General features: G+C 38.7%; 36 protein-coding genes and 2 pseudogenes. 20 read left to right on the forward strand and 18 right to left on the reverse strand.

Annotated elements, in window-relative coordinates:
- Positions 1-323 precede the first annotated feature (323 nt).
- From OO773_RS09405 to OO773_RS09415, 3 genes are read left to right on the forward strand one after another with little or no spacing between them, the layout of a single operon-like run.
- On the forward strand, positions 324-845 hold the full coding sequence (locus OO773_RS09405) for a type II toxin-antitoxin system HipA family toxin (RefSeq protein WP_264828761.1): 522 nt from the start codon (positions 324-326) through the stop codon (positions 843-845).
- A 7-nt stretch (positions 846-852) separates the two neighbouring features.
- A complete protein-coding gene (locus OO773_RS09410) occupies positions 853-1,299 on the forward strand; it encodes a type II toxin-antitoxin system HipA family toxin (RefSeq protein ID WP_264828762.1) in 447 nt (148 codons plus the stop codon).
- Positions 1,300-1,331: 32 nt separating this feature from the next.
- The gene (locus OO773_RS09415; protein WP_264828764.1) at positions 1,332-1,481 is read left to right on the forward strand and encodes a hypothetical protein; all 150 of its coding nucleotides are present in this window, start codon (positions 1,332-1,334) and stop codon (positions 1,479-1,481) included.
- 70 nt (positions 1,482-1,551) lie between these two features.
- Here the strand turns inward: OO773_RS09415 and OO773_RS09420 are convergent.
- Positions 1,552-2,632 (reverse strand): annotated as a pseudogene (locus OO773_RS09420) (RNA-guided endonuclease InsQ/TnpB family protein).
- A gap of 381 nt (positions 2,633-3,013) precedes the next feature.
- On the opposite strand from OO773_RS09420, the gene OO773_RS09425 reads away from it, so the two are divergent.
- Positions 3,014-4,894, forward strand: a complete 1,881-nt coding sequence (locus OO773_RS09425) for a relaxase/mobilization nuclease domain-containing protein (RefSeq protein ID WP_034376373.1) — start codon at positions 3,014-3,016, stop codon at positions 4,892-4,894.
- A 56-nt stretch (positions 4,895-4,950) separates the two neighbouring features.
- Here OO773_RS09425 and OO773_RS09430 read toward each other — a convergent pair whose 3' ends face one another.
- From OO773_RS09430 to OO773_RS09455, 5 genes and pseudogenes are all read right to left on the reverse strand, one after another.
- Positions 4,951-5,595 carry a tyrosine-type recombinase/integrase gene (locus OO773_RS09430; RefSeq protein WP_050782187.1) on the reverse strand — a complete coding sequence of 215 codons (645 nt, stop codon included), beginning with the start codon at positions 5,593-5,595 and terminating at the stop codon, positions 4,951-4,953.
- 385 nt (positions 5,596-5,980) lie between these two features.
- A complete protein-coding gene (locus tag OO773_RS09435; protein WP_264828765.1) occupies positions 5,981-7,567 on the reverse strand; it encodes a coiled-coil domain-containing protein in 1,587 nt (528 codons plus the stop codon).
- A pseudogene (locus OO773_RS09445) lies at positions 7,521-10,000 on the reverse strand (SNF2-related protein); the annotation flags it as partial. The pseudogene OO773_RS09445 and the gene OO773_RS09435, both read right to left, overlap by 47 nt.
- 1,289 nt (positions 10,001-11,289) lie before the next feature.
- Positions 11,290-12,099: an SAM-dependent methyltransferase gene (locus OO773_RS09450; protein ID WP_264828768.1), complete on the reverse strand. Its 810-nt coding sequence runs from the start codon at positions 12,097-12,099 to the stop codon at positions 11,290-11,292.
- Entirely contained in the window at positions 12,099-14,573 is a 2,475-nt protein-coding gene (locus OO773_RS09455; RefSeq protein ID WP_264828770.1) for a relaxase family protein, read from the reverse strand. Before OO773_RS09455 ends, OO773_RS09450 begins: the two co-directional genes overlap by 1 nt.
- Positions 14,574-14,713: 140 nt before the next feature.
- On the opposite strand from OO773_RS09455, the gene OO773_RS09460 reads away from it, so the two are divergent.
- The 9 genes from OO773_RS09460 to OO773_RS09500 all read left to right on the forward strand — a co-directional run bounded on the left by OO773_RS09460 (position 14,714) and on the right by OO773_RS09500 (position 24,802).
- Positions 14,714-16,126 (forward strand): toprim domain-containing protein, encoded by a 1,413-nt coding sequence (locus OO773_RS09460; protein WP_040499273.1) that lies wholly within the window; start codon positions 14,714-14,716, stop codon positions 16,124-16,126.
- 469 nt (positions 16,127-16,595) lie between these two features.
- A complete protein-coding gene (locus OO773_RS09465) occupies positions 16,596-18,209 on the forward strand; it encodes a type IV secretory system conjugative DNA transfer family protein (protein ID WP_264828775.1) in 1,614 nt (537 codons plus the stop codon).
- 38 nt (positions 18,210-18,247) lie between these two features.
- Positions 18,248-18,598, forward strand: coding sequence for a hypothetical protein (locus tag OO773_RS09470; protein ID WP_264828771.1), 351 nt, complete (start codon positions 18,248-18,250; stop codon positions 18,596-18,598).
- A gap of 216 nt (positions 18,599-18,814) precedes the next feature.
- Positions 18,815-19,174, forward strand: a complete 360-nt coding sequence (locus OO773_RS09475; protein WP_264828772.1) for a hypothetical protein — start codon at positions 18,815-18,817, stop codon at positions 19,172-19,174.
- Between the two features lie 150 nt (positions 19,175-19,324).
- Entirely contained in the window at positions 19,325-21,301 is a 1,977-nt protein-coding gene (locus tag OO773_RS09480; protein ID WP_050780227.1) for a hypothetical protein, read from the forward strand.
- Positions 21,270-22,337 carry a hypothetical protein gene (locus OO773_RS09485; RefSeq protein WP_264828774.1) on the forward strand — a complete coding sequence of 356 codons (1,068 nt, stop codon included), beginning with the start codon at positions 21,270-21,272 and terminating at the stop codon, positions 22,335-22,337. The genes OO773_RS09480 and OO773_RS09485 overlap by 32 nt, the downstream gene beginning before the upstream one ends.
- Positions 22,338-22,388: 51 nt before the next feature.
- Positions 22,389-22,613 (forward strand): hypothetical protein, encoded by a 225-nt coding sequence (locus OO773_RS09490; protein WP_264828753.1) that lies wholly within the window; start codon positions 22,389-22,391, stop codon positions 22,611-22,613.
- Positions 22,614-22,664: 51 nt separating this feature from the next.
- Positions 22,665-23,585 carry a hypothetical protein gene (locus OO773_RS09495; protein WP_040499272.1) on the forward strand — a complete coding sequence of 307 codons (921 nt, stop codon included), beginning with the start codon at positions 22,665-22,667 and terminating at the stop codon, positions 23,583-23,585.
- A gap of 29 nt (positions 23,586-23,614) precedes the next feature.
- A complete protein-coding gene (locus tag OO773_RS09500) occupies positions 23,615-24,802 on the forward strand; it encodes a type IV secretion system protein (RefSeq protein WP_034376187.1) in 1,188 nt (395 codons plus the stop codon).
- Between the two features lie 14 nt (positions 24,803-24,816).
- Here the strand turns inward: OO773_RS09500 and OO773_RS09505 are convergent, their stop codons facing one another.
- The 12 genes from OO773_RS09505 to OO773_RS09555 form a co-directional block, all read right to left on the reverse strand.
- On the reverse strand, positions 24,817-25,116 hold the full coding sequence (locus OO773_RS09505; RefSeq protein ID WP_034376190.1) for a hypothetical protein: 300 nt from the start codon (positions 25,114-25,116) through the stop codon (positions 24,817-24,819).
- The gene (locus OO773_RS09510; protein WP_006564736.1) at positions 25,113-25,562 is read right to left on the reverse strand and encodes a hypothetical protein; all 450 of its coding nucleotides are present in this window, start codon (positions 25,560-25,562) and stop codon (positions 25,113-25,115) included. The genes OO773_RS09505 and OO773_RS09510 overlap by 4 nt, the downstream gene beginning before the upstream one ends.
- Positions 25,552-26,520, reverse strand: coding sequence for an ATPase, T2SS/T4P/T4SS family (locus OO773_RS09515; protein WP_040499271.1), 969 nt, complete (start codon positions 26,518-26,520; stop codon positions 25,552-25,554). Before OO773_RS09515 ends, OO773_RS09510 begins: the two co-directional genes overlap by 11 nt.
- 8 nt (positions 26,521-26,528) lie before the next feature.
- On the reverse strand, positions 26,529-26,756 hold the full coding sequence (locus OO773_RS09520; protein ID WP_034376196.1) for a hypothetical protein: 228 nt from the start codon (positions 26,754-26,756) through the stop codon (positions 26,529-26,531).
- On the reverse strand, positions 26,753-27,988 hold the full coding sequence (locus OO773_RS09525) for a DNA type IV secretion system protein ComB10 (protein WP_034376206.1): 1,236 nt from the start codon (positions 27,986-27,988) through the stop codon (positions 26,753-26,755). Before OO773_RS09525 ends, OO773_RS09520 begins: the two co-directional genes overlap by 4 nt.
- A gap of 82 nt (positions 27,989-28,070) precedes the next feature.
- Positions 28,071-29,411: a TrbG/VirB9 family P-type conjugative transfer protein gene (locus OO773_RS09530; protein ID WP_006564734.1), complete on the reverse strand. Its 1,341-nt coding sequence runs from the start codon at positions 29,409-29,411 to the stop codon at positions 28,071-28,073.
- A 93-nt stretch (positions 29,412-29,504) separates the two neighbouring features.
- On the reverse strand, positions 29,505-30,440 hold the full coding sequence (locus OO773_RS09535) for a type IV secretion system protein (protein ID WP_232088950.1): 936 nt from the start codon (positions 30,438-30,440) through the stop codon (positions 29,505-29,507).
- A gap of 136 nt (positions 30,441-30,576) precedes the next feature.
- Positions 30,577-32,400 (reverse strand): type IA DNA topoisomerase, encoded by a 1,824-nt coding sequence (locus OO773_RS09540; protein ID WP_264828756.1) that lies wholly within the window; start codon positions 32,398-32,400, stop codon positions 30,577-30,579.
- Positions 32,401-32,620: 220 nt separating this feature from the next.
- Positions 32,621-34,297, reverse strand: coding sequence for a VirB4 family type IV secretion/conjugal transfer ATPase (locus OO773_RS09545; RefSeq protein ID WP_406600095.1), 1,677 nt, complete (start codon positions 34,295-34,297; stop codon positions 32,621-32,623).
- Positions 34,298-34,433: 136 nt separating this feature from the next.
- The gene (locus tag OO773_RS10175) at positions 34,434-34,889 is read right to left on the reverse strand and encodes a hypothetical protein (protein WP_406600096.1); all 456 of its coding nucleotides are present in this window, start codon (positions 34,887-34,889) and stop codon (positions 34,434-34,436) included.
- Positions 34,890-34,903: 14 nt separating this feature from the next.
- A complete protein-coding gene (locus tag OO773_RS09550; protein ID WP_006564729.1) occupies positions 34,904-35,167 on the reverse strand; it encodes a hypothetical protein in 264 nt (87 codons plus the stop codon).
- A gap of 12 nt (positions 35,168-35,179) precedes the next feature.
- Entirely contained in the window at positions 35,180-35,422 is a 243-nt protein-coding gene (locus tag OO773_RS09555; protein WP_034376208.1) for a TrbC/VirB2 family protein, read from the reverse strand.
- A gap of 395 nt (positions 35,423-35,817) precedes the next feature.
- On the opposite strand from OO773_RS09555, the gene OO773_RS09560 reads away from it, so the two are divergent.
- The 7 genes from OO773_RS09560 to OO773_RS09590 all read left to right on the forward strand — a co-directional run bounded on the left by OO773_RS09560 (position 35,818) and on the right by OO773_RS09590 (position 43,111).
- Entirely contained in the window at positions 35,818-36,789 is a 972-nt protein-coding gene (locus tag OO773_RS09560) for a DNA adenine methylase (RefSeq protein ID WP_264828776.1), read from the forward strand.
- A complete protein-coding gene (locus tag OO773_RS09565) occupies positions 36,782-37,528 on the forward strand; it encodes an AlwI family type II restriction endonuclease (protein ID WP_264828757.1) in 747 nt (248 codons plus the stop codon). The genes OO773_RS09560 and OO773_RS09565 overlap by 8 nt, the downstream gene beginning before the upstream one ends.
- An 86-nt stretch (positions 37,529-37,614) precedes the next feature.
- Positions 37,615-38,334 (forward strand): AlwI family type II restriction endonuclease, encoded by a 720-nt coding sequence (locus OO773_RS09570; protein WP_264828758.1) that lies wholly within the window; start codon positions 37,615-37,617, stop codon positions 38,332-38,334.
- Entirely contained in the window at positions 38,327-39,361 is a 1,035-nt protein-coding gene (locus OO773_RS09575; protein WP_034376868.1) for a DNA adenine methylase, read from the forward strand. The genes OO773_RS09570 and OO773_RS09575 overlap by 8 nt, the downstream gene beginning before the upstream one ends.
- A gap of 1,072 nt (positions 39,362-40,433) precedes the next feature.
- The gene (locus OO773_RS09580; protein WP_264828759.1) at positions 40,434-40,670 is read left to right on the forward strand and encodes a hypothetical protein; all 237 of its coding nucleotides are present in this window, start codon (positions 40,434-40,436) and stop codon (positions 40,668-40,670) included.
- 366 nt (positions 40,671-41,036) lie between these two features.
- Entirely contained in the window at positions 41,037-42,287 is a 1,251-nt protein-coding gene (locus tag OO773_RS09585) for a replication initiation protein (protein ID WP_264828760.1), read from the forward strand.
- A 140-nt stretch (positions 42,288-42,427) separates the two neighbouring features.
- Complete coding sequence (locus OO773_RS09590) at positions 42,428-43,111, forward strand: AAA family ATPase (RefSeq protein WP_073115518.1); 684 nt, start codon at positions 42,428-42,430, stop codon at positions 43,109-43,111.
- Positions 43,112-43,388: the final 277 nt, after the last annotated feature.

Below are 43,388 nucleotides of genomic sequence, written 5' to 3' on the forward strand. Positions count from 1 at the left end.
TGTCTAAATTGGAGCAATACTTAAAAGAATTTGGACACTTCAAGGAAAATAAGAGCACCTTTATCCAAGAGGAGAGGCTTTAGAAGAGCACTTAAAGAGAAAGAGAGAACATATCAAGCAAGAGTTATCTGAGAAATTGAAAAAATTGCAGGATTGAATGCCCACTTGTTACCCAATTGCGCCGTAAAGCCCCTAGTTTTAGCTAGTACAGCACTAGTACCAGGATAAGCAAAAATTTTAAAAGTCTAGTACAGGAGAATCTAACCCTGAAGTCATCAAAAAATATTAATCAAAGTATTGAAGTTTATAGCAACACGGATCAAGTGGGGGTTTTAGAAGTCTATGCTACTGGGAGAAATGAAACCTATTACTTCACATACGATGCTAATTGGATACAAAATGGATTTGAAATAGACCCACAGCTACCACTACAAGAAACTAAAGTTGTTTCTAAAGAGCTATGGGGGGCTTTTTGTGATATTAGTCCTGATAGATGGGGCAGATTGATTCAAAAAAGAGAAGCCAAGAGTGAACTCACTGATAGCGAATACATGCTAGGGGTGAGCGATTACTTCAGAGTGGGGTCTTTGCGTCTTTTTAAAGAGGGTTTGTTTGTATCACCTAGTACAAACCATCCTAAACTTGCCAACATCAACCAACTTTGTGTTTCTGCACACAGAGTGGAGCAAGGAGAAAGTTTAGAGGATGATCTAAGAAAGTTACTTGCCCCCAGTGGTAGTTTAGGTGGGGCTAGACCTAAGGCCAGTGTTTTAAAAGAGGGCGTACTCTACATCGCTAAATTTCCCTCCCTTAAAGATGCCGATAAGCAAATCTCTAGAATGTGAAAAAACCATGCTAGATGTGGCTAAACTAGCAAAAATACAGGTTTGCCAAACAGAATTACTTGAAACTTCTAAGGGCACAGTTCTTTTAGTTAAGAGATTTGATAGAAAAGAACAAGAGAGAATCCCTTTCAAATCAGCCATGACTCTTCTAAGTGCACGCGATGGAGAACAGAGGAGTTATTGCGATTTAGCAAAGGTGCTAGATCAAAAGAACAAGAAGGAGTTATTCCGTAGAATGGTGTTTAATGGGTTATTTGGAAATTGTGATGATCACTTAAGAAACCACGGGGTACTCTATGATCAAGAAAACAAAACTTGGAATTTAAGCCCTGCCTTTGATATAACACCTGAAAGCATTGTTTATGCCAAACAAACCCATGCTCTTAACTTCATAGACTTAGAAAATCTACCCTCTATTGAGCTATTTGATCGAATCAAGCACCATTTTGTGTAACAGAGACTTTATTTAAAAGTATCTTAAAAGACATGTGGGGTGCAAGAGAGCGGTTTGAAATTCTTGCTAGAAAAAATGGGATCAATAGGGATAATTTAATCGCTCTTAAAAATAATTATCAGCATGTAGACTTTGAAAAAGTCCAACAAATGTTTAGTGTGAACAAAGGCATTGAGTTTTAGAGGAATTGGAAAGTTGACATACTCCCCATAGCTAAAGCTAGGGGATTCTGGGATCATCAAAGCTTGCCCGCTAGGCGGGTCTTACAGCTTCTCCTCCAAGAGTGGATGCCCCCACTCTATGAATATTTATACTTGTGTTCAAATCTCTATCCAAAGAAAAGCCACAAGAAGGGCAATGAAAAAACCTATCTTTTAGGCTTAAATCTCTTTGAGTGCTCCACAATTAGAACAAGTTTTAGAGCTAGGATAGAATCTATCAATCTTAACCACTTGGGTTTTTCTCTCCAAGATAGCCACAAACTCACCAAAAGCCAAATCATTAATCTTGCGCCCCCAAAGTTTAACCATACCCTTCAGGTTCAAATCTTCAATGAAAATAGTGGCGTATTGTTTGGCTAGGCTATTAGCAATCTTGTAGAAAAAGTCTTTTCTAAGATTTTGGACTTTGCGGTGCAATCTAGCAAGTTTTAGCCTAGCCTTTAGGCGGTTATGACTGCCTCTTTTCTTTTTGGATAGGGAGCGAGAGCAAGCACGGATCAAAGGCAAGAATTTAGAGAAAAATAAAGGCGATGGGATTTGTGTGCCATTAGAGCATGTGAGAAAAGTTTTTAACCCAAAGTCAAGCCCCACGCTGTTACCGCCTGCGGGCTTAAGGTTATCCTCTGTTTCGCACACCAAGCACAAGAAATAATCGCCTAGATTATCTCTTTTAATGGTTAAGGTCTTGGGTTTGCCTGCAAGGTCGTAGGTTTTGACAAACTTAAAGCGATAGCCATTAAAAGAGATAATGTTGTCTTGGATTTTATAACCACATTGTGAAAATGTGAAAGACTGATAGTTGGCCACCTTTTTAAATCTAGGCGGTCTGCCTTGTTTCTTAAAAAACTTTTTATAAGCCTTGTCTATCCTCCCTACTAGCTCTTGCAAGGTTTGAGAGCCTAGAGTTTTCAAAAAAGCAAAGCGTGCTGTTCTCTTTAGCTGGTGATGTGCTTTTTCAAAGTGTAGAAATTCAAGTGCTTCTTATAGAGCCTATAATACCGCTTATGCAAAGCGATACAATGATTGTAGCAAATGCCATAAAGACGCAAGAGTCTGTCTATCTGCTTGTTCTTGCTTGAATTGTAGAGTTTCTGCTTGTAGGCGATGAGCATAGAACTATATTATACACACTTTGCTTGAAAAACGACCAAACATGCGCCTTATATCCCCATAGCTAAAGCTAGGGGGTTTACGGCGCGGTTGCTAAGTGAATCACCCCACCCGCTAAAGACGAGTGGGATTTCTGCTAAGGTATTTTAAACAAGTACGCTTCTAGCAATCATAAGCCAAAAACCCCAAAACTCATTAATCAAACTTTAAGCTTCTCACAAGTCCCTATTTTAGCCACCTGCAAGGTCAAAATGACAAAAACATGTGCATGTTTTTGTGTTATCCTGCCCATTTTTGCAACTAGATTTTTCTAGGGCTATTATGCTAACTTCTTGAGCATGCATACAATCAAAAGAAGTCTTGCTAAATCATTGCGTTTTTTCATGGATCTTGAAGAAGAACCGCTATTTGATTACGTCAAGGTGCACCAAAGAAAAACGCCAAAGTCTAAAAAAACTTACATAGAATTCTTCCACCAAGCCATTGTTGATTACACCAAAAATTTAATAACTTCTACTACTAGGTCTAAAAGAAAACAAGTTGTGATCAAAAACATAGCTAATATGACTACCGGGCATTTACAAAGAGCTCTGGATTATTTGCTCAAAAAATCTGAGGATCAGACAGTGGTAGACGAATTTTTTGCCACAGTGAAAGCAGAGGAAGTTTTAGAGCAATGGAGAGAGGACTTTAGATCTTCAAAGAGCAGAGCTAAGAATGTTGCGATGCATTTGGTTTTCTCTATTGATGAGCCCATTAACAAGAGAAACTTACAAATTTTAGAATCCTCCGTTTATCAAACACTTATTGACAGTCTAGGCTACAACTATGCTTTTATTCTTAAAGTCCATAGCCATCAGAACAAACCCCATGTTCATGTACTTCTTAACAAGACACACAAATTCACAGGTAAGAAGTTACGCTTTACTTCTAAAACAGATTGCAAAGAATTTTTCCATTCCATGCGTGAGGATTTTAAAAACCATCTCTTCATTAACTCTAATGCAGAACTGGAATATTCCAATACGCCTAACATTGAAAAGCACTTAAGAAGTATTGAGAAGGAATTAGAAGAGATTCAAAAGATGGCCAGCAACAACAATACATTGCAAGCGAGTGCTTTTTTTGATCAGGTATGTGTAAATTTAGATAGAAACATTGTTGCCATGCAAAAACAAAAACAAGCTCTGCTCAAGCAGCAAGCTAAGATGCAGCAAGAATTTGAAAAAGAGGACCCCAAGTTTTTTCACTTCATTAAACACCTTAAACCTGAACATGTCAAACGCAATATCAAAGGTAGTCAACGGGCGATTAAAATTGTTTCTGCAAAAATACAATTTGCTAACAAAGTACAACACAAATATCTTAAACAGCAAAAGGAATTGTTGCAAAGAGAAAATAGATTTTTGAAAAATGCATTCAAGATTGATAAGCTTGATCAACAAATCCATCTCTTGGGCAAGGATTTAGATCAATTCCTAGACCATGAAAACAATTTCACAAAGTGGATAGCAGGATATAGCCTTCTTTCACAAAAACGCCAACTCTTAGCCTCCCTAAAATCCATGAGCTCTGGCTATGGATCAAATAGACTGGCTAAGAATTTAGAAATGCTACAAAGAGAGATCAGAAATGATCAAGCACACTTCAAAGACGACATCTTTGCTCTCAATAGATTTTTAGATTTCCAATCCCTCTCTGGCCTTAAAAAAGCCAGCGTGTTTTTCTTGAACAAGCGGATCAATAGATGCCAGAGTATCTCAAAAATTGTAGAAAATGAATTAAAACACACAACAGCACAACAAGATGGATGGCCTGCCCTGCAAGCACTGCTTGATCAAAGAAGAGTAGAAGCCTTAGACCTAATAGAAAAGAGAAAATTCTTTCTTAAGAAACGCTTCATAGAGCTCCAGCAAAACTACAATCATCTTAAAAGCGAATACAACCAAGCTCTATTTGATCCAAATAAATCAAAAGAAAGCCAAGCGCTCTTCAAACAGCTTAATAGAATCACAAGGAATTTGGCTTTCATGGCTAAGGAGATTAAGCTAGCACAGCATATCAAACAAACACAGGGCAAAGAGCAGACAAAAGAGAAACAGCACAAGGTGCTTCAGGAGAGCCAAGAGAAAGAGCTTCCAAACACCACTAAAACTAACAACAAACTATCTAGCATCAGTGCTAACAAACAACACACAAAAACTTCAAATCACAGAAGAAAAGATGGCGGCTCAGGATATACCCGCGCTCTAGAAGGCTTCTAGAGCTTAAGTTTTTCTTATATAGAAAGTTAGCCTTTAGTGTAGGACATTCCACACATTTATTTACTCCATAAATCCGCCACAATCTTTCCATAGTCGCTATTGGTATGGATGTAGATCTTTGTGGTTTCTATACTGGAGTGTCCTAGAACATGCTGTGTGAGCACAAGGTCCTTAGTTTCTCCATAGATATAGCTCCCAAAACTATGCCTTAACATGTGTAAACCCGCACTTTTGAAATTGTCGGTAAATCCTAAAGACACCAACATCTTATTAATAAAACGCTGGGATACTATAGATTTAAACAAGATTCCAGATCTGTCATTTTGCTTAGTCTTAGATTGAAGCCATTCCAAAAGATATGGTTCGATCAATTGTCTCTTAATCGTTACTAACCTCTCCTTATTACCCTTTCCATGGATAATAAAATAATAATTATCCATGTCCTTTTTCACATCTTCTAATTTCAGATTTTTCACCTCAGTAGTCCTCAATCCACTATAGGCCACAATCAGAACAATCAATCTATCCCGTTTCTCTAAATCACTCTTACATTGCATATTCTTTAGATATTCAATACAAGCAAATAATCTCTCTTTGAATAAAAATTTAGGTAAATGCGCGTGGTTTCCTAGAGAAATTTTTAGACTAAAATTAAAATGAAATCCTTTTTTACTATCTAAATACCTAAAAAATATCCCCAAATTTACCTTAAAAACACAGATAGATGATGGTCTGTATGTCAAGCTCATGGTGTATAAAAAATCTATTATGTGAGATTCTTTTAAAAACCTAAGGTGTTTAATATCAATTTTTGTCCTTTCAAAATATCTGAATAAGTGGATCAAAACCGCTACATTGTGCATAGACTTACAACCTAAGCATACTAGCTTAACTCTTAATTGCATTCAGTTCTTCAATGGTCTTGGCATCTAAAATTTGTGCTGCATAGCTTGGTAAGTTTTTGTGTCTTTTACCCAATGTTTAGAATAAGATTTAGATTTAAAATCTATAAAATCCTTAATTTCAATAAATAACTCTCGTATAAATTGTGCTCATTTGTTGCTCCTAAACTAACCTGTGTCGAGTTTAACACATTTCAATAGTATTACTGCCCTCTTGTCTTTCTCTACTTTTCTTTAAAGGGCGCGGTGTTTTTGTGTTTCGCTCCAAAACCCGTCTCCCCTCCTCAATGCAGCGCTTAGTCTCCTTGAGATGTTGTTTCATGATGCCTCCATGCATAAAAAGAACATTGTAGGTTTCAAAAAGTTTAGGCTCTGCAATCTCAAACATCAATTTGGCTAATTTTTCTGTTTTAGCTTGGGTGAGGGAATTTTGTTCATAGCCCAATAAAAGATTGTCCCGCTCTTGTTTGTAGATTTCTTGGCGCTGTTCTGCCTGCTCTAAGATTTGTGTTATTTTGTTGCGCTCTGCATCAGAACAATTATGCAGAGCAGCGTGCCAGCTCGCATTGTCAGAATGTTCTGGTCTAAAGGTGCTAATGTAGGTGGGGTCTTCTTTAGTGCGCTCTATTTCTGCCAAGATGGCTTCATGATCAGACTTGAGACCTTTTAAATAGCGTCCTCGTGGGTAGCTTTGCTCAATTCTTTTCTCATCATAATGCATGTCTGCAAACCTCACATGCTCTTTGAAGGCTTGTTCATGCTTACTTGCTTCTTGTCCAAGCCGTGCGTATTCTTGCTCCAAGTGTTTTAACTCTTGTGGCAGGATTTTTTCTTGTCCTTCTTCTGGTTTTCTTATGCGAAACCCCATAGAACTACATTGACGCCAAAGCTCCCAATATGCCTCTTGGTGATTGAATGCCTTTTGCATCCACGTCTCATAAAGTGGCTCTTCTCTCTTTAATTCAGCTCTCAAGCGCGCCTCTTCTTCTAGCAAAAAGGCATTCATAGTTTTAATTTCCTCTAAATAATTTTCTTGTATGGTGTTGTCTGCTCTGTTTGCCCTAGATGCGCTGGGATGTTGGGCTGCTTCTTGCTGCATCCTTGTTTCTAACTTCTCTTTACTGGCTAGAGTGTCCTCTTTCTCTGACTTCTCTGGGGTATTGTCTTGTATAGTATTGTCTTGTGTATCCTGTTGCATTGCTTTACTAGCAAATTGTTCAGACTTAGCCACAAACCCACTTTTATAATTTCTATCTGCACTGCATTTAGCAATCTCTTTTAAAAGTTCTTGGTGATCCTCTTTAAGGGCTTGCAGATAGGTTAACTTAGGGTATTCTGCTGTCTTGTCTAGCAATGCCTCCAAGCTTTCAATCTCTTGTTGTGCCTTTTCTTGGTGTTCTTGCTCTCTGAGCATTTCTTTGTCTAGTCTCTCTAGGGCATTATCACACTTGCGCAAGAAGCCTTTAAAGTCTATGTCTGCAAAACTCCCTGCATCTAGCAAGTCTTGTTTGTCTTTGCTGTAGCTTAGATTGTCTGGTTGGATATAGCAATTAGAATCATCAGGGTGGCAAATGTAAAACTCCAGCTTGTTGTGATAGCGCATCGCTTTAAAACATAAGCCCCTATAGTTCATCACATCTATCTCTGTACCTTCATTTTCTAGGGCATTTTGCACACAAGCTTTAAAAATTGCCTCCATACGCTCTAAACTCTGTTTGCTTGACTTATCCAGATTTAGAGAGATGAAAAACCTGTGGCCCTGCCTCATCATAAAGCCCAATGCTTACAGATTCTTTCTTGGGCTCTCTAAGCTCTAAAAGAGTGTTTAGAATACCTATACGCTCCTGTGTATACTGCAATGTGCTTTTGTTTCTTTGCAAACTCTCTTGTTTGAAGTGCTGTTCTTTTAAAAAAGCCTTGTAGAGATTCTCCTCTTTTCTAAGAGTTTGTCTTAATTGCACCTCTTGGACTATCAAGGGATTGCCTGTGGCTAAGGCTTTCATCTGCCCAGCATCCGCACTCCCCATTGTGATGTCCTCTAATTCTCTTAAGCCTAGTTTGTGGGCATTTCTAAATTGCTCTAAACTTTTGCTTTTAGTCTCAATAATCTGCCACATACGGCTATCATAGGTTTGTTCTGTGGCGTATCTAAAGAGTTTGATAGTGAAGTGTTCTGGGTCTCTTTCAAAGAGCACATTGCCCTGTCTAATCAAGCGCCCCTCCATTTGTAAGAGCTCATCAGGTATCAGGTCTCCAAGGACAATCCAAAAAATGCCCTGCTACTAAGCGTTCTTATACATTTGTGCCCACTAGCAGGACTACCCAGCAACACCCGCACTTCTCCAGCATTGACTTTTCTAAAAAGTTCTTGCTTTTGTGCCTCAGTCTTGGCATCGTGGATAAAGGCGATTTCACTTTGAGGGATGCCCAGTTTGACCAGTTTTCTTAACACATCGCTATAGACATCAAAGGAAGCACTCTTAGCTACTTCTGTATCTAAATCTAGGGCTTTTGCCTGTTGTTCTGCTAATGCACTCTCTAATTCCTGCTGGCTAGGGGTGATGGCTTGCCCCTGCTCATTGTATTCTGTTAGACTCTCTAAAAATTCTTGCACGCTATCTGGGGTATTCTCTTGAGTATTCTCTTGGGTGCTCTGCTCTAATTGCACCCTTTGGCTATGCACTTTAGGGGTGGACAAGCTAATAAAGACTAACTGCGTGCCCTTGTCCTTATCCCACTCTTTATATTGCTCATAGATTTGCACAGCCATCGCTGCACTCTTAGAGTATGCATCTTGCACTTTTGCATTTGGATCAATCAAACGATAATCTAGGGCTGCTTTTCTAGCATCTGTGGTGCAAGCTAGGATATTGTCCTCTCCTATCTCTGGCTTTTTGCCCTTGCACTTCTCCATGCGATCTACAATGCTGCCTTCATTGAATTTGCCACTCTCATCCTGCACCCCAATAAAGCGCGCCACCTCCTCACTTCTTGGCACAACAATATTGATAGGCTTGCTCCCCTCTATGGGTGGCACAAAGTGGGGATTAAACTTTTGGATGTCTATATTGCTAATGACATCGGCAAAACTCCTATAGAGTGTGTTCAACTCTTGCACATTATTAAACTTAGAAAAACGGCTCACCACCTTGTAATTCTGTGCGCTGGTGTCTAGTTCTAAATCTGCTTGGATTTGTCCAAAGGTCTGTGCCCAGTCATCAAAGGTATCTATGCCCTTGTCTTTGAGAACCTCTGGCTGTAAGTATCTTTGTAGATGGTAGAGCTCTGCAATGCTATTAGCAATGGGTGTGCCAGTTAAAAACATGATCTTAGCCCCTCTGTTATGCAGGTATTGGGTCTTGACAAAGAGATCGGTGGCGCGTTTAGAGCCTTGTTTGTTGCCCAGTCCTGCCACACCCTGCATATTAGTGCTAAAGCCTAGATTCTTAAAGAGATGGGCTTCATCTACAATCAGATTGTCAATGCCCATCTGGCTAATGTCTATGTGGCTTTTGTTTTCTGCCAACAACTTAGAATACCTCACCCCTATGTGCTTGATAGCCTGCTCTTCAGCGCGCACACTCATCACAGCAGATTTATCTAACAACCCGTCCCTGACCAGTTTTCGCAAATATTCATTGCCATCGCGCAATGCCTGCTCCTCCTCAGCCCACATATCCGTAATAGTCTGTTCAGGATTAGCCAAAAACTCCAACTGGCTATGGGCAATGATGACTGCATCATATGCATTGTTGGCAATCTGGTTATAGAGTTGCTCGCGTTGCTTAGGGCTAAAGTCCTCACTCTCCACCACTAAGACATTGGCATTGGGGTAGGCTCTATAAAACTCTTGTGCCCACTGCTTGGTTAAATGATTGGGCACAGCAATCAAGCTCTTATTGACTAGACCCATACGCTTTTGCTCCATACAACTCGCAATGGCTACTAAAGTCTTGCCTGCGCCCACTTGGTGATCTAAACAAACTACCCTTTCTTGGATGGCTCTAAAGATAGCATTCTTTTGGTGCGCTCTAAGTTCAATATTTTGATTAAAGCCCTCCAAGCGCACATGCGATCCATCATAGCTTTTAAGCACATTAGTATTAAAGGTGTCATTATAGATTTGCTCTAAATGTGTGCGCCTATCATAGTCTGCATAAATCCACTCTTTAAAGGCTTCTTGGAGTTGTGTAGCTCTCTCTTGAGCTAGGGTGCTTTGTTCCTCATCTACGACCATAATGGGCTTGCCATTCTCATCTGTTTTATTGGGGTCGGGGTATTTAATCTCAAGAGGGCTGTTGTTCAACACACACTCTAGTAAGCGCGCCCCACTCATTTTTATTCTGTCAGAATGGTTTTTGTCTCTAATGCCTAAGAAGTCTAATTCTTCTGTGTTATTTACATGAAAGCCTCTAGTTTTAGCCACACAGAGGCACTTTTCTACATACTCTTTAAAAAAAACCCCCTCTTTGCCTGCTTGTCTGTAATGCTCTCTAACCTGCTCTAAGAGGAATTGCTCATAGTATGTAGTGGGAATCCAAGGCGTGCCTAAATGCAGAGCAATGTCTATAGCCTTGATGTCTACAGGGATGATAGCCTCTAGGGCTTGGACATTTTCTATTAAGTCCTCTCTGCCTGCCTCTATGGCTTGTTTGGCTTCCTTGAGCTTTTGCTTGACATTCCCACTCAAATAATCACTGGCTAAGACATAGCTAGAGTTTTCTAAATGGCTCTTAAAAATCAATTTTTGCTCTAAAAGTTCCTCTAGTGTTTTCTCTATACTTTGACTTACAAAATGCTCAGCAATAAAGGCTAAATCTAATCCCCCCGTTTGGCTCACACTCGCCATTAAAGCCTCTTTGGCATTGTTGATCGTGAATGTTTTTTGAGGGGCTAGGGTGCGCTTGAAAAAAATGTCTGCTTTTTGAGCGCTGGGTTTTCTAAGAGATAAGCCTTGAGCCTGTGCTTGGGCTTTGTTAATGCCCTTATCAAAGTCTCTTTCTAAGCCCAAGACTCTAAAGCCATACAAGTCCCCTTTAAGGTCTTTGCGGTTTTTGTTTTCATTCAAATAGCCAAAGGTTTTCACAAACCCATCATAGAGAGCATTGAGCTTTTTTCTCTTGGTTTCTAACTCCCCATCGGTGCTTAAAGGGTTGAGCTCTGCTTGGATTAAGTCATGGAGCGCATCTCTTAGAGGGATGAAAGCTTGGATGCGCTTTTTTTGCATTTTTGTTTTGATGGTGGGGACTTGTTCTAAGAGGTAAACTTTATCTAAGGTATCCACATCCCAATCTGCAGCCTTGAATCTGTAAATCTCTCCTTCAAACTCTACATAATTGCCCGCTTTTGCGTTTGCACAGATTTGGGCATATTGGGCAAACTTGTGGTGTGAGCGATCTAAAATCACAAGCCCTTGAGGATACTCCGTCTTTCTATATCTGTAAATGTCCTTTGGCAAAGTAGAGATGAGAGAAGAGATGGCTTGCTTTAAATCTAAAGAGGCTTGAGGGGTGTTGGTGAGCTCCATACCCTTGTTAGCCACGCGCGCCTGCAGATTCCCCAAGATGTGCTAGATGTGCTCAGGGTGGTTGATAAAATACTCATTGAGGCAAAAACCCAAGAGTTCTTTTTTATTCTTTTCAAAAAAAGCGTGTATTTGCTCCTTTTGTGCCTCGGGACAACTAACTCTGGCGTGCTAGCAGCCTTGTTAATCCCTAAAAGTTTATCAATGTCCTTAGCTAGTCTAAGATGCTCGTGGGCAGTTGTGCCTTTGATCAATTTTTTGTGAGCAGTGAGCACATCTAAATCTAGCTTTTCACCTACCCTGTAATAGGGGGCAGAGCGCATAAAATCTTGGTTGAGCTCTGTATCTTGTCCCTTTTTAAAGAATATGACATCTGTCGTAACTTCCGTGCCTGTGCCCTTGAACACATTACTAGGCAATCTAATCGCTCCTAAGAAGCTAGCTTGCTTGGCGATGTGCTCACGCATTTTACTATCTTTTGCATCTAAAAAAGAGCTAGTGATGACAAAGGCTAGAATGCCATCTTCTTTTAAGTGTTTAAGGGCTTTGCCCACAAAGTAGTTGTGCACACTTGCCCCGCTTAAATCCTTATCTCCATCGTAAATGACATCCTTTCCATAGGGAGGATTACCCACAAAGGCATCAAAATCATGGGTGAAAGTAAATTCTTCAAACTTCTTAAGCTGGATATTTTGGTTAGGATGGAGGGTTTTGGCAATCCTCACACCCACACTATCTATTTCTGTAGCACTGAAGTGGTAGTGAGCATTAGTGAGCATTAGCTGGGGCATAGCTTAAAAAATTCCCCAGGCTCAAAGATTTCTTTGGTGTTGCCATCCTTGTTAAACCCAAAATGCTCCAAAGCCTCATAAATGGCATCTACTATCATCTTAGGGGTGTAATAGGCATCTAGCACGGATGCGCGGGCTTGGATGTATTGCCCTCTGTCTATAGTCCGCAACAACTCCAAGAACTCTTTCCCCTCTTGGCTTGAATCAAAGAAGTTGCTCATAGAACCCCACCCACTATAAGCGCTTAGAATTTTTTGTTCCTCATGGGTGATTTCTTTTCTGCCCTCTATTCTGAGTCGGTTTAAAAGCTTAAGAGCTGCCACATTGGCTTCATAGCGCTTTTTAGGAGTGCTGGGGGCATGCTCCTCTTGGGTCTTAAAATCGCGCCGATGATTGCCTACTGCTTGTGTGCTTGCCTCTTGTGCGTCCTGTGCATGGGCACGCTCAACTCCTCCCCCTATTTCAGAGGCATTTAGTTCTGGTGCACCAATGCCTCTAGACTCATATTGGAGTGTGCCATCAACTCCTTGTCCCTCTGCAGGCACTCCCAGTAATTCCTCCCTGTGCAGCAGGGGTCTATGATCAAATAGTGATAGGGATTGATTCTTGCTTCTTGGAGAATTTCCATATCTGTTATCCCCTCTGCGCGCTGAATCTGTGCCTGTGTGCGATCCAAGATCGCTAACTCCATCTGTGTTTGGTCGCGCACTATGTAGAACAGAATGTCTAGGTGCAGATGATAGATCATGTGAGGAAACCAGCTCCTCCAGCGATCCAGTAGCAAAAACTCGTAACCCTCCATTTTCTCGTGGTTGTATAGCCACATCAGTTGCTCCCAACGCTCTGGATTTGCCTTCTCTATTTTCTCCCTCAATGTCTCCAACTCCAGTGGATGGATGGGCATGCGCTCTAGGGGATAAATCCCCTTCTGGATTGCCTCCTGATAAAGCAGAAGATCCGCGCGCTCCCTCTCTTCTTTCTGCCTCTGCTCCTCTTTGTGCTCCATCACCCTCTCTAAGCCTATCTGAATGCTCAGTTTCAGATGATGCCAATCGTAATGTTGTGCTAGCTCTTTCATCCCCTCCTCCCCCAGACTCAAGAAGTATCCCCTCTGCTGTGGGCTCAACTCTTGGGCTAGTTTCTCCCACTTCTCCCACAATTTCTTCATCTCCAACCATGGGTCGTCCTTGTCTATCCCCATACTGCTTTGTATCGCCTGCATAAACTCCTCTATGCTCGCTTCTTTCATGGTCTTCTCCTAGTGATGTAGATTCTATAGACCCTGAGCTTATAACACGCTCATTGGGTGCTGGTGCTGAAGTTTTGGGCTTGGACTCTTGGTGAGTCGTGTATTCCCTCTGCTTTGCAGTTGCAGGTTTGTGTTCTAGGGGTTCATTAGGAGGTATTGGGGTAGTATCCTCTGTAGCGGTTGCAGTATTATCTTGTTTTATATTATCTTGTGTAGTATTGTGTGTTGCAGTGTTGTCTATTGTTGTATTCTCTTGTATGGTATTATCTTGTATTTTATTTTCAAGTGTGCTGTTGTCTGTGCCATCTGGCTGCTTTGCATTGATTACTTGCTCTGGTGTCTGCATAAAATTAACATGTTCATCAGGAAGGGTTGGGGTGGAGGGTTCTTGTGGTGCTTGGATAGTAGCTGTGCGTTCTTGTTGTGTGGGAGGGGCAAATTGTGCCACTAGCTGATTTAACTGATCTAAAATTGCTGTATTTTGAGCCTTGAGCATCTCTAATTCTTTGGTGTGCTCTTTTAAATCAGCCTCACGCTCTGCTTGTAATCTCTGCACCTCTGCTTTTAAAATATCCACTTGAGTTTGTAGATCACTTACTTCAGACATGCGTTCTGTGTTCTCTTGCTCTATTGCAGGGAATCTAGCCTGCATGTATTCTTGTAGCTGTGTGTAGTGCTCAGAACTAAGCTCATTTTGTAAATCAGAAAGGCGCACCTGCGCGCTGTGTTCTTGTCTGTGCAAACTTTGAGGATTAGGCTCTTTAAAAAGGCTGGTGTCTAAGGTAGAAAACACTTCCACATTATAGAGGTCTGTTGTGTTGAAAATAGGCTCTACTAGGACATTGCCCTCTTTATCTTTTCTCTGTAGATATGAAATACTAACCTTTTCTATGCTCCCTTGTGGGTTTTGTTTGTTTCTGGTGTTTGCCTTGATGTAGGCAAGCTCTTTGGGGTCTGCACCTAATAGCCTTGCTCTATTTAAAGAAATCCACTGGTTTTTGTTATACCCACACTCTAACATCTTAGCATCTAGAGCTAAAGCGTGCAAGTCCGTATAAAAATTGCCCGTGCTAGGGTTATAGGCTTTCTCTAAACTCTGTGCCTGATCTAAGCGGATGTGCTGGCTTTTTAAGTGTGCTACTAATTCTTGAGCCTTGAAGTGTGTGAATGCGCTCTTGCGTTCTTGTGAAGACATAGTGTGCCAATCTGACATGCTGCTCCTTATAGTTTTTATCAGTGTATAGACATAGAAGCTAAAACGAAGCAATACACACCTTTATATGTTGATAATCAAATAATGTGCGTTGTCTAGTTTTTTAAATATAGATAGGTTTTTGCCACTAGGAATAACTCATGGCATACGATCGTGGCACTATAATCTATAGCTGGTATCAAGAACTAAAAGAACGATCTAGACAACAAAGAATTGCAGAAGAATCCAAAAAGAGACAAATAGCACAATCAAAAATAACTACTCACAAACACATACATAGTCCCAATGAAGACATCTATTCCATTCCCTTGCACGAGATTTTGTTGTGCAACGGCTATAGTATCAATAAGACTAAGAGCTCTGCTAATTATCCTGTTATGCAAAACAAAGATGAGAAACTCATTATTTTCAGAAGAGATGGGCACTACTTCTATTTTAACTCTAGAAGTGATGAAAGGGGTAACATTGTAACATTTTGCAGAAATAGACATATTAGCATTCAAGAGGTTTTGCATAACTACAGGACAAAAGCACAGCAACTAGAATCATCATTACACCTAGACGATACAAGGAAACAGGAGAATCAAAAAAAGGCTCTGAAAGACTTTAGTGCTTTTAATCTCTATAACCCACAAAGAGCGGACTTTTTTATAAAAAAAGGAATTGATGCTACCACGCTCGATCCATACTTGAATCCTAAAAATTTCAAACAAGACAAGGAAGGTAATCCATGTTTTGCTCACTATGGGGTGTCTGTACTTGAAACAAGAGATCAGGAAGGAGTATTGCAAAGCTCCGATCTAATAGTCCAAGTTGGCTATTCTAAACGCCTAATCACACCGCTTATAAAAGATTTAGAGGGCAATATAAGAGAAACACCACTAAAAAGCATCCATTATGGAAAAAAGGGACTAGAAATACTCTTCCCTAACCTCTTGCTAGATGAACATAGCCCCCAAAGCCCTATCCACCAACTGACAAATATTATTATCACAGAAAACATCATCGATGCCCTAAGTTTCATGCAACTTCATAAACACTACAACCCCCATACAACTCTTCTCATATCAACTGCTGGGCAGTTTAGCTTAGAGAAAAACCTAAAACCATTACTAGAGACAATGAAAGACCCCAAAACTCCAGATTTCCAAAAATTTAAAGTAGATCAAAGAGGATTAAGGCGCGATATCGCATTCACTCTAGCCTTTGATAATGATGCGATGGGAGAAAAATACACAACAAAAGTAAGCGCCTATCTGATGGAGAGCTTTAAAATAACGCCTACTATCCATCAAAGTTTTACAAAAGATGTTAGCGATGACTTAAAGTTGTGCCAACAAACTGGACTAAAAATTGAAAATCTGAATGTAGATACGCTTAAAAACGCGCTAAAAACAATCCTAAGGAATTATCAGTCAACTTCTCACCCACACACAAAAAAGACTCTTGCAACTAAAATTGCAAATATTGATCAAATCTTTCCACTCAAAGAAAACTTCAAACAAAAATTTGTAGAAATCCGCAGTGGCAAGAATATTGGAATGGAGCTATAAATGTACAAATATAAGCCCTACTGTTATCTCATCTCTATTTTATTTGCTCCATCTGTCTTTATAGCCATGCTCTATACATTGTTGAGTCTGCCAAGTCTGCACACAGCTATGCTCTTTAGCAAAAAGATCATGCTTAATCTACAGGACTTCAAATATTTCAAACCACAAATATACCTTGCATTTGTATGCGCCTTATTACCATTTTGCTGTACAGCCTATCTTTTCTCCAAAGGTTCTAACATGCAAAGCCATGGTAAAGCAAGATGGTAAAGCAAGATGGGCAAGTGCTAAGGAAATAGAAGCTTATAGCTATAGTGTTCTTAACTTTTTAAAAAACCTTTTTGGTTTTAGCATAAGATTATTAGGACTTCCTCTAATATTTTTTATTCCAGATAAAAAAGGTTTTATTAAAAATATAGCTAAAAACTTCCTAGAAACATGTAAGCTAGGTTTAACCATCAAACACCCCATGACATTAAATTTCAAGCAGGGCGTGGTAGTGGGCAAATACGAAGCGCTGGGCAAATCTAAACCTGTCTACTATGATAGTCCGCTATCCACCCTTATCATTGCGCCCCCCGGAAGCGGTAAAACAGCAGCAGTTGCTATTCCTAATCTACTGACTTTAAAAAATTCTGTGGTAGTCTTGGACATCAAAGGCGAACTTTGCGATCTTACAGCCAAATACAGACAAAAAAAATTTAAAAACAAGATTTTCGTATTCAATCCACTGGGTGATGATAACACGCTAAAATTTAACCCCTTTGATAAAAAGATTGTCTCTCAACTTGATTTTAATAGAAAAAGGCGACTTGTTGATGAAGTGGGCAACACCATATTTACTGAGGAGAATGACAACAAAGACCCACACTGGACACAGCAGGCTAGAAATCTCTTCATCTTTTATGCACTTTATGATTTGTGTGTCTATGGAGGCTCTAATTTTTTTGAAATCGCCTCCTGCCCTATTAAGAACTATGTTCCACTCATCCATCCTAAAAGTCGCCAGTATGCCGAACTCTTTGAAGTGAAACGGGATGAACAGGGTAATGCAATTAAGGATGCAAATGGCGCTTATATCCAAGAGTTAGATAATAACAATGAGCCGATACAAAACTCCGAAGTTAACGCAGAGGTGTTGTGGTATAGACAGGTAGCCGAACAGGTTTACTTAGATGTAGAAGACTCTAGAAATTACGATGGCACAGTTCACAGACTAGAGAGAGATACAGAGGGCAATATTATTATCAAGGAGGGCATGTTAGATCCTATCATCAGAAATGATGCCAATAGATGGGCAAATGCTAATGATAGGGAATTTGCTAGTATTAAATCTGTTTATTCTAGATTTATGCAAGTCTTTACCAGTTATCAAGTCAAAGAAGCCACTAGTTCTATGAGTTTTGCCTACGAAGATTTAAGGCGCGAAAATATTAGTCTTTATATCAAAATTGCCCAAACAGATATTAATACACTCGCTCCCTTAATTAGAATTCTTCTAGAAAGCATGGCTAAAAATCTACTCCTAAGAGAAAGCCAAAAATTTGAAGAAAGGGTTTATTTTATTTTAGATGAGTTCGTACGCTTTGGTAAACTTCCCTTTCTTTTAGAAATGCCCGCTCTAAGTAGAAGCTATGGAGTGGTGATTCTATTTATCACCCAAAGCAACGCTCTAATAGAAAAATACTATGGAAAAGACGATGCAAAGATCGTCAATGGTACCGTAGCCTATAAAATAGTCTTTAAAATGGATGATCTAGAGTATGCCAAACAGCTTAGTGAAGAAATTGGCAAGATGACTAGAAAAACACGCTCTCACTCTACAGAAAAAGGCCAACTTGTTTTTGGAGGCACGAGCTCTATAGGCAAAGAAGCATGGGATTTACTCAGCCCACAAGACATCATGAATATTGATAGCGATGAAGTCATTATCTTAGTAAGTGGACATAAAGCCAAACCACTTAAGCTCAAGGCAAATTACTACTTTAAGGACTCTGCCATGATGAAACTCTGCCATGATGAAAGGTCTGAAAGATTATACATGGAAAAAATGTGCGTTGTTTGGTTCTTACAAAAAAGCTAGTGTTTTGACATGAAAACTAAACTCAATAGAGGATTATGATGATTGCAAAAATCCGCAAAACGCTTAAAGAATATAAAGACAACTTCCTATGGTTTTACTATATGTTTGGTGGCAATGCCAAATCTATGGAATTTCTCAGATCTTATTGCAAAGAACTAGCGCATGCAAAAAATCCTAGTGAACTAGAAAATTCTAAAACGCATTGTATACGCTTCCTAGAAGCTCTTAGAGATTTAGAGCAGGAGGAGATAAAAAACCAAGAGCGGCTTTCCCCAACCATAACAGCACCATTGATGGATATGTTTATAGAAGAGCTTCAAAGTTTGAATGTACCATCAAGTCCAAGGATCGAAGCTCAAATCTCAAACACTAATCAAGAAAAACACTAATCAAGAAAATACAATACAATTCAATACGAAAATAGACAATACAACACAAAACAACACCATAAAACAAAATACGATACTAGATAATACAATAAAAGAAAATAATTTGCGCTGATAAACTTCATTCAAAGAAAAAAGCAAGAATACGAGAGTCAAAACAAAAGGCCTTTTGGAGATGAAGACTTTAAGCATATACTCTTAGAGTATGCAAGAGATGGCATGAATGCTAAAGAAATACAGGTCCTGCTCCTATTATTACACAAAAATCCTAGTAAACTCAAAGAAGAACATAAGGAATTTCTCTCAGCTGTGTTGCTCAAGAGTCTTGAAAGCACCAAATTACTGCAAGGCGATCCAACAAGAATAGCTATTAAACTATCGTTGGGAGTTGAGAATGTAAGCCCTGAAGAGAAAACAAACCTTATTAAAGAGATTCAAAATAAAACGCTAGATAGGCGTATTTTAGGTGGCACCTATGAGCATTTAGCGCTAGAAGTGCAACAACAAAATAACATACAAAAAAATACCACAACAGACAAAATACCACAACAGACAATATTATACAAGACAATACAATAAAATCTAATACTATAAAACAAAATACATTAAGACAATAAAGAGCAAAAAGCAGAGATTAAGAAAATAGGAACAAAAAACCCAAAAATAAAGGCTAAAACAAACAACCGCTCTAAGAAAAACCGGCAAAATCAACATGACATGGATATGTAAATGGGCATACAAAAAATCTTAACAATGCTATGTCTTGTAATTTTCTCTCCTATGTCAATCTTTGCTTTAAGCATCCTGACAACAGACAATATTAATCTCAAGCAAAGAATAGGTAGTTTGCAGGGGAGAGTGGTATTTGGCGAAAAAGTCTTTCTTGTCCAAGCTATAGGTCAATACCACATAAGAGGAAAAGCCCTAGAGCTAGAGATCACTGATCTTATCAGGAATAACCAAAAACTCCACCTATCACAAAATGCAAGAACCACGCAAAATATCCCTCCTAACTTGTGGATCAGAAAGGGTTCTCTTCTCCATTTTAGCTGTGAAAATGCAGATGAAATTGCTAAAATTTTAGGTGTATCTAGTGAAGAATACAAACAATTAGAAAATTCAACAGATTGTGCTAATGCCACTAGTAATGCTAGCACAGAAAACAATAAACCTAGCGGTGTAGGGGCTGGAATAGACAAACAGGGCGTGATTGGTGTGGATGGCTCAAGTGGCACTAGTAGCTATACAGATGGGAATGTGGGAGGATTCAATAATAATTCTTTTCAAAATAGCAGTAGTGGTAGTAGTAACGATGGTAGTAGCCTACAAAACTTCTCCAATGGTGGCTCCCTCAACAACGGCATATACCCTCTGCCACTGCCAACTGAAAGCGGAGGAAACAACTCAAACACAGATTCAGGTATTCCCTCCAGTAGCGCTACAGATTCTACAAATCTTCCCTATTCCATGCAATATTGTAAGGTCCCTGAATTTGATGCAGCTACAAACCAATTTAAACTTTTTGTGATAGGCAAAGACGGGACATGCCAAGAAATGAATGCCTACAGAGATGATACCAAATGCAGTTATCGTTATGATTTTGAAAAAGGTAAGGCCATTAAACAGACGCAATTTTACTATGTGGATAAAGAGAACAAAACGCAATACATCGGCGGGTGTGTAGATCTCCATGGAGCACAATATGCTATGCAACTTTACAAAGACGATAGCAAATGTACGCTGAGCCAAACAAGTGATAAAGGCTATGGGATGGGGCAATCTCAAAGTTTTCAAACCCAAATCGTCTTTAGAGGCATGGACAATTTACTCCATGTTGCAATAGATTGCGCAGACTACGCTAGGGTGCAGGATAGGATTGTGCGTTATGAAAAGAATTCTAATACCAAACAAATGACGCCTATTGTGGATCAATACTACGAAGATCCTATTACTAAAAAACAGGTCATTCTCAACCGCGGAGTAGAAAGCAAGTTATCCAGCCAATACCAAGAATATGCCTGTGGAAAGTGGGTTTATGATGATGCAAAATTACAAGCTTATAGACCTACTATGTTAAAAAGCTATGATGCCATCAACGGCGTTTATGTAGAAGTTACACCTTGTGATTTTGAATCTGGAATCAAGAGTGGCAAAATTACCGTGCCCTATGCCAAATTACCCGCCACAGAAACTACCTTAGATACAAAAACCACCAGCCATCAATTCTTCTTGACATTAGCTAGAGAACACAGCGGTGTTTGTTATAATGTAAGACAACATAATTGTCCCATCATCGATTCTAATGCCAATCAAGCATGGGCAAGCACCTATGTAACCACAACAACAGAGATCAAGCAGCCCTACCAAAGACCCGCACAAGATGGTGAAACCCCAACTATCTACACCATCACCACGCAGACAAACGCTATCAAACGGAGTACGCAAGTCAGCGATGCGAGCATTGGTCTTAGTGATCTCTACATGCAGTTTGTAGAAGTACAAGAAGGATACTACAAAGATAATACCATCAAGACTTCAGAAAAATTTTTAAAATGGCAACAGGCAAGTGTTAGACCCGGCAATGGAAGTTGTGAGCAACTTGAAATGGTAGGAGACTACATGGGTAGCAGGGTTAAAGAGTGGGTACCAAACATGTACACCAGATGTAGTAGGCATGGCCAGTATGTTTATGATAGCACATGGTAAAAAATACTTACTTGCTTGTATCTTAGGTATAGTCAAGTTGGGTGCTGTAGGGATGCTTGTAGAAAACCCAAGCCAAGACGCTGCTTCTGCTTCCATGCTATCTAGGATGGCAACTCAAATCAACCAAGCAGCAGACATGATCAAAAAATACCAAGACATGTTAGAAAAGGCTCAGGCAACAATCAATCAACTCAATCAAGTCAATAAGGTTTTGAGTGGTACTCAAGACTTCCTCAATGGCTCTATTCTTAACATCGCTAACCCAAAAGACCTAATAGATAATGCAATCAACATTGCCAAACAAATCAAAACCAATACACAAAATCTAGCCGAGCAAGTAAAGGATTATAACATTGCCAATGCTCTAAAAGTGCGCACCATTGCCTCTAAATGCCCTGAAATTGATTATGAACACCTTTCTCCCTCAGCTAAAAGGCTTCTTTTTAGCCAAAAGGGCAAAGAAAGCGAAGCACTCAAAGCATTAAAGAATCTTTCAGATGCAATGGGAAATACCATGATTGAAAATGGTGGCTATGTCTTTGGACAAATGAGTGGCAAAACTCTAGCACCACACATTTGCATAAAACGCGATAATAGGGCTTTAGCCATAGACATCCAAAAAGAAGACATGCGCGCAAGATTAGCCTTGCTCAACAATGACTACAAAGGATACAAAGAGGCCATTAGAAAAAAACAAGAGGCGCAAGACAAATTATTTTACAGCACACAAAAAGAAATAGAAAGGCTTAGCTTCACCTTACTCAGGCGTGTGGAAAAACAACTCTCTACTCTTGGCGTAAAGGATCTCAAATACAAAGGTAAATATTGCATACAACAAACAAGTTCAGATGGTAGAGAATTTTGTGAACCCATGGACTTTGAAATCAATAGGCTTAATGCTGACTTTCTAAAATTGCAAGGCGATTTAAGTGAGCAACTAAAAGCTGCTCCAGACAAAAAAACACAAGCACAAATCTATGCCAATATGAAACAAAAATTTGACACATTGGGCTTAGAATTGACACATTGGGCTTAGAATTTTTTAAATTTTATGAACTCTACACTCTCAGCTGTTTCAGAGATCATTTTGAGCGTTTATAAAAAGGATAATGACCTTGAGCCAATCACTCTTACTAAAACAGAACAAAAAGAATTTCAGAATTTACAAAGCTCCATCAATATGGCCCACAAAGCTAATCTGACAAAATATGGATTTCCTGTCAGTGGTAGTAGTAGCAAGGCATTACCTAGCAATAGAAGTTGGCTAGATAAGAAAAACTTTGATATGAACTATGATTTAGACGGAGATTAAGTAGAATGCGCCATGTTATAATGTCGCAAAAATGTATTGAGTGTGATTATTATGAGACTTGTCCAAAATCTTGTGTGTATTATTGCCATGATTTTATTATCCTGTGCCCTAGTAGCTAAGCCTCTTAAATTTGTCCCTATGATGAAAGAACATGATCTACTACGGCTGTTTTACCTCACAGAAGCCCAGAAACCCTATGCCTTAAATTGCAATCAAGAAATCAATGCCCTTGATTATTTAGATCCAAACTCCAAAGAAAAGAAAATTGAAGTCCCTTTATCTTGGATTGATGACTTGGATGCGTGTACCCGTTATTCTCTGTTATGGGAAAGTGGAAGAAGACACCACACTTTAGTTAGTAATAACTACCTGTTTGAAAACTTCCATGCAACTGCTGTGCGGACAATTGATGATCCTATCTATGGATCAAAATCTATAGAGGAGTCTGCTAAGACTACTAGAGTCTTTAGTAAAAAGGTCAAAGAAATTGCAAAACAATGCAACGAAAAATATGGTAGACCTGCTGGAAGCGCGCACACGCCATGGCAACAAAAGGAAAAGATGATTAAGGATTGGATGCACGAGGTGTCATCTTGTATCAATAGCAAGCAGTCTGAGATCAAAGCTAATATTCATTTAGACGATCAGAGTCGTATTATAAGTATGGACGAACATAATTGTCGTGAATGGCAGAAAAGTTACAAACTAAGTGAAGATCAACTTAGAGATCAAAAAGAGCTCTTAGCCAAAGAAAGGGAGTACAAAAGAAAACACCATTGCAAATGGAAGGATGGATATACTTACTGCTATCTTGCAGATTCTAATCAAACTGGCCATTCTGCAGAATACATCTACGAACATTCACCCGATGCCAAGCAATTCAAACTCTATAGCACAACCAATACCCCCGAATATGAACGGTGCAAGAAAGATTATGGCATCCAAATAGGACCAGAGCCAAGATTAAAATAGAGTAAAATTAATCACATAAAACAGCGCTAATGCAAGAGAGCCAGTATACAAAATTCATAGGTCTATTTGAAAATTTTATCAATCAAATTGCGCTTTTATTGCCAAGTGGCCTTAGTTCAGCACTACAGGCAAGCGGAAATGTCATTGGCGTGCTTCTCATCTTATTATTTGTGTTTAGCAAGCTTAAGAAAGACGATCTTTTTGAGATTAGAACCCTTATAGCTATAGGTATTTTCTTTGGCTATTTAGCCTTTTTCAATTGGAGCATGAATCATCCAAAAGATTCGCAATCTTACTTTAGAAGTTTTATTGAATACCCAGCAGATCAAGTAATGGGTGCTTTAAGTACACTCAAATTTGAAGGCTATCAGGAAACCAACAAAACAGAAACCATTAGTTTTAAAAGTAGAACTATTGATACTTTGATCTCAGAAATTTTTCATTCCACAGGAAATCTAGTAACCCGCACTTTTCAGAGTCTAAAGACAGGCACAATCTTATACATGATTCCTATCGTTTTAACCATCCTAGTCATAGCAGTCCTAGAAGCTTTGTTTGTTTTCCATATTGTCTATTTTATTTGTGTAACTTTCATAGAAATTACCCTGTACTTTGCACTCTACATTCTATTCATTCCATTGGTATTTTTCCAACAAACAAGAGGCTTTGCCTGGTCCTATATCAAAAAAGTTGTGTCCTTAACTTTTTATGCCCCATTTATCACTTTAGTTTCACTCCTAGACTACAACATCTTGACTTTCATTAAAAGCGGGACCACTAACATGGAAGCTCTGCCACAACAGGGGTTTTTAGAAAGCATTTTTAGCACAATACATGTCAAATTTTCAGATTATGTAGATTTTCTCTTAGATCTAACATTCATCGCACTGGGTGCTTATTTTTGTCTCAAGCTTGTATCTAAAATCCCAGAAATGATCAACGCTATCTTTGGCACACAAGGTGTAATGAGCGATGCAAGCCACTTTGTTAGTTCTGCCATTTCTCTAGTTCAAGCTCCCATTGCAGCAACAGCTGGACTTGCCAAAGGAGGCTACACACAAGGAGGAATTGGAGGAGCTCTAGCCAACATAGCCACTATGGGAGGCTATAAAGGTGTATCTGATCTAAGAAACCATGCAATACTTTCAAAAGAAACAAGTAGTAACAGCACAGCTAATCTAGGTGGAAAAGTTGGCACAACTACGGTAGAAACTTAAAAGATGGTAATGTGTCAATTGTTGTCTTTAAACACCATCTGTTCTCCAATCTCTTCTAAAAAATCTTCTACCATCGCGTCTAAAACTTTTTCACAATCCTTTAAGTCTTGAGAACTTGGTTTTTCTAGCTTTTGCAAACTTTCTAGAATATATGGAAAATGTTCTAGAATTTGGGTGAGCCTTTCATCATAATAGCCTGTATCTGCATTAGGAAGTAGTTTTGAGTCGTTAGCAACTTGTCTTAAAAACAACACTTCTTCTTGCATCCTTAAAAGTCTTTCTCTAATCTCTTCGAGGCAAATTTTATCATTCATGATCTTCTCCTTGGCATTTTATTACCCAATAAAGCCATGTTTTTTAAGACTAAAATCCTCAAAAACCCTATCTGTTTAGTGCAATTTTGCACCTGTGTCTGTATCTCTATTAAAAGCGCTTCATGGATACCATCCCCTGCAAAAGCGTTCATGTTAAGATGGCGTGCAATCTGATTGAGATTAGAAAAAGTTGCATTCAATCCCATGTAGAGATTCTTGTGCTCCTGCATAAGCGCAATACTCTTTTTAAGCCACTTGTTTTGGCTATCAGAGGGCTTCTCATGCTCTAAAATCATCGCCTCTAACAACTTAGTCATGCTGGTTTTATTCTCTGAGCTTAGCCTTTTTAGTGTTTGTGCGCTCTTAGCTTCTAGCACAAAAACCATGCGTCTACCTCCATTCTTAAGCTTGGATTTTCTGTAGGGCTGGGGATTTTTAAGACGCATGTGTTCTCACCATAAGTTTTCTTAAGTCTTTTTTGACATCTAGGACATCTTCAATCACCCTGAGATGATCTTTTCTAATAATTTGGATGATCACATCTATGCCGGCAATGAAAAAATCTAACAACGCTTCCATACTGATGTCCTTACCACTACCAATTTTGATATTCATGCCAATGGCCAAGAAAGCGTCTTCTACACTATTAGCATGTAGGGTAGAGATCATGCCGCTATGTCCGGTATTGGCTAATCTTAAGAATAAAGCCACATTTCTAGTGTCAATCTCTCCTAATAAAAGCCTGTCTGGACTCATGCGCATGGCACTATTGAGCGCGTCTTCATAGGTGTAGTGCGTGTCTTCGTTCTTGCCAACAATGATACTAACCTTGTTCTCATTGGATATTTTAAGCTCTGGAGAATCCTCAATACTAATTACTCGTTCATGAGAAGGGATGCTTTCTATGAGGCAATTGACAAAACTTGTCTTACCGCTAGCTGTCCCACCGCTCACTAAAATATTTTTGCCTTGTTTAACCAAATTTGTGAAGTCAGCGTAGTTGATCTGGCGCTCCAAACATTTCTTACCCAATTGGAAAGCATCTATGGGAAATTTAAATGCATGGGGAATTCTGATATTAATGGCAATGGTGTGGTTAGCTGTTACACTAGGATGGATGGCATTTACTCTATATTGTGTGAAAGGAATAGAAGTGGAAAGTTTTGGGTGGTTTAGATCAAATCTTTGGTGTCTGTAGGTAGCTAATTGTTCGCAAAAATTAAGTAAAAAACGCTCATCAAAACGCGCGTTCTCTACCCTTTGTGTCTGTGAACCCTTCACCAGATACAATACATATGGCCCATTAAAAATAATTTCATTGATCTGCATTTCTAGAAATGGACGGAGTTCTTGGATAAAGTGTTGCAACATTAACGATAAATCTTGTTGTTTAGAATGAACCATGTAAACTCCTAAAAATATCCTAATTCTTTGCCTAACTTTTTCACGATCTCCTCATACTTTAAGGTCTCTGCACGAAACTTTTTCAGCTTCTCAACAGCATCTTTATAGGCCTGTATTTTCTTGAGATTACTAGGCTTACAGAAGCTCTCAAAAAACTCTATAGAATCCTTAGATACCTGTTGATTGAATGTACTAGCATCTAGTGGATCTGTGTTTGTCTCTAAGTCTTGGCTCATGGCTTCTCCTTATCTTGTGATTTTTCTTCTTTAAAAAATTGTGCTAAAACTTCCCCATTCTTGGGGATAGGAAACCAAATGTCAGTATTGGGGGAGATAAAAATACGGCTACCCTCTCTAATAGTGATAATAGGCTTGATTCGTATTTGCTCCCTTAAGATTTGTTGTACAATGTTATTGATTGACTGTCCTGTTTGCTGGGTCAATCGCATAAGCATGTAATCTCCAAAGTAGGGATTGGTGTTTAAATATTTGCCTCTTCCCATGTTGTTTGCCAGAGCAGAGGTAATACCAATTAAAAGTCCATTAGAAAGAGTAGACATGCTCAAGGGCAGTCCGTAGCGCTCCCAGTATTTATTATGCAAGGTTCCTACAAGTCCATTGTACCCCTTGACATCTGCTCCCTTAGCATCACTTAGAATAATATTAACCCCTTGTGGCGTTAGAATGCGATTCCACACCACTTCCAAACGATACTCTCCAATCTTGTTATTAGAATTGTAATACCCAATGGCCCTACTCCCTTTAGGGATAAGCACAGCTCTACCCATAGTGGCATAAATATCACTCTCTATCTGGGCTACAATTTTGCTACCACCAATTTCAGAGCTAATAGGTGTGATTAAAATCGCAGGGATCATTCTATCCGCAGTGATAGTGCGCAAGAGTCTATTCTCATTGCTAGCTACATTTTTGCGCTTAAAACCCTCAAAGCCACTAGAACCGTAATCTATTTCTGATGGGTGTTGCTTGTCTTTGGTATTGCTATCACCATTACTTTCCACTTTCTCAAGTCTTTGGCTTAGCAATGTTAGCCTGATCTTTTCTAGGGAATCAGCTTTGCTATAATCAAAGCTATTAAAAGAATATTTGGACACGCTAGAAATTTTCTGTTTCTCTAGCAGTGGGAGTTTAGGGACTAGAGTTTGGTTTTTCCTTTGTATAAGCTCTTCTAATGCTTTTCTGTCTGGAAGTTTTGCAATCGCCTTATAAGTGGCAATGATATGGCCATTTTTATCTATCAAATTGCCATCTTTATCATAGAAATAACCTTTGGGAGGCACAGACTCTGCGCGCTTGATTAAATTATCAATATCTTTTTTAGTGGCATCAAAATTATGCGCGGAAGTTCTGGTACTGCTAGATTCCTTGTCTTGTAAATCTTTAGTATTTTTAAATAAGTAATCTGAGAGAGGAAACTTAGTTTTAATGGGTTCTAATTTTTCCTCCATCTCTTCTTCATAAAAAAACCAGATTACAAGGAGTCCAAAAGGGATTAAAAGAAACCAGACAACTTTGAGTTTTAATACTCCTCTAATGTTTGCCATTGTTCTTTCTTTGTGTTGACTCAATGGGGATGCAATACTTGTATTTGCGTTTAAATTTAGGACGCCTTTTAACGGCCGTGAATTTAGGAGCCACAAATTTTTTGATGTTTTCAAGTGCCTTTGTTTCTTTTGTAGATAAGGGCGTGCATGTTTGATTAGAATCTGGTTTAACTGGAGTGGACAAAATGAGTTGTGGTATATTTTCTTCTTCAACTAGATGCAAATTGTTGCGTCTAGCCTTCATTGCTTCGTCTTTTTCTAGGAGTTCTTTGAGCTTGGCAAAATCTTTAGACTTTTTAAAAGCTTTTTGATTTTTCACCACACAGACATACTCTGCGCCCAGTCTTAGAGTCCATTTTCTGCCTACATCCTCTGCAATGATGTAATTACCCACCACCCTAGAATTAATGGGGTTATCATAGCCATCTACAACCTTGTAAGTGTAAGGAAATTTTGAAATAGCTAAGTCCCTATCAAATCTAAAGTAAGTGTATTTGCTATCATCAAAAATATCTAGGGCCTTCATAGCGACAGCATCGTCGTTAGGTTTCTTGTACAACCATAAGCTCCACCATTTGCGCTTTGCCCGTGGTTTTTGTACATATCCGCGTGAAATTTTGGCCTTTTCTATGAATATATGATTGACAGGATCACCAATCTTGATGTACTTTCCATCATCGTATTCTTTTGATGAATAATCTAGTTTTTTATAATCAGAGGGTGTAGAAGAGTTTTTTGGAGTAGTCTTAAGCGCCTCTAGTTGTAACGCTCCGATTTGACGCCTATTGGAAACAAAGACGGTAAAATAGGACTGCTTAGGACTTGTGAAGTGTACACTGAAAATATAAAAAGTATAAATCCTTCCACTGGCTCCTATAACCGTTAGGTTTGTATCTACTCCAATTAAAAGTGGCTTGATAACTAGAAGGTTGTTTAAACTATAGTGCTCGTTAGTAGGATAGGAAATCTCAAAACCACTCGGATCGCCTAAGCTCACATAAACGATCGGATCGTTATCAAAAATAAAAAGAGTGGTCATAGCATAACGCAACCGAATTTTATTAGTGTTACCAGCCACATACAAGATATTAAAGTTATTATCAGAAAGCTTCCTATCCTTTTTAAAAAAAGCCCACTGGATGGCTTTTAAATCCATAAGTTTTTGGACTTTTTCTGAATTTTCTTGTTCTTTGAAATCTTTAAGAGAGATAGATGGAGCTGGTTTGAGTCCGCCGGTCGTGTCTGTACTTTTGCTAGTCTTAGCATTGGCATCTCTATAAATACTGGGCATATTTGTATCTTGCGCGTAAACAATAGAACAAAACATTATAAATATTATATAATAATTGTAAATACAATAAAATACAATTTTTGTATTGTATGTTATATTCTTCCTAGAACTTTTAACCATTAGAAGTACTCATGGAGAATTTTTCTTATACCGGTAGTCTCCTTGTGTAGGAGCTAAAGAAGGCTTTTCTTGAATTTTACTCTTAGGAATATCTAAGACTTTATGCTGTTCATCTAACTCTTTGAGTGTTGCAATCTCTGTAACACTATACCCTTTGATTTCAAAGCCTGTGGGATTTAGTGGCATAGAAGCAAAATTAATTTTGATAGGCAAAAAATCATAAGTTAGAATCACCCTATAACGCTTCTTGCTTTCTAAAAGGCCTCGATCATACAAGTTTACCTCAATATCTGCATTGGCATAACCTTTCTTAATAATGGCAATATTAATAATTTTGACATCTCTAGTGAGATTCTCATTGGTATAAATGCTACTATCATAGGCCACTAGATTCTCAAAAGCCTTCCAAACATCATAAGAGCTTTGGTGGCGGATGATCTCAAAACGCTGGGCTTCATTCTCCTTAATATGGGTGATGCTTTCTCTGTTAAGAATATAAGCCCCTAAGAGCTGACGTACGAGCGCTTCATTGGCGCTGATTCTTTTATCTGCTCTTTGCACTAGAGCAAAATTTTGAGTAGAAGTTGCAAAGGTTACTAAATAGGGCTCTTTTTCTTTCAAAGGAAGAAGTACAATCAGACAAATAATTAATAGGCATGTAGTGATGAAGAAAAAAATAGAGATGATTAACAAATAATCTAATATCTTGCCCTCCATCTTAAATACTAGGCTGCTCTCTTGGACTTTTTCAAAAAGTACAGAGGTTTCTAACTTTTCTTTCTTTGTAAGAAAGCGTGAAAAGAAATTCATGAGTTGGGCGTGGCGTTTATCAATGGGTTCTTGTTGTGTATTCTGTGGATTAATCTCTTGGGATACTTGTTGCTCTAGGGACATTTGCTCACTCTCTTGAACTCTTCCCCAGATTTGATGCCTTTCAAATGCCACAGCTTGCTTTCCTATGTGAGTCTGTTTATTCTATAGCTTTGATCCACCGCACAGGGACTTTTAAGCATTTCATAGCGCTTTTCAGAACAGGCGCTTAGAACGAATACAATAATCAATATTGCGCCTAACCTAATTCTCATTGCTTGGCCTTGGAATAAAAAACATCTTTATTTTTTTCAATAAACTCGCTACACACTTTCCAATCAAGCGCGTAATTTTCAGGCAAATCTAGGTGCAAAGTATTTGCAATGTCTCTAGCAAAAAGAATAGCCTTAGGGCTGGGTGCTTTTCTGTTTTGCTCACCGGCTTTATTGTCCACACTCCTTCCATCATACAATCCAGCAATCTCTACACCTAATTTATCTTTGATCAACTCCATAAATTCTGTATAAGAGACTTCACCCTCTACAATCTTGTCTAACATTTCTTCGTTTCGCTTGGTAAAGGCTACATCTAAAATAAAATGGCTCTTGGTATCGTTTTGGAAAAAATCCACAATGCTTTTACCAAGTGGTGTAGGCTCAATGACTCTTTTTGATCCAGTTATAGTAATGTGATTTTTTCTTTCCAATTCAGGGATGTAGTTAGCATAGGTACTAGGTCTACCAATGCCATTTTTTTCTAAGACGCTAATAAAATCTGCCTCCATATAGGGAGTAGGAGCGGATTTTATCTTCTCTTTGAGAAACACTCCTGATAGTGGCACACTAGAATTTGGCACGAGATATTTAGTATCTATGCGAGATTTTAAGCAGTCATCGCTTTTTTCTTGATCAAAAAGACCCAGGTAACCTTTAAATTTTAGATACTTCGCATGGGCTACAAAGTCTATAGTTTTGATTTTAAAGAATATAGTAGTATTCTCATATACAGCACTTTTGCCTTGACTCTCTAGTGTTCTTTGAAAAATAAGCTTGTATAGAGCTTGAGCCTGACTATCTGTCATGCCTGCTTGGTTTAAAAACTCTTGTGTGTCTTCAAATCTGTGGCAATGGGTGATTCTAATGGCCTCATGGGCTTCTGCTTGGCTATTTTTTGCCTTGTAACTCCTGCGCTCATAAAAATTTGGATAAATAGACTTATAAAAGCTCTCTGCTTTCTCTAAAAACTCTTGGCTGAGCGTCTCTGCATCGGTTCTAATGTAGGTGATCAACCCTGCTTCAAAGAGCTTTTGTGCGTATTCTTGGACTTTCTTAGTGCTTAAAGCTAATTGGCTACTGCCTGCCTTTAAAAGGCTAGAGGTGATGAAGGGTTTAGGGGGGATTTCTTGTATTTCCTGTGTTGTTATGTTCATCAGAAGGGCTTTATAAGACAGATTTTCTAGAAGATGTTCTAAGGCTTTTTTAGCCTGTTCTTGATCCTCAAATTGATATGTCTTGTTGTCTTTGGCATGCTTAGCAATGACTTCTTGATCGCCTAACATGATCTTAGCTTGGAGCTGGTAGCTTAACTTTTGGTACGCTGGTAAGGCGTTGAAGCGCTCTATCTCAAGCGTTCTTTTCACAATAAGACCCAATGCTGGAGTCTTTACTCTACCTGCACTCTGCATGCTAGAGAGCTTTAATCCTTGTGTTAAATAGGGAGAAAGCGTGTAGCCTATGAATTGATCGGCTACTCTTCTTGCTAAGAAGCTATCATAGAGCTTAGTATTAGAACGCACAAAGAGTATAGCCTCTTTCATTCCCTTATGGATGCCGCTTTGTGTGATCTCATGAAATTCTGCCCGGTAAATTTCCTTAGCTAAATTTTTGATCTTCTCATAGAACATGTAGCCAATAGCATAACCCTCTCTGTCTGGATCTGTTGCAATGTAGACAACTTTGTTTCTACAAGCATTAATGATTTGGTTAATTTCTTTTTTCTTAGAGTCCTCCTTGTAATCAAAAATAGCGTGGAATTTTTTCTCTACCTCAATACTCTTAAGTTCCATAAAATGCCCCACAGTACTCTTAAGTTCCATAAAATGCCCCACAGTAGCAAAGACATTAGCCCCGGTGATAGTTTGGATTTTTTGATTTTATTAGGAGATTCAATGATGATAATTTTGTCTTTTCTTTCTAATCATCTGGATATTTCTCTTTCATCTCTTGTAGTTTTGCAACGGATAGAGCTGAGGTACTATAGATTTTAAGCAAATAGAGCTGAGGGTTTAAGTTGATGTCTAGAAAATTAGAGCCATTTTAAGTTGATTTCTTGAGTAGAATTTTTCTAGCGTTAGAACTCGTGTTTTTAAGAAAATTGATCTCATTCTCACTGAGTTCTATGCCATATTCTAGTAACTTTTGAATATTTGTAGTGGGAAAAATGATCAGAGTAGCGATGTTATCTACAATACTCTTAGAATTAGAAATTTCATCAAGTTGGTTCATATCTTGAAAAGCTAGAGCCAGTACACCATTAACCTTTCTAGCCTGAGTGAGCACTAGTTTGATTTTTTCAACCATGATATTGTTGTTTACATAGCTTCTGGCCTCATCGATAAACATAAAAAAGCCTTGATTTTGCTTTTTAGCCTGATAGATCATCTTGTGGAAAAGATACAGTGCAATCAATGAAGCGTTTTTATCATTCTGCACCACACTGTCCATATTGACTATAGTGAGCTTCTTAGAAAAACTTAGGCAGTCGTGGATTTGATTAAAAAGTTCGCTCTTAGCGTATTTTTGTAAGCGTAGTCTAAGGTTTGAATCGCTCTCTTGGATGGATTTTACAATTTCTAGCAAACCAAAAGAGGTGGTTGTGCTTTTCAGATACAGGAATGTATCCTCAATAACCTTGTCAATATTGAGTACATCTGCCATATCTTGTTTATTATCATCACTGATGTTGACTAAATAACTCAACCATGATTTTAAAAACTCTTTGTTTTCACTATCATTCTCTAAACTGAAAGGATTGATATAAAAGTTGCTTCCATCATTGTATTCTGCGTCCAAAAAGTCAGCCATCACGCGCATGCCGTTGAGACGATCTAAAGCTAGAATATTGAGGTTGTGATATTTGAAACAATTAGTGATAAGAAATTCCATCAAAGTAGTCTTACCGGCTCCTGTTCCACCAATGATAAGCGTGTGCCCTAAAACCATATCCTCTTTGGTGCGAACTTGCGTAGCGTGGAAATTAAATAGGAATGGCGAATAGTTCTGGTTTTTAAAAATTGTCAAGGGCATATCACCCCATGAATTTTTGTCTCTACCTGTTTCCTCTTTCTCTAGCATAATCATGGATGCAATGTTTTGTGAGCTCTGTAATCGCTTTCTGGCATTTAAATGGTTTCTACCCGGGAAAAAACTAAAGAACGCACACAGCATATTAATGCTCTCATGAACAGCTACTAAACCATGGCGTTTAAATGTATTGACGATTTCTAAGCTTTTTGTATCTAACTCCTCTTTAGATCTAGCTTGCACATGCACCATCAAAGAGACATATTGCATCAACACCCTATCTGTCTTGATAAGGTTATTAAGATGCTCTAGGGAAGGTCTGATGATCTCATTAACCCGTTTGCGCTTTTCCTCTATTTTCTTGATGCTCTTAGACTTAGGCAAGGTATCTATACTTAAAATCACATCAAATTCACTCTTTAAATGCAAAATACTAGAAATGGGGATACTTGAGATCGTATCGCTGTCATAGGCCTTAATCGCAATGATGCGTTTGTAGATAAGATGTCCGTTATAATCTTGGATGAGATGATCTTTCTTAAAAGTAACATGGCTAGCTATATGCCCATCATTAAGCACTTTATCACTAAATGTTAATGGCAAATACACGCCATTACTATATTCTGCATAAAACCTCAAGAGCTCTATGGCGTCTAATTTTTGAGGTGCAAGTGGAGTAAGAATTTGCACCAGATTATCTAGAATACTATTGAGAACAACCTCTTTATTTAGGTGTGTGTGGGTGGTTCTAAGTATTTTGCTTTTTTCTTGCCCGTTGTCTTTATGTGGATCACTAGAATCGTTTATATTCTCATCTTCTAGTGCGTCAGTGGTGATTGCCTTTTTTTGGCCTCTCTAAAAATCCTTTTAAATTATCACTCTTGGTTTCAAGAAGGAGCAAATAGGTATTTTGATAAACCTCCTCATTTTTCTCCCAAGTATTAATGATTTTGCGTGCGTAATGGTTTTGGACATGGCCATAGGTTTTATTGAATAAGAGTTTCCTTCTTCTAGCAATGACTTTAAGATGTATGAATTCACTGATCTCATTTAAAGCTAGAATGCGTTCACTTAAACATCTAGAAATAGCCTCTTCATTCAAACTTGAGTAGGGTACACCTTCTAGGCGGATGCTACCAACCAGATTCCCCTTCTTTGTCAAGAGGAAATAATCGTTATAAGCTCCTAAAATATTATTCTCTTCAGCCATAGAGTACATGGTGGGCAAGAATCCAAATCCAATTTTTTGTAATCCTCGCTTGAGAGCTTCTAAGCTAAACATATTTATACCCAGAGCTAAGCATAGTATGTCCTGGTATCATTCTTGAGCGTGAAGGTGTTTAGTAAAATAGCGGTGATATCTTCATCAAAGAATTCTAGAATGTAGAATGCGATGAGGAAAAAGAGCATTAAAAGCATGGCATGGAAAAAGGCAAAGGTTATGAGCCAACAAGAGGCAAAAAAACTAAAGATAAACGAATCTATATTTAAACCTAGAAACTTCTCTTTTTTAGAGATTTCTCTAATGTTTTCATTTTCCACATAAGCGATGTGTGCCATTGACAGAGCCCTCTAAAATAGCCAATTGGCAATGTCTTTGGCGTAAACGACGCTAACGGTAGCAAGGATGATCGTAACGCACTTCCATGCAATCTCTCCTAATCTATCCATATTCTTTAATGCATATACAGCCACTCCAATGACAATAATTGCTCCTATTGTTTTCATAAAATCGTTACTGACAAAGTTAACGATTTTTTCAAATTTTTCCTTCCAAGCTGAGGCTTGGAGTGTATATGGCAACAAGATATACATAACGCGCAGATTGTGTTTGAATTGCAATACCGATCCTTTCAATCCAATAGATAAATTATTTAGATAATCCTCTAACTATAACTCACAAAGACTGCAAAGTCAATATAACGGCAGTTATTGTTCACTTTGCATCTAAAAATAATAAAAAATCAAAGACTTAAAAACTCTTTCACTGCGCTATTACAACAACAAAAATAGATTATCTAAATAATTCGTCTGTTAGTAGCTCAACGGCGGTCTGTATGGGTCTGCTTGGCATGTTCTTTATGACTGATTCTGTAATGGCCGTTAAGGAAAGCAATTAGGTATGTCCCACCCTTAGATACAAAGATCCATCCAGCTCTAGATACAAGGTAACAGTTATGTTAAACTCCACACAATCGCCCTAACAAGCGATAAAAAAGCCCTATAGGAATCAGATGAAAATCGTTATAAAAGCCACACCAAAAACCCTATTTGAAACCCAAAAACCCCCTTTAACCTTACGCTCTCCGCTTTTTTATGTGGGTGATAAATATAAACTAATGCCCCAGCTAAAGCCTTTATTCCCAGCTCATATTAAAAGATTTATTGAACCCTTTGTAGGCGGAGGGAGTTCGTTTTTAAACACACCAGCCAAAGAATACCTACTTAACGATATAAACCCCTATCTCATTAACCTCCACCAGTCCCTAATCACTCAAGATTTTAACAATTTTCTAAACTCAATGCTTACAAAAATCCAAGCCTATGGGCTTTCTTGCTCTTTTATAGGCCATCTCCCCCCACTCCCTCTGCGTCAAGATCACAAAAAAACCTACTTTGCAAAATATAACAAAAATGCCTACAAGCGATTGCGGGCAGATTTCAACGCTCACAAACAAGACATGCGCTCTCTTTACTTACTCTTGATCTATGGCTTTAACCACATGCTACGCTTTAACTCTAAAGGGGATTTTAACTTGCCCGTTGGCAATGTGGATTTTAACCGCAATGTTGTGGGGGCTTTAAAAGCCTATTTTGAGCGCACCAAAACCCAAAAACTCCTATTCTCTTGTCTAGACTTTAGAGACTTTCTAGGGAAAATTGCGTTTCAAAAGGGGGATTTTGTATATTGCGACCCGCCCTATCTTATCAGTGGAAGCGAGTATAACAAGCTTTGGAGTATAGAACAAGAGAAAAATTTATATGCCATTTTGCGGGCTTTGGATGCTAAGGGTGTGGCGTGGGGATTTTCAAACCTAGCCACACATAAGAGGCAAGAAAACCCACTATTACTCGCATTTGCAAAAAATTACAAAATCTTTGAAATCCAAAGCAATTACATCACAAAATCTTTGAAATCCAAAGCAATTACATCAGTTTTAAAGATAATAGCAAATGTCTAAAAAACCCAAATATAAAATCCTATCCTTCAGCACAACCATGCGCAACCCCAAGCGTATTGGAGCGTTTTTAGAAGTACTTTCTAGATTTGAAAATTACCCTCTAACACATGCCGTGATTATAAGGATTGTTGCTACTTTGATTAAGGAAAAGCTTTATGAAACCGAGTATGAAAGACGCACTTATAAAGAGAAACTAAAAAATGACTCAGAATTTAGCGATGCCCAAATCCAAGAGATCATCACAAATTCGCCCCAAAAACACAAAGAAGCGGGCTTTGAGCGTGGATGGGAAAGCCGTTTTGACACTTGGTATAAACTCTCAAAAGAATTTGGCTTTTGTTACTATAGAATGGGTAAGCCAATTTTGATCTCTAAAACGGGGCATATGCTTATTAAAGCCATAAACACAGAAGGGGAAAATGGAGCTAGAGTTGCAAACATTTTCTTAAACGCACTAATTAAATACCAACGAAATAATCCCTTTAGGTGTGTGCGCAATGACAACGCTCCTCTGCCCTTGCTATTAAACACCATGCACACTCTTAAAGAACAAATAGGGGATTCTAAAATCCACACTCAAGAAATCCCCTTTTTGCTATGTTGGAAAGACAACGACCATAAGGCATTAGCAAACTATATACTAGACTTCAGATACACAAACCCACATTTTCAATACAGCGATGATCTTATCTATGAAAAAGCCCTAGAGCTCTTAGAGAGTTCTATGAAAAAGCCCTAGAGCTCTTAGAGAATACCAATACACGGCGCTTTAAAAAAGTATAAGTATGTGGGGAGGGTGTAGATGATTATATCCGCAAGATGCGCATGACACAGCTCATTACATTGAGGGGTGGGGGATTCTTCATTGACCTTAATCAGCACTATACCAACTATCCTAAGCACGGCGATAATGCATCTTATTTTGCCTACATGGGGACAATTGATAGCTACATTTTAGACATCCCTCCTAGTGTGGATAACACCACAAGAGAGAGCATCAAGATCCAAGCTCTAAACCATTTTGCCAAAACTTACACGCAAGAGCAAATCTTTAGCGAATTAAAAATCCTTGCTACTAAAAAAGCGAGCAAAGACACACTTTTAAAAAATATTCCTGAGCCGACACGGCTTGAGTTTCTTACAAGTATTGCCTTAAAGAAAATTTATAGAGATTTGGAAGTTTTGCCAAATTACAGTGTTGATGATGAGGGGCTACCTACAAGCCATGCAAGTGGAGGCAAACCCGATATTATTTGTGATGATTCTAGTTCTCATGCTATCACAGAAGTAAGCTTATTATGTGGACGGGCACAACTTTCTAACGAACTCATCCCCATTGCAAGGCACTTAGATGAGGAAAGCAAGCAACATAAAGATAAACACAACTTCGCCCTTTTTATTGCCCCTACAATCCATGGCGATTGCCAAAGATACGCTAGATTTGCCAAGCAAGATGAAAACCTAGAGATTTGTAACCTAGACATCAATAGCTTTATTAAAAAACTTAAAAATACAACTCATATTGCTGAGCTCTTGTATGTTTAATCTTTCTAACCGCAGATATACAGGGGCTAAAACAAAAATTCTAAATGAAATCGGCGCAGTGGTAGCGGGTATTTCAAGTATAAAGAACAAACCATACAAGGTATTCTTAGATGTCTTTGGAGGAACAGGCGTAGTGAGTGAATTTTTTATCCATAGGAGTACTTTCACGCATTTTATCCTTAATGACTTTTTACACGCTAACCATGCGATCTATCAAGCCTTTTTAGCACAAGAGCCTTTCAATGCAGTCCTTTTAAACTCTCTTTGTAAGCGCTACAACGCCCTTGAAAACCTAGCAGATAACTATTACTCTGAAAACTTTGGGGGTAAGTTTTTTAGCCCTCTAGATGCTAAAAAGATTGGTTTTATCCGCGACGATATAGACCACTTACTAAACAACCATGTTATCACTCTAAAAGAGTTTTATATTTTGCTCTCTAGCCTACTTTTTAGTGCAGATAAAATTGCAAACACCGTAGGGCACTATGATGCCTATAGAAAAAACACACCCTTGCAAGATAGGTTTAAGTTTGGACTAATTCAGCCCATACAAACCCCATATGCTATAGACATTCACAAGATGGATGCCAATACTCTAGCCAAAAACCTAAACATGCCCATTGATGTCGCTTTCGTAGATCCACCTTACAATTCAAGGCAGTATTCAAGGTTTTACCACCTTTTAGAAACGCTCACTAAAAATGACCAACCCAAACTTTATGGACAAGCTCTAAAGCCACAGCCTGAGAATATGAGCACTTATTGCAAAGTGAACGCAAAACTTGCCTTCAAAGACCTGATCCAAACTTTAGCGCAAAAGACAAAAGTTCTTGTTGTAACCTACAATAACACCTACACTTCCAAATCCAGCTCTAGCCAAAATAAAATCACACTTCAAGAGATTAGTGCGATTTTGCAAAGCAGTGGTAAACTTTCCACCTACGAATTTCCCTTTAAAGCTTTCAGTGCAGGCAAAACAGAGTTTAAAGCCCATAAAGAGTATATTTTCGTGTGTGAGGTGGTATGAGTGTTTTTGGTTTATTATTCAAGTTGTGGCACATATATTTGCGTGTGAAGTGCCCAAATGCTAAAGACATTTGGGCTTCCTAGGCTGATGTTGCCCGTAGGGAGAGTTTGGTTCTCACTCTGTGTCCCTATAGTAGGGATTTTACAGAGTTTGAGCTCCAACGCATTCCCTACAGGTCTCACACATCATATCTCCAAAGGCGTAACTTCCGACACTTCCTGCCGTAGATACGAATGTATGGGGACATTATACCACAAATTAGTGGCATTCATCCCACCCGCTAAAGACGAGTGGGATTTCTGCCAAAGAGTTTTTAAATACCCATTAACCACTTAAGCAAACCCCAACCATACTTTGATACTCCCAACACCCAACCTTTGCCTTACAAGCCATTTTAAAGCGATTTAAACGCTATCTTTGTTCTATTGCTTTGTCTTTAGCTTATCCTTGCTTATTGTCTTACTCCTTTTAGCTTATCCTTGCTTATTGTCTTACTCCTTATCTCATCCATTGCCTTTTTCTGTCTCTGTCCGTTGCTTTTCTCAACACACCACTTTGTCTTCCTCTCATTCCCTCCAAAGATTTGAGTGCTTCCTGATCGTGGACATTTTCGGACAACCTATCTAATCACTTCCACTTCAAAAGCCCTCACCTATCTAATCACTTCCACTTCAAAAGCCCTCTCTTGCACACAGCCAAAGTGCTTGTACGCCTTAACTTTACATCATTATAACATAATTTTATAAAATATTTTTGAGGTAGAGCTATGAAAGAAAACCATTACAAACTCAAAGGGGGGTTTGGGGGGCTTGCCCCCAAGATAAATCCTCATAAATGCCAAGCGTCAGCTTGGCTTACCTAGGCCTTTTGTGAGGAGTTTTCCTGATTTTTTTAAGTTTCGTATGCCTTTTGATTCTAATTTTACTAAATTTTAAGCATTTTAAGTTTTTTTTAAAATTTTTCTCGCGCGCATGTTTTTAACCTTTTTAAAAGAGCTTTGCTCTTTTTAACCTTTTAGACCCCTTGAAAAGCCCGTGTGGAAGGGAGTTCGTTAGGGGGTATCTCTCATTTGATGGATTTTTTCGCACTACAATGTAGAAAGGCTGAACAGATTATGGATATAGCAAAGCAAAAGCAACTTTTGATGGAGCAACTTAGTACTCTCCAGACACTCATCAATGCTGAAACAGATAACACATTTAAGGAGATGTTGAGGCAAGAAAAGGCTGATTGCCTTAAAGACTTGAAGATGCTGGTATCTTTGATGTCTGTACTTCCTGGAGATCAACAAGATAGAACAGAAAATTAGTACTCTCCAGACACTCATCAATGCTGAAACAGATAACACATTTAAGGAGATGTTGAGGCAAGAAAAGGCTGATTGCCTTAAAGACTTGAAGATGCTGGTATCTTTATACAAGAAAACACTATAGCAGACAATAACAGGCAAGAAAATACAATACAAGATATACCAATAGAACAAGCAAAGTCTTCACAACAGATTCAGGAAAATCAGGTTTCTATACCTCAAGAGGCTAAGTCCATACAGCATCAAGAACTTCAAGGGATAATTCCAACACAACAGGATCAAAACATCTCACATCCAGTCATTTCTGAAAAATACATCGCCTTCCACAACGATGTGAATTCTGTTAATCTAGGTAAACTAAGTGCATTGGAAACGAATTTACTCTTTGCTATTTTTAACAAACTCAAAGACAGACAAGATGAGCTCTTGGTGTTTGATCTTGATGAAATTGAAACAATGGTACATGCGGTTAAAATTAATCATAGTATCTTAAGCGGTGTTGTCAAAAGACTTTGGAAAAACATCAGAGTGGCTAATTTCTGGATACTCTACCCTCGTGCTGAAGAGAACATCATGCTCTTTAGGAAGTTTCGCATTAACTACCATGACACCCAAAAGACCCAAGTTAAGAGCATGGAAATCCAAGTAAACATGCCCTACTTTGGCTACTTACTTAACTTCTTGAATGCTAACTTCACTTCCTTTGAGCTCTTGGAGTTTCAAAATATCAGAGGGAAGTATGCTAAGACTCTTTATAGACTGCTTAAGCAATGGAAAAGTGTAGGTGTACCTCCTAGAATGGAGTGGGGCAAGTTTAGGGAATTGATGGGGATACTCAGAGATTACCAAGTAGGTGAAATTGAGATGCATATCCTCAAACCCGCTATCCAAGAACTCAAAAAGCTCCCTCAATTTGAATCTCTTTGCTATGAAAAACTCAAAACCAAAGGCATGGGCAATCGCATCACCCATATTCAGTTCTACTTCCAGCCCACCACTAAAACAAGCAAAGATAAAGAACAAGCCAAAAGAGATTTAAAAACCATTGCTTGGAAAATCAAAAGCCAACAAGTGATTGAACAAATCAAACGCTCTAAAAAGCAACGAGCAGAGCAAGCCAAACAAGAGGATAGTGTTATGGAAATCTTAGGGGCGGCTTTTAGCAAACCCCAAGATCCTAGTATTGTGCTTGTCATTGATAGCATACACCCTACTCTAAAGGGCTATAATTTTTTAGCCAAGTTCTACCAGAATGGCCAACAGATTGATGAGAGAAGTGCCACCCTAGCTAACAAAGAAATCTTACTAGAGAGTTTTGCTAGAGCTGGTTATCAAAGAATAGACTTAGCTCAGCAATCACAGCAAGTTGATCAAACACCACAACAACCACCAGATTTAAATCCTAAAGACGATCTGACAGACTACATTGGACGCAATCTTTACATGAGCAAGAATGGTGTACCTGCTAGCCTTAAGATCAAAGACATTGCTAGATTAAAAAATGGAACGATCCAAGTAGAGGTGAAAGATGTGGACAAACCCCGCAAATCTTTAAATCCTTTTAAATTTGAAAACGCAGCGCATTTTAAAAATTGGTTTAGAAAGTTTGCAGAATAAAAGTATTGTATGGTAATGTGTTTTTAAATATTGTATGGTAAATACATGTATTGTATTTTATGTTATATAATTTTGTTGTAAAGTATGGTAATTTGTTGTAAAGTATGGTAAAATATGGTAAATACAAGTAAGGTAATTCTATGATCATCACCATTGCTAACGAAAAAGGTGGGAGTGGAAAAAGCACCCTATGTATTAACTTAGCCCTGCAGTTTCTAGCAGAACAAAAAGACATTGTGGTACTAGACACCGATCCCCAACAGAGTGTAGAAGTATTTGTTAATATCAGAAGCGAAACGAGTTTGCCTATCTTTCCTCTATTTAATAGAACTGGCAATATCACAGATACCCTTAAGCAGATGGTTGGCAAGTACCAAATTGTTATAATTGACACTAAGGGCGAGCACTCCAAAGAAAGTCAAAGAGCAATTTTACTTAGCGATCTTGTTTTAATCCCAACAACACCTAGTCAACTAGATAGCGCTGTGCTTTTGGACATGTTAGAAAGAGTCCAAGATTTACAGGCACTCAATGAAAAGCTAAAAGCGTTGGTTCTTATCAATAGAATACCGCCAATCCCCACTCTTAAAGAAAAACAGGCTTTAGTAGAATTCATTGAGCAAAACAACACTAACAACAGGGTGCTTCTTTTAAAGAACCACTTAAGTGAGCGCATCGCCTTTAAGCGTAGCATATCAGAGGGGCTTGGTGTGATGGAATGCGGCGATGTCAAGGCAAAGAGAGAATGGGAGCAGTTTTTTAACGAACTAACATCCCATCTACCCCAGTCTATGCCAAATAAGGATAAAAGCCATGCGTTGTGAAGTGCCCAAATGCTAAAGACATTTGGGCTTCCTAGGCTGATGTTGCCCGTAGGGAGAGTTTGGTTCTCACTCTGTGTCCCTATAGTAGGGATTTTACAGAGTTTGAGCTCCAACGCATTCCCTACAGGTCTCACACATCATATCTCCAAAGGCGTAACTTCCGACACTTCCTGCCGTAGATACGAATGTATGGGGACATTATACCACAAATTAGTGGCATTCATCCCACCCGCTAAAGACGAGTGGGATTTCTGCCAAAGAGTTTTAAAAATACCAT

It is taken from the genome of Helicobacter suis HS1 (assembly GCF_026000295.1).
Classification (GTDB): Bacteria; Campylobacterota; Campylobacteria; order Campylobacterales; family Helicobacteraceae; genus Helicobacter; species Helicobacter suis.

Bases quoted from the DNA above. Each gene is read 5' to 3' on its own strand.
- OO773_RS09410 (WP_264828762.1), top strand. From the start codon at position 853: ATGCTAGATGTGGCTAAACTAGCAAAAATACAGGTTTGCCAAACAGAA.
- OO773_RS09415 (WP_264828764.1), top strand. From the start codon at position 1,332: ATGTGGGGTGCAAGAGAGCGGTTTGAAATTCTTGCTAGAAAAAATGGG.
- OO773_RS09425 (WP_034376373.1), top strand. From the start codon at position 3,014: ATGGATCTTGAAGAAGAACCGCTATTTGATTACGTCAAGGTGCACCAA.
- OO773_RS09435 (WP_264828765.1), bottom strand. From the start codon at position 7,567: ATGATGAGGCAGGGCCACAGGTTTTTCATCTCTCTAAATCTGGATAAG.
- OO773_RS09450 (WP_264828768.1), bottom strand. From the start codon at position 12,099: ATGCTCACTAATGCTCACTACCACTTCAGTGCTACAGAAATAGATAGT.
- OO773_RS09455 (WP_264828770.1), bottom strand. From the start codon at position 14,573: ATGTCAGATTGGCACACTATGTCTTCACAAGAACGCAAGAGCGCATTC.
- OO773_RS09460 (WP_040499273.1), top strand. From the start codon at position 14,714: ATGGCATACGATCGTGGCACTATAATCTATAGCTGGTATCAAGAACTA.
- OO773_RS09465 (WP_264828775.1), top strand. From the start codon at position 16,596: ATGACATTAAATTTCAAGCAGGGCGTGGTAGTGGGCAAATACGAAGCG.
- OO773_RS09470 (WP_264828771.1), top strand. From the start codon at position 18,248: ATGATTGCAAAAATCCGCAAAACGCTTAAAGAATATAAAGACAACTTC.
- OO773_RS09475 (WP_264828772.1), top strand. From the start codon at position 18,815: ATGAATGCTAAAGAAATACAGGTCCTGCTCCTATTATTACACAAAAAT.
- OO773_RS09480 (WP_050780227.1), top strand. From the start codon at position 19,325: ATGGGCATACAAAAAATCTTAACAATGCTATGTCTTGTAATTTTCTCT.
- OO773_RS09485 (WP_264828774.1), top strand. From the start codon at position 21,270: ATGGCCAGTATGTTTATGATAGCACATGGTAAAAAATACTTACTTGCT.
- OO773_RS09495 (WP_040499272.1), top strand. From the start codon at position 22,665: ATGAGACTTGTCCAAAATCTTGTGTGTATTATTGCCATGATTTTATTA.
- OO773_RS09500 (WP_034376187.1), top strand. From the start codon at position 23,615: ATGCAAGAGAGCCAGTATACAAAATTCATAGGTCTATTTGAAAATTTT.
- OO773_RS09505 (WP_034376190.1), bottom strand. From the start codon at position 25,116: ATGAATGATAAAATTTGCCTCGAAGAGATTAGAGAAAGACTTTTAAGG.
- OO773_RS09510 (WP_006564736.1), bottom strand. From the start codon at position 25,562: ATGCGTCTTAAAAATCCCCAGCCCTACAGAAAATCCAAGCTTAAGAAT.
- OO773_RS09515 (WP_040499271.1), bottom strand. From the start codon at position 26,520: ATGGTTCATTCTAAACAACAAGATTTATCGTTAATGTTGCAACACTTT.
- OO773_RS09520 (WP_034376196.1), bottom strand. From the start codon at position 26,756: ATGAGCCAAGACTTAGAGACAAACACAGATCCACTAGATGCTAGTACA.
- OO773_RS09525 (WP_034376206.1), bottom strand. From the start codon at position 27,988: ATGGAGGAAAAATTAGAACCCATTAAAACTAAGTTTCCTCTCTCAGAT.
- OO773_RS09530 (WP_006564734.1), bottom strand. From the start codon at position 29,411: ATGTTTTGTTCTATTGTTTACGCGCAAGATACAAATATGCCCAGTATT.
- OO773_RS09540 (WP_264828756.1), bottom strand. From the start codon at position 32,400: ATGGAACTTAAGAGTACTGTGGGGCATTTTATGGAACTTAAGAGTATT.
- OO773_RS10175 (WP_406600096.1), bottom strand. From the start codon at position 34,889: ATGTTTAGCTTAGAAGCTCTCAAGCGAGGATTACAAAAAATTGGATTT.
- OO773_RS09550 (WP_006564729.1), bottom strand. From the start codon at position 35,167: ATGGCACACATCGCTTATGTGGAAAATGAAAACATTAGAGAAATCTCT.
- OO773_RS09555 (WP_034376208.1), bottom strand. From the start codon at position 35,422: ATGTATATCTTGTTGCCATATACACTCCAAGCCTCAGCTTGGAAGGAA.
- OO773_RS09565 (WP_264828757.1), top strand. From the start codon at position 36,782: ATGTCTAAAAAACCCAAATATAAAATCCTATCCTTCAGCACAACCATG.
- OO773_RS09570 (WP_264828758.1), top strand. From the start codon at position 37,615: ATGACACAGCTCATTACATTGAGGGGTGGGGGATTCTTCATTGACCTT.
- OO773_RS09575 (WP_034376868.1), top strand. From the start codon at position 38,327: ATGTTTAATCTTTCTAACCGCAGATATACAGGGGCTAAAACAAAAATT.
- OO773_RS09580 (WP_264828759.1), top strand. From the start codon at position 40,434: ATGGATTTTTTCGCACTACAATGTAGAAAGGCTGAACAGATTATGGAT.
- OO773_RS09590 (WP_073115518.1), top strand. From the start codon at position 42,428: ATGATCATCACCATTGCTAACGAAAAAGGTGGGAGTGGAAAAAGCACC.